Annotated in this window: 65 protein-coding genes (2 of these 65 only partly in view); 50 read left to right on the plus strand and 15 right to left on the minus strand. The window is 37.8% G+C overall.

The window, feature by feature from the left end; genetic code table 11:
- From rplB to eno, 27 genes are all read left to right on the plus strand, one after another.
- Positions 1-242 carry the end of a 50S ribosomal protein L2 gene (gene rplB / locus IPH66_03580; GenBank protein ID MBK7128432.1) on the plus strand. Its footprint begins 583 nt before the window's first position, so 242 of the gene's 825 nt are visible here — the last part of the coding sequence; its start codon lies off the left edge, out of view; the stop codon is at positions 240-242.
- Positions 243-248: 6 nt separating this feature from the next.
- Positions 249-521 (plus strand): 30S ribosomal protein S19, encoded by a 273-nt coding sequence (rpsS, locus tag IPH66_03585; GenBank protein MBK7128433.1) that lies wholly within the window; start codon positions 249-251, stop codon positions 519-521.
- 23 nt (positions 522-544) lie between these two features.
- Positions 545-940 (plus strand): 50S ribosomal protein L22, encoded by a 396-nt coding sequence (gene rplV / locus IPH66_03590; GenBank protein MBK7128434.1) that lies wholly within the window; start codon positions 545-547, stop codon positions 938-940.
- Between the two features lie 8 nt (positions 941-948).
- Complete coding sequence (gene rpsC / locus IPH66_03595; protein ID MBK7128435.1) at positions 949-1683, plus strand: 30S ribosomal protein S3; 735 nt, start codon at positions 949-951, stop codon at positions 1681-1683.
- Between the two features lie 20 nt (positions 1684-1703).
- Positions 1704-2129 carry a 50S ribosomal protein L16 gene (gene rplP, locus IPH66_03600; protein ID MBK7128436.1) on the plus strand — a complete coding sequence of 142 codons (426 nt, stop codon included), beginning with the start codon at positions 1704-1706 and terminating at the stop codon, positions 2127-2129.
- A gap of 8 nt (positions 2130-2137) precedes the next feature.
- Positions 2138-2332 carry a 50S ribosomal protein L29 gene (gene rpmC / locus IPH66_03605; protein ID MBK7128437.1) on the plus strand — a complete coding sequence of 65 codons (195 nt, stop codon included), beginning with the start codon at positions 2138-2140 and terminating at the stop codon, positions 2330-2332.
- A gap of 23 nt (positions 2333-2355) precedes the next feature.
- Positions 2356-2616 (plus strand): 30S ribosomal protein S17, encoded by a 261-nt coding sequence (rpsQ, locus tag IPH66_03610; GenBank protein MBK7128438.1) that lies wholly within the window; start codon positions 2356-2358, stop codon positions 2614-2616.
- A 9-nt stretch (positions 2617-2625) separates the two neighbouring features.
- Positions 2626-2994: a 50S ribosomal protein L14 gene (gene rplN / locus IPH66_03615; GenBank protein ID MBK7128439.1), complete on the plus strand. Its 369-nt coding sequence runs from the start codon at positions 2626-2628 to the stop codon at positions 2992-2994.
- A gap of 28 nt (positions 2995-3022) precedes the next feature.
- Complete coding sequence (gene rplX, locus IPH66_03620) at positions 3023-3328, plus strand: 50S ribosomal protein L24 (protein MBK7128440.1); 306 nt, start codon at positions 3023-3025, stop codon at positions 3326-3328.
- A gap of 1 nt (position 3329) precedes the next feature.
- Complete coding sequence (gene rplE / locus IPH66_03625; protein ID MBK7128441.1) at positions 3330-3881, plus strand: 50S ribosomal protein L5; 552 nt, start codon at positions 3330-3332, stop codon at positions 3879-3881.
- Positions 3882-3885: 4 nt separating this feature from the next.
- Positions 3886-4173 (plus strand): 30S ribosomal protein S14, encoded by a 288-nt coding sequence (gene rpsN, locus IPH66_03630; GenBank protein ID MBK7128442.1) that lies wholly within the window; start codon positions 3886-3888, stop codon positions 4171-4173.
- Between the two features lie 23 nt (positions 4174-4196).
- Positions 4197-4589, plus strand: a complete 393-nt coding sequence (gene rpsH, locus IPH66_03635) for a 30S ribosomal protein S8 (protein MBK7128443.1) — start codon at positions 4197-4199, stop codon at positions 4587-4589.
- 20 nt (positions 4590-4609) lie between these two features.
- Complete coding sequence (gene rplF / locus IPH66_03640; GenBank protein MBK7128444.1) at positions 4610-5161, plus strand: 50S ribosomal protein L6; 552 nt, start codon at positions 4610-4612, stop codon at positions 5159-5161.
- Between the two features lie 8 nt (positions 5162-5169).
- Positions 5170-5523, plus strand: coding sequence for a 50S ribosomal protein L18 (locus IPH66_03645; protein MBK7128445.1), 354 nt, complete (start codon positions 5170-5172; stop codon positions 5521-5523).
- A 12-nt stretch (positions 5524-5535) separates the two neighbouring features.
- A complete protein-coding gene (gene rpsE / locus IPH66_03650) occupies positions 5536-6039 on the plus strand; it encodes a 30S ribosomal protein S5 (GenBank protein MBK7128446.1) in 504 nt (167 codons plus the stop codon).
- Positions 6040-6051: 12 nt separating this feature from the next.
- A complete protein-coding gene (gene rpmD, locus IPH66_03655) occupies positions 6052-6228 on the plus strand; it encodes a 50S ribosomal protein L30 (protein ID MBK7128447.1) in 177 nt (58 codons plus the stop codon).
- Positions 6229-6248: 20 nt separating this feature from the next.
- Positions 6249-6701 (plus strand): 50S ribosomal protein L15, encoded by a 453-nt coding sequence (rplO, locus tag IPH66_03660; protein ID MBK7128448.1) that lies wholly within the window; start codon positions 6249-6251, stop codon positions 6699-6701.
- Between the two features lie 15 nt (positions 6702-6716).
- Positions 6717-8048: a preprotein translocase subunit SecY gene (secY, locus tag IPH66_03665; GenBank protein ID MBK7128449.1), complete on the plus strand. Its 1332-nt coding sequence runs from the start codon at positions 6717-6719 to the stop codon at positions 8046-8048.
- Between the two features lies 1 nt (position 8049).
- Entirely contained in the window at positions 8050-8268 is a 219-nt protein-coding gene (infA, locus tag IPH66_03670) for a translation initiation factor IF-1 (protein ID MBK7128450.1), read from the plus strand.
- Positions 8269-8276: 8 nt separating this feature from the next.
- Positions 8277-8393: a 50S ribosomal protein L36 gene (gene rpmJ, locus IPH66_03675; protein MBK7128451.1), complete on the plus strand. Its 117-nt coding sequence runs from the start codon at positions 8277-8279 to the stop codon at positions 8391-8393.
- Positions 8394-8408: 15 nt separating this feature from the next.
- Entirely contained in the window at positions 8409-8783 is a 375-nt protein-coding gene (gene rpsM / locus IPH66_03680) for a 30S ribosomal protein S13 (GenBank protein ID MBK7128452.1), read from the plus strand.
- Between the two features lie 13 nt (positions 8784-8796).
- On the plus strand, positions 8797-9183 hold the full coding sequence (gene rpsK, locus IPH66_03685; GenBank protein MBK7128453.1) for a 30S ribosomal protein S11: 387 nt from the start codon (positions 8797-8799) through the stop codon (positions 9181-9183).
- A gap of 30 nt (positions 9184-9213) precedes the next feature.
- The gene (gene rpsD / locus IPH66_03690) at positions 9214-9819 is read left to right on the plus strand and encodes a 30S ribosomal protein S4 (GenBank protein ID MBK7128454.1); all 606 of its coding nucleotides are present in this window, start codon (positions 9214-9216) and stop codon (positions 9817-9819) included.
- 107 nt (positions 9820-9926) lie between these two features.
- Positions 9927-10919: a DNA-directed RNA polymerase subunit alpha gene (locus IPH66_03695; protein ID MBK7128455.1), complete on the plus strand. Its 993-nt coding sequence runs from the start codon at positions 9927-9929 to the stop codon at positions 10917-10919.
- 22 nt (positions 10920-10941) lie between these two features.
- Positions 10942-11475, plus strand: a complete 534-nt coding sequence (rplQ, locus tag IPH66_03700; GenBank protein MBK7128456.1) for a 50S ribosomal protein L17 — start codon at positions 10942-10944, stop codon at positions 11473-11475.
- A gap of 164 nt (positions 11476-11639) precedes the next feature.
- Positions 11640-12773 carry a glutamine-hydrolyzing carbamoyl-phosphate synthase small subunit gene (carA, locus tag IPH66_03705; GenBank protein ID MBK7128457.1) on the plus strand — a complete coding sequence of 378 codons (1134 nt, stop codon included), beginning with the start codon at positions 11640-11642 and terminating at the stop codon, positions 12771-12773.
- 4 nt (positions 12774-12777) lie between these two features.
- Positions 12778-14055 (plus strand): phosphopyruvate hydratase, encoded by a 1278-nt coding sequence (gene eno, locus IPH66_03710; GenBank protein ID MBK7128458.1) that lies wholly within the window; start codon positions 12778-12780, stop codon positions 14053-14055.
- Between the two features lie 42 nt (positions 14056-14097).
- Here eno and IPH66_03715 read toward each other — a convergent pair whose 3' ends face one another.
- From IPH66_03715 to tgt, 4 genes are read right to left on the minus strand one after another with little or no spacing between them, the layout of a single operon-like run.
- Positions 14098-15078, minus strand: coding sequence for a chorismate-binding protein (locus tag IPH66_03715; GenBank protein ID MBK7128459.1), 981 nt, complete (start codon positions 15076-15078; stop codon positions 14098-14100).
- Positions 15075-15500, minus strand: coding sequence for a hotdog fold thioesterase (locus IPH66_03720; protein MBK7128460.1), 426 nt, complete (start codon positions 15498-15500; stop codon positions 15075-15077). Before IPH66_03720 ends, IPH66_03715 begins: the two co-directional genes overlap by 4 nt.
- 29 nt (positions 15501-15529) lie before the next feature.
- On the minus strand, positions 15530-16606 hold the full coding sequence (locus tag IPH66_03725; GenBank protein ID MBK7128461.1) for an LptF/LptG family permease: 1077 nt from the start codon (positions 16604-16606) through the stop codon (positions 15530-15532).
- A 2-nt stretch (positions 16607-16608) separates the two neighbouring features.
- On the minus strand, positions 16609-17739 hold the full coding sequence (gene tgt / locus IPH66_03730) for a tRNA guanosine(34) transglycosylase Tgt (GenBank protein MBK7128462.1): 1131 nt from the start codon (positions 17737-17739) through the stop codon (positions 16609-16611).
- A gap of 70 nt (positions 17740-17809) precedes the next feature.
- On the opposite strand from tgt, the gene IPH66_03735 reads away from it, so the two are divergent.
- Genes IPH66_03735 through rsmG form a run of 3 tightly spaced genes read left to right on the plus strand, consistent with a single transcriptional unit; the run spans position 17810 to position 20183 of the window.
- The gene (locus IPH66_03735; GenBank protein ID MBK7128463.1) at positions 17810-18940 is read left to right on the plus strand and encodes a glycosyltransferase; all 1131 of its coding nucleotides are present in this window, start codon (positions 17810-17812) and stop codon (positions 18938-18940) included.
- The gene (locus IPH66_03740; protein ID MBK7128464.1) at positions 18934-19539 is read left to right on the plus strand and encodes a sigma-70 family RNA polymerase sigma factor; all 606 of its coding nucleotides are present in this window, start codon (positions 18934-18936) and stop codon (positions 19537-19539) included. Before IPH66_03735 ends, IPH66_03740 begins: the two co-directional genes overlap by 7 nt.
- 8 nt (positions 19540-19547) lie before the next feature.
- Positions 19548-20183 carry a 16S rRNA (guanine(527)-N(7))-methyltransferase RsmG gene (gene rsmG, locus IPH66_03745; protein ID MBK7128465.1) on the plus strand — a complete coding sequence of 212 codons (636 nt, stop codon included), beginning with the start codon at positions 19548-19550 and terminating at the stop codon, positions 20181-20183.
- A 360-nt stretch (positions 20184-20543) separates the two neighbouring features.
- Here rsmG and IPH66_03750 read toward each other — a convergent pair whose 3' ends face one another.
- Positions 20544-20786, minus strand: coding sequence for a hypothetical protein (locus IPH66_03750; protein ID MBK7128466.1), 243 nt, complete (start codon positions 20784-20786; stop codon positions 20544-20546).
- A gap of 81 nt (positions 20787-20867) precedes the next feature.
- Positions 20868-22097 carry an L-2-hydroxyglutarate oxidase gene (gene lhgO / locus IPH66_03755; protein MBK7128467.1) on the minus strand — a complete coding sequence of 410 codons (1230 nt, stop codon included), beginning with the start codon at positions 22095-22097 and terminating at the stop codon, positions 20868-20870.
- 96 nt (positions 22098-22193) lie between these two features.
- Between lhgO and IPH66_03760 the strand changes: the two genes are divergently transcribed.
- The 7 genes from IPH66_03760 to IPH66_03790 all read left to right on the plus strand — a co-directional run bounded on the left by IPH66_03760 (position 22194) and on the right by IPH66_03790 (position 29814).
- Complete coding sequence (locus IPH66_03760; GenBank protein MBK7128468.1) at positions 22194-23267, plus strand: acyltransferase; 1074 nt, start codon at positions 22194-22196, stop codon at positions 23265-23267.
- 550 nt (positions 23268-23817) lie between these two features.
- Complete coding sequence (locus IPH66_03765) at positions 23818-24924, plus strand: Fic family protein (GenBank protein ID MBK7128469.1); 1107 nt, start codon at positions 23818-23820, stop codon at positions 24922-24924.
- A gap of 251 nt (positions 24925-25175) precedes the next feature.
- Positions 25176-25934, plus strand: coding sequence for a phosphatase PAP2 family protein (locus IPH66_03770; GenBank protein ID MBK7128470.1), 759 nt, complete (start codon positions 25176-25178; stop codon positions 25932-25934).
- A gap of 3 nt (positions 25935-25937) precedes the next feature.
- Positions 25938-26711, plus strand: coding sequence for a C40 family peptidase (locus IPH66_03775; GenBank protein ID MBK7128471.1), 774 nt, complete (start codon positions 25938-25940; stop codon positions 26709-26711).
- Positions 26712-27134, plus strand: coding sequence for a hypothetical protein (locus IPH66_03780; protein ID MBK7128472.1), 423 nt, complete (start codon positions 26712-26714; stop codon positions 27132-27134).
- 532 nt (positions 27135-27666) lie between these two features.
- Complete coding sequence (locus IPH66_03785) at positions 27667-29400, plus strand: M61 family metallopeptidase (GenBank protein ID MBK7128473.1); 1734 nt, start codon at positions 27667-27669, stop codon at positions 29398-29400.
- Between the two features lie 96 nt (positions 29401-29496).
- Complete coding sequence (locus IPH66_03790) at positions 29497-29814, plus strand: hypothetical protein (protein ID MBK7128474.1); 318 nt, start codon at positions 29497-29499, stop codon at positions 29812-29814.
- A 79-nt stretch (positions 29815-29893) separates the two neighbouring features.
- Here the strand turns inward: IPH66_03790 and pckA are convergent, their stop codons facing one another.
- Entirely contained in the window at positions 29894-31507 is a 1614-nt protein-coding gene (gene pckA / locus IPH66_03795) for a phosphoenolpyruvate carboxykinase (ATP) (protein MBK7128475.1), read from the minus strand.
- Positions 31508-31845: 338 nt separating this feature from the next.
- Here pckA and IPH66_03800 point away from each other — a divergent pair, with 338 nt between their 5' ends.
- Positions 31846-32565, plus strand: a complete 720-nt coding sequence (locus tag IPH66_03800) for a glycoside hydrolase family 25 protein (GenBank protein ID MBK7128476.1) — start codon at positions 31846-31848, stop codon at positions 32563-32565.
- Positions 32566-32894: 329 nt separating this feature from the next.
- Here IPH66_03800 and IPH66_03805 read toward each other — a convergent pair whose 3' ends face one another.
- The 4 genes from IPH66_03805 to IPH66_03820 form a co-directional block, all read right to left on the minus strand.
- Positions 32895-34412 (minus strand): redoxin domain-containing protein, encoded by a 1518-nt coding sequence (locus IPH66_03805; GenBank protein ID MBK7128477.1) that lies wholly within the window; start codon positions 34410-34412, stop codon positions 32895-32897.
- Positions 34413-34583: 171 nt separating this feature from the next.
- Complete coding sequence (locus IPH66_03810; protein ID MBK7128478.1) at positions 34584-35774, minus strand: hypothetical protein; 1191 nt, start codon at positions 35772-35774, stop codon at positions 34584-34586.
- Between the two features lie 2 nt (positions 35775-35776).
- The gene (locus IPH66_03815; protein ID MBK7128479.1) at positions 35777-36418 is read right to left on the minus strand and encodes an ATP-binding cassette domain-containing protein; all 642 of its coding nucleotides are present in this window, start codon (positions 36416-36418) and stop codon (positions 35777-35779) included.
- A gap of 138 nt (positions 36419-36556) precedes the next feature.
- Positions 36557-37009 (minus strand): GNAT family N-acetyltransferase, encoded by a 453-nt coding sequence (locus IPH66_03820; protein ID MBK7128480.1) that lies wholly within the window; start codon positions 37007-37009, stop codon positions 36557-36559.
- 158 nt (positions 37010-37167) lie between these two features.
- Here IPH66_03820 and IPH66_03825 point away from each other — a divergent pair, with 158 nt between their 5' ends.
- The 5 genes from IPH66_03825 to prmC all read left to right on the plus strand — a co-directional run bounded on the left by IPH66_03825 (position 37168) and on the right by prmC (position 42454).
- The gene (locus IPH66_03825) at positions 37168-37992 is read left to right on the plus strand and encodes a T9SS type A sorting domain-containing protein (GenBank protein MBK7128481.1); all 825 of its coding nucleotides are present in this window, start codon (positions 37168-37170) and stop codon (positions 37990-37992) included.
- Between the two features lie 72 nt (positions 37993-38064).
- Positions 38065-38727, plus strand: a complete 663-nt coding sequence (locus tag IPH66_03830) for an HD domain-containing protein (GenBank protein ID MBK7128482.1) — start codon at positions 38065-38067, stop codon at positions 38725-38727.
- A gap of 30 nt (positions 38728-38757) precedes the next feature.
- Positions 38758-39408, plus strand: a complete 651-nt coding sequence (locus IPH66_03835) for a hypothetical protein (protein ID MBK7128483.1) — start codon at positions 38758-38760, stop codon at positions 39406-39408.
- A gap of 92 nt (positions 39409-39500) precedes the next feature.
- Entirely contained in the window at positions 39501-41579 is a 2079-nt protein-coding gene (locus IPH66_03840) for an OmpA family protein (GenBank protein ID MBK7128484.1), read from the plus strand.
- Complete coding sequence (gene prmC / locus IPH66_03845; protein ID MBK7128485.1) at positions 41579-42454, plus strand: peptide chain release factor N(5)-glutamine methyltransferase; 876 nt, start codon at positions 41579-41581, stop codon at positions 42452-42454. Before IPH66_03840 ends, prmC begins: the two co-directional genes overlap by 1 nt.
- Before the next feature lie 328 nt (positions 42455-42782).
- Here prmC and IPH66_03850 read toward each other — a convergent pair whose 3' ends face one another.
- Together IPH66_03850 and IPH66_03855 are read right to left on the minus strand one after the other, a co-directional pair.
- Positions 42783-45182 carry a T9SS type A sorting domain-containing protein gene (locus tag IPH66_03850; protein ID MBK7128486.1) on the minus strand — a complete coding sequence of 800 codons (2400 nt, stop codon included), beginning with the start codon at positions 45180-45182 and terminating at the stop codon, positions 42783-42785.
- A 237-nt stretch (positions 45183-45419) separates the two neighbouring features.
- Complete coding sequence (locus IPH66_03855) at positions 45420-48455, minus strand: serine hydrolase (protein ID MBK7128487.1); 3036 nt, start codon at positions 48453-48455, stop codon at positions 45420-45422.
- A gap of 126 nt (positions 48456-48581) precedes the next feature.
- Here IPH66_03855 and IPH66_03860 point away from each other — a divergent pair, with 126 nt between their 5' ends.
- From IPH66_03860 to tnpA, 7 genes are all read left to right on the plus strand, one after another.
- The gene (locus IPH66_03860; protein ID MBK7128488.1) at positions 48582-48917 is read left to right on the plus strand and encodes a hypothetical protein; all 336 of its coding nucleotides are present in this window, start codon (positions 48582-48584) and stop codon (positions 48915-48917) included.
- An 8-nt stretch (positions 48918-48925) separates the two neighbouring features.
- On the plus strand, positions 48926-50788 hold the full coding sequence (gene mutL, locus IPH66_03865; GenBank protein ID MBK7128489.1) for a DNA mismatch repair endonuclease MutL: 1863 nt from the start codon (positions 48926-48928) through the stop codon (positions 50786-50788).
- An 11-nt stretch (positions 50789-50799) separates the two neighbouring features.
- Entirely contained in the window at positions 50800-51546 is a 747-nt protein-coding gene (locus tag IPH66_03870; GenBank protein ID MBK7128490.1) for a rhomboid family intramembrane serine protease, read from the plus strand.
- A 1-nt stretch (position 51547) separates the two neighbouring features.
- The gene (locus tag IPH66_03875; GenBank protein MBK7128491.1) at positions 51548-52468 is read left to right on the plus strand and encodes a rhomboid family intramembrane serine protease; all 921 of its coding nucleotides are present in this window, start codon (positions 51548-51550) and stop codon (positions 52466-52468) included.
- The gene (locus IPH66_03880) at positions 52449-53564 is read left to right on the plus strand and encodes an endonuclease/exonuclease/phosphatase family protein (protein ID MBK7128492.1); all 1116 of its coding nucleotides are present in this window, start codon (positions 52449-52451) and stop codon (positions 53562-53564) included. The genes IPH66_03875 and IPH66_03880 overlap by 20 nt, the downstream gene beginning before the upstream one ends.
- Before the next feature lie 92 nt (positions 53565-53656).
- Positions 53657-54088 carry a hypothetical protein gene (locus tag IPH66_03885; GenBank protein MBK7128493.1) on the plus strand — a complete coding sequence of 144 codons (432 nt, stop codon included), beginning with the start codon at positions 53657-53659 and terminating at the stop codon, positions 54086-54088.
- 317 nt (positions 54089-54405) lie between these two features.
- Positions 54406-54870: an IS200/IS605 family transposase gene (tnpA, locus tag IPH66_03890; protein ID MBK7128494.1), complete on the plus strand. Its 465-nt coding sequence runs from the start codon at positions 54406-54408 to the stop codon at positions 54868-54870.
- A 557-nt stretch (positions 54871-55427) separates the two neighbouring features.
- Here tnpA and IPH66_03895 read toward each other — a convergent pair.
- Positions 55428-56216 carry a tRNA pseudouridine(38-40) synthase TruA gene (locus tag IPH66_03895; GenBank protein ID MBK7128495.1) on the minus strand — a complete coding sequence of 263 codons (789 nt, stop codon included), beginning with the start codon at positions 56214-56216 and terminating at the stop codon, positions 55428-55430.
- Positions 56216-57671 carry the 3' portion of an SDR family oxidoreductase gene (locus tag IPH66_03900; protein ID MBK7128496.1) on the minus strand. Its footprint extends 95 nt past the window's final position, so 1456 of the gene's 1551 nt are visible here — the last part of the coding sequence; the start codon falls outside the window, past its right edge; the stop codon is at positions 56216-56218. Before IPH66_03900 ends, IPH66_03895 begins: the two co-directional genes overlap by 1 nt.

A 57671-nucleotide genomic window follows, 5' to 3' on the forward strand; every position in this document is an offset into this window, starting at 1 on the left:
TATCTAATGGTGAACACATGTTGGTTGAATATGGTAAGGCCGGTAAATCAAGATGGGAAGGTAGAAGACCTCGTGTTAGAGGTGTTGTTATGAACCCTGTTGATCACCCAATGGGTGGAGGTGAAGGTCGCGCCTCTGGTGGACATCCTAGATCTCGTAAAGGTATTCCTGCTAAAGGATACAAGACAAGATCCCGCGTGAAATACTCGAATAAATACATTATTGAAAGAAGAAAGAAATAATTTGGTATGAGCAGATCGTTAAAAAAACCTCCTTTCGTTCACTACAAATTAGTGAAAAGAGTTGATGAGGCTCAGGGTAATGACAAAAAAGCAGTGATTAAAACATGGTCACGCTCGTCAACAATCATCCCTGAATTTGTTGGATTTACTTTTGCCGTGCACAACGGTAATAAGTTCATACCGGTTTATGTGACTGAAAATATGGTAGGGCATAAGCTTGGTGAATTTGCACCTACTAGAACCTTCCGTGGTCACGCAGGTAATAAGAAAAAGAAATAATTTATAGCTAAATTTTTATAAAAATGGGAGCTAGAAAAAAAGAAATGGCGGATAAACTCAAAGAGGTAAAAAGCAGAACTGCTATTGCCCGCCTTAATAATTGTCCGATTTCTGCAAGAAAAATGAGACTGGTGGCAGATCTTGTACGTGGTGTTGAAGTGAACAAAGCACTGAATATTTTACAGCACAACGCTAAAGAAGCTGCTGGTCGTCTTGAAAAATTGTTGCGCTCGGCTATTGCAAACTGGGAACAAAAAAATCAAGACAAAAGTATTGAGAACGAAACTTTGGTAGTAGCTGAGGTGAAAGTTGATCACGCCGGCATGCTGAAGAGAATTTCTGCAGCTCCGCAAGGACGTGCGCATAGAATCAGAAAAAGATCGAACCATACAACATTAATTGTTGATAGTAAAAAATAAGTTGACCAATGGGACAAAAAGCAAATCCAATAGGGAATAGGTTAGGATTCATCCACGGATGGGAATCAAACTGGTTTGGAGGTAAAGATTATTCTTCTAAAATTGTTGAAGACTATAAAATTAGGGAATACCTGATGGAGCGTCTCAACAAGGCTAGCATCTCTAAAATTATTATTGAACGTACCATTAAAGTTGTTACAGTTACTATCAATACAGCTCGCCCTGGTGTAATCATCGGAAAAGGAGGAAAAGAAGTTGACAAACTGAAAGAGGAGTTGAAAAAAATCACTGGGAAAGAAGTTCAGATTAACATTTTTGAAATTAAACGTCCTGAACTTGATGCACAATTAGTGGCTGATAGTATTGCTCGTCAAATTGAAGGTCGTGTTTCGTTCCGACGTGCAATTAAAATGGCTATTGCTTCTACCATGAGAATGGGCGCTGAAGGAATCAAAGTTAAAATCAGTGGTCGTTTGAATGGCGCTGAGATGGCTCGCGTTGAAATGTACAAAGAAGGAAGAACTCCTCTCCATACTTTCCGCGCTGACATTGACTACGCTGTGGGTGAAGCTCATACAACCTATGGTAGAATTGGAATTAAAACCTGGATTTGCAAAGGTGAAGTTTACGGTAAACGTGATCTGACCCCAAACATTGGTTTAACTCAAAAACGTGCCGGAGCTGAAACAAACGCTGCTGCTCCGAAAGCAAAAGGAAAAATTACAGCAAGAAAGAAAAGTTAATAAGATAAAGGAGTACCGTCATGTTACAACCTAAAAGATCAAAATTCAGAAGAGTACAGAAAGGCAGAAACCGTGGTATTGCACACCGCGGAAGCAATATAGCCTTTGGATCATTCGCTCTTAAGTCAATGGACGCCGGCTGGTTAACTGCGCGCCAAATCGAAGCTTCTCGTGTAGCGCTTACACGTTTCATGAAGAGAGAAGGTCAAGTTTGGATCAGAATTTTTCCTGATAAACCTATCACTATGAAACCGGCTGAGGTTCGTATGGGTAAAGGTAAAGGTGCTCCTAGTCATTGGGTAGCTGTTATTCAACCAGGACGCATTCTTTTCGAAGCTGACGGAGTGTCTGTTGAAACTGCAAAAGAGGCAATGAGATTAGCTGCCCAAAAACTGCCATTGCGCTGCAAATTTGTTGTAAGAAGTGATTATTCAGCTGAACAATAATAGAGGAGATGAAAGCAAAAGAGATAAAAGGAATGTCTGACAACGACATCAAAGATAAACTGGATGAACTCACTGCGATGCAGGATAAAATGGTTCTATCACATTCAGTAACGAAGTTGGAAAATCCACTTCAGATTCGGTCGAATCGCAAAGATATCGCACGGCTTAAAACTGAATTAACCAGTAGAGCTAAAAAAGCATAACAGTATAAAATAAGATATCTGTGATGGAAACTAAAAGAAATATCAGAAAAGAAAGAATCGGGGTTGTGACTAGTAACAAGATGGAAAAGTCTATCGTTGTTTCGGTTGAAAGAAAGGTAAAACACCCAAAATACGGGAAATTCGTAAAAAAAACGACTAAATTTGTCGCCCACGATGAAAAAAATGAATGCAATCCGGGAGATACCGTGCGCATAATGGAAACCAGACCACTTAGCAAAAACAAGTGCTGGAGATTAGTAGAAATTGTTGAAAGAGCTAAATAATTAAGAACAATGATTCAGCAGGAAAGTAGATTAACTGTCGCTGATAACAGCGGTGCCAAAGACGTACTTTGTATAAGAGTGCTTGGTGGTACCGGTAGACGTTATGCATCAGTTGGTGATAAAATTGTGGTGAGCGTGAAAGATGCGCTTCCTTCAGGTAACGTGAAAAAAGGACAGGTAACCAAAGCTGTCGTAGTACGCACTAAAAAAGAAGTTCGTCGTCCGGATGGTTCATATATCCGCTTTGATGATAACGCGGTGGTATTGTTGAATGAGGCTGGTGAAATGAGAGGTACTCGTATTTTTGGACCTGTAGCTCGTGAGTTGAGAGATAAACAATACATGAAGGTAATTTCTCTTGCCCCTGAAGTACTCTAATTATTAATAACGGAGAGACATGCAAAAGTTGAATATAAAAGTAGGCGATACCGTAAAAGTAATCAGCGGTGAGTCACGCGGAAGTGAAGGTAAAATCCTTTCTATTGACCGAGTTAAAAATCGTGTCATTGTTGAAGGAGTAAACGTTGTTAAAAAACACCAGAAACCTAATGCTGCCAACCCTCAGGGTGGAATAATTGAAAAAGAAGCCGGAATTCACATTTCAAATGTGATGCTGGTTGTTGGAGGGGTTGCGTCTAAAGTCGGAAGAAAAAAAGACAGCAATGGAAAGTCAGTTAGATTTCTTAAAAAGAATGGGGAGGTAGTTAAATAATATGAGCTATACACCAAGACTTAAAGCAAAGTATTCTGCTGAGATCGCTAAAGATCTTCAGAAACAATTCGGGTTTAAATCCGCAATGAGAATACCTAAGCTTCAGAAAATTGTGCTGAGCCAGGGATTGGGCGATGCCATTTCTGATAAAAAATTGATCGAATCTGCGATTAAAGATATGTCTAGTATTTGTGGTCAAGCTGCAATTGCAATGAACTCGAAGAAAGATATTTCAAACTTTAAGCTTCGTAAAGGAATGCCCGTAGGAGTTAAGGTTACGCTGCGCGGAGATAAAATGTATGAGTTCCTTGACAGACTTATCAATATTGCGCTGCCAAGAACAAGGGATTTTCGCGGTGTAAACGCGAAAGGTTTTGACGGAAATGGAAATTTCAATATGGGGATTAAAGAGCATATCATCTTCCCTGAAATTGATATTGACAAAGTGAACAAAATCTTTGGTATGGACATCACCTTTGTAACCTCTGCAGATAATGATGAGGAGGCAAAAGCATTATTAACTGGTTTCGGATTCCCATTTGTAAAAAATTAATAGCATGGCAAAAGAATCAATGAAAGCGAGAGAGCGCAAAAGAACCAAGCTTGCTGCTCGCTATGAAAAAAAGAGAAATGAATTGCGGAAAGCTGCCGCTACCGGTGACTGGGATGCCATGCTGGCGCTTCAGAAATTGCCAAAAAATTCTATGAAAATTAGAATTCACAACCGTTGCCAGTTAACAGGCAGACCACGTGGATATATCCGTCAATTTGGAATTTCCCGGGTTACTTTCCGTGAAATGGCGCTTGTGGGTAAAATCCCGGGAGTAACAAAAGCAAGCTGGTAATAAAGAAAGAAACAATTGTAGCAATGAATACAGATCCAATAGCAGATTTCCTGACGCGCATAAGAAATGCGCAAATGGCAGGACATAAAGTGGTAGAAATACCTTGCTCTAATATGAAAAAAGAAATAGCTCGAATCCTTGAAGACAAAGGCTATATCTTAGGTCATAAAGTAGTTGAAGATGGAAAACAAGGTGTGATTAAAATTGCACTGAAATATGCCAATAATGTACCGGCAATCCGGAAAATTGAGAGAGTTAGTACTCCTGGTTTGAGAAAATATTGCGGATCGGCTGAATTGCCTCGCGTACTCAACGGTTTGGGAATTGCTATTATTTCAACTTCCAAAGGAGTGATTTCGGACAAAGAGGCAAGACAACAAGGGGTTGGCGGAGAATTAATCTGCTACGTATATTAATGAGTAACTAAGACAATACTATGTCACGTATAGGAAATGCGCCGGTTCAAATTGCAAAGGGAGTTGATGTAAAAATTACTGATACAGCAATAACCGTAAAAGGACCAAAAGGTGAATTAAAACAGGAGATTGACAGCGCTATTAAAATTGAGAATAATGGCACTGAATTGGTTTTCAAAAGAAATTCAGAGGACAAAGAAATTCGTTCGAAACACGGTCTTTACAGAGCGCTCGTTAAAAATATGATTGATGGTGTTTCTGAAGGATTTACAAAAAAACTTGAATTTCATGGGGTAGGTTATCGTGCTGCGGCCAAAGGACAAATCCTTGAAATGTCTGTTGGATATTCTCACAGTATTTCATTTGAAATTCCTAAAGAAGTAAAAGTATCTGCGGTAACTGAAAAGGGGATGCCTCCAATAGTAACACTTGAGTCGTATGACAAACAGTTGCTTGGACAAGTTGCTGCAAAAATCAGATCATTCAGAAAACCTGAGCCTTACAAAGGAAAAGGAATCAGGTACTCAGATGAATTCATTAGAAGAAAAGCTGGTAAATCAGCTGCGAAATAAAATGTGTTATGGCTTTAAGTAAAGTTGAAAAAAGAGCAAAAATCAAACGCAGAATCCGCAAAAACATTTTCGGAACTGCTGAGCAACCAAGACTAAGTGTCTTCAGGTCTAACAAAGAGATTTATGCACAAATCATTGATGATGAAAAAGGAGTGACTCTGGTTGCTTGTTCATCATACAAGAACCAATCGGTTGATGGAAAAAATAAATCTGAACAAGCCGCTGTCATTGGACGCGAACTCGCTGAAAAAGCAGTGAAAGCTGGTGTAAGTTCAGTTGTTTTTGACCGCAACGGATATCAATACCATGGTCGGGTGAAGGCTCTTGCTGACGGAGCTCGTGAAGGAGGATTAAAATTTTAATACTGAAAAAAAATGAATATAGTTAGAGCTGCCGATATTGAGTTAAAAGACAGACTTGTTGCGCTTAATCGTGTGACCAAGGTAACTAAAGGAGGTCGTACTTTCAGTTTTTCAGCAATTGTAGTTGTTGGAAATGAAAACGGAATCGTTGGTCATGGTCTTGGTAAAGCCAAAGAGGTTGTGGATGCAATTTCGAAAGGTGTTGATGATGCAAAGAAAAACTTGATCAGAGTGCCTGTTATCAATGGAACTGTTCCTCACGAACAACATGGTAAATTTTCTGGTGCGCGCGTTTTTCTTAAACCTGCATCTCATGGTACTGGTGTGATAGCTGGTGGTGCTATGCGTGCCGTGCTGGAAAGTGCCGGTGTGAAAGATATCCTTGCTAAATCTCAAGGTTCATCAAACCCTCATAACGTGGTGAAAGCAACTATTGATGCTCTAGGTAGAATGAGAGACGCAGTATCTATTGCTCGTGATCGCGGTGTTTCAATGGAAAAAGTATTTAACGGTTAATCTCATTTTAAGATGGCAACCATAAAAATAAAACAAGTAAGAAGCGCAATCAATAAACCGATTGATCAGAAAAGGACAATCAAAGCGCTTGGGTTCAGCAAACTAAATCAGGTTGTTGAAAAAGAAGCTACTCCTCAGATTTTGGGGATGATTAAAAAAGTTTCTCACCTGGTAATTGAAGTGAAATAATTTAGTAAGACTCAATAAAGATGAATTTGCATAGTCTAAAACCGGCAGAAGGATCGGTAAAAAACAGAAAGAGAATTGGACGCGGTGAAGGTTCTGGTCACGGTGGAACATCAACTCGTGGACACAAAGGAGCAAAAGCTCGCTCTGGATATAAAAGTAAAATCGGATTTGAAGGTGGACAAATGCCGTTGCAACGTCGTCTTCCTAAATTTGGTTTTAAAAATATTAATCGCGTTGAGTATAAAGGAATCAACTTGGATACACTGCAAAAATTAGCTGAAACGGCAAATTTAACTGAAGTAAATCCAGCCGTTTTGATTGAGCGCGGTCTTGCTTCAAAACATGACAATATTAAAATTTTGGGTAGAGGTGAATTGAAAGCCAAACTAAAAGTAACAGCACATGCATTTTCTGCAACAGCAAAATCTGGAGTAGAGGCAGCAGGTGGCACAGTTGAAATCATTGGCGCATAATCCCGCTTTAAGTGAATGAAAAAATTTATTGACACATTAAAAAATATCTGGAAAGTTGATGAACTTAGAACCAGAATAACTTTTACACTCGGGGTAATTCTAGTGTATCGTTTGGGTTCTTTTATCATTTTACCGGGTGTTGATCAGGGCGCCTTAGGTGCCGGAGGTGCTTCTACTGGATTGGTTGGTCTCTTGGATTTATTTGCGGGAGGAGCCTTTAGCAAGGCGTCAATTATGGCACTGGGTATCATGCCATACATTTCTGCTTCCATTATCATGCAATTACTTGCGATGGCAGTACCTGTTGTTCAGAAAATTCAGAAAGAGGGTGAGAGCGGTCGTAGAAAAATTAATAGCTATACAAGAGTTTTAACTATAGCAATCTGCGCATTTCAGGCACCAAGTTATCTGCAAATGTATGTTATCGGAAAAAATGGTGTGGCTGATCCTGATATGATGTGGTGGATTTCTTGTATAATGCTCTTAGTTGCCGGAACCATGTTTGCCATGTGGTTAGGTGAAAGAATAACTGACAAAGGAATTGGTAACGGCGTTTCATTGTTGATCACAGTTGGTATCTTGGCGAGATTCCCTGCCGCAATTATTTCTGAGTTTGAAATTCGTAGTCAGGGAAGTGGTTCAATCTTCATGTTTATTGTTGAATTGCTTGTTTTCTTCGCAATTATTATGGTCACAGTGTTGATTGTACAAGGTGTGAGACGAGTACAGATTAATTATGCAAAACGTGTGGTTGGCGCCAAAGGTGCAGCAACTGACGCAGGTACTAGAAGCTACATTCCTCTTAAAGTGAACGCTTCAGGGGTAATGCCAATCATTTTTGCTCAAGCGATCATGACTATTCCTACCATGATAAATCCTGAGACAACAAACGTGGTATTAATGGCATTGGCAGATTACAGAGGATTTTGGTATAATTTCATTTTTGGTTTACTGATCGTGATTTTTACGTACTTCTACACAGCCATAACCATTAATCCAAAACAAATTGCAGATGATTTGAAACGTAACGGAGGATTTATTCCGGGTGTTAAACCAGGTTCTGATACTGCATTATTTATTGATAATATTTTATCTCGCATCACACTTCCTGGATCGTTATTCCTAGCTGCAATTGCAATTATACCAGCATTTGCCATGTTATTTGGAATAAATGATGCCTTTGCCATGTTCATGGGTGGAACATCTATGTTGATTATGGTAGGTGTAGTGTTAGATACGTTACAACAAATAGAAACTTATCTATTGAACCGTCACTATGATGGATTGATGGAAGGAGGAAAGATACGAGGCAGAAGGGCTACAAATGAAATGACTGGAATTGCATAGTATGGCTAAACAGTCGTCAATTGAGTTGGATGGAACAATAGTAGAAGCATTGTCAAACGCAATGTTTCGGGTTGAGTTACAAAACGGGCACATTATAACTGCTCATATATCGGGAAAAATGAGGATGCACTACATCAAAATTCTTCCCGGTGATAAAGTGAAGTTGGAGATGTCTCCTTATGATTTAACAAAGGGGAGAATAACATACAGATACAAATAATAAAAGAGATGAAAGTTAAAGCTTCTGTAAAAAAACGGTCTGCAGACTGCAAGATTGTTAAACGTAATGGGGTTGTTTACGTGATCAACAAAAAGAACCCAAAATTTAAACAAAGACAAGGATAAGAATATAGTATAGCTATGGCGAGAATTGCTGGAATAGATTTACCAAAAAACAAAAGAGGCGTAGTAGGCCTTCAGTATGTTTACGGTATAGGTAAAAGCACTGCAACACGTATTTTAAGTGATTGCAATGTAAGTGAAGATATCAAAGTTGGCGAGTGGAATGACGAGCAAACTCAAAAGATTCGTGCTAAGGTAGCCGAGATCAAAGTTGAGGGTGCGTTGCGTTCTGAAGTTCAATTGAATATCAAACGTCTAATGGATATTGGTTGTTATCGTGGAGTTCGTCACAGAGCAGGATTACCGCTCAGAGGTCAACACACAAAAAACAACTCTCGTACCCGTAAAGGAAAGAGAAAAACTGTGGCTAACAAGAAAAAAGTAACTAAATAACATCCACTGAATTATGGCAAAAGTTGGCAAAGTAAAGAAGAAGAATGTTAGAATTGACGCTGTTGGACAAGCTCATATTCAGTCAACCTTCAATAATGTGATTGTGTCTCTGACAAATGCATCAGGAGAAGTTATTTCTTGGTCATCTGCAGGAAAAATGGGCTTCAGAGGTTCTAAGAAAAACACTCCGTATGCTGCACAAGTTGCGGCTGAAGAGTGCTCTAAAGAAGCTTATGAGAACGGATTGCGCAAAGTGAAGGTATTTGTGAAAGGCCCTGGATCTGGAAGAGAATCTGCGATTCGGTCAATTTCAAATTCAGGAATTGAAGTAATGGAAATAGTTGACGTTACTCCAATGCCTCACAACGGATGCAGACCTCCGAAAAAGAGAAGAGTATAATTTTATTAACAGAAGAAAAAACATCAGGCAATGGCAAGATATACCGGCCCTACTTCAAAGATAGCAAGAAGATTCAGAGACCCGATTTTTGGTCCTGATAAGGCGTACGAAAGAAAAAATTATCCTCCGGGACAACATGGACCTAACAAACGTCGTGGTAAACAAAGCGAATATGCGGTTCAGTTGCAAGAGAAACAAAAAGCAAAATACACCTATGGTATTTTGGAGCGTCAGTTTGAAAACTTATTCAACCGTGCATCACGCATGAAAGGTATCACAGGTGAAAATTTACTAGCACTTTGTGAAGCTCGCCTTGACAATACTGTTTATCGTCTTGGTTTGTCTACAACTCGCAGAGGGGCAAGACAATTGGTAACGCACAGACACATCACTGTGAATGGAGAAGTGGTTAACGTTCCTTCGTTCTCGTTGAAAGTTGGCGATGTAATTGCGGTGCGTGAAAAATCAAAATCACTTGAATCAATTACAAATTCATTAGGGGTTACAAGCAAAAAATTTGATTGGTTAGATTGGAATCAATCAAACATGAGTGGAAAATTCATCAGTGTTCCTGCTCGTGATATGATTCCTGAAAACATTAAGGAGCAACTGATTGTAGAGTTGTACTCTAAATAAGAATTAACGAGCATATTAATCATTGGCCCCAGGCTAAAGGATTTTCCCGATGTATCTTCAGTCGGGCAGGTCGCGCAACCCGGGTACAATTAAAACGAAGATAAAACATGGCAATTTTAGAATTTCAAAAACCGGACAAAGTAATCATGATCGAATCTGACGATTTTCGTGGTCAGTTCGAATTCAGACCTCTTGAACCGGGGTATGGTGTAACAGTTGGTAATGCATTAAGAAGAATTTTACTTTCTTCTTTGGAGGGTTACGCAATTTGTTCAGTGAAAATTGAAGGCGTAAGTCACGAATTTTCTACAATCAAAGGAGTAGTTGATGATGTCACTGAAATGATTTTGAACTTGAAACAAGTTCGTTTCAAACAACAAATTGATGGAACAGACACTGAAAAAGTGATTGTTTCAATTAGCGGACAAGATAAGCTTACTGCTGGCGATATTGGTAAATACACAACCGCATTTCAGGTATTAAATCCTGATTTGGTTATTTGCACCATGGAACCGAAAGTAAAATTGAACATGGAAGTTGAAATTGTAAAAGGTCGTGGTTATGTTCCTGCTGAAGAAAATAAAGGAGGAAATGCACCGATTGGAACCATTTATACTGATTCAATTTTTACTCCGATTAAAAATGTAAAATACACTGTAGAAAACTATCGTGTTGAGCAAAAAACGGATTACGAAAAATTGATTTTTGATATTCAAACCGACGGATCAATTACACCAAAAGATGCTTTGCAAGAGGCTGCAAAAATTCTGATTCATCACTTCATGCTATTCTCAGATGAGCGTATTACTTTGGATACTGAAGTTAAATCAGAGACTGAAGAATTTGATGAGACATCACTTCACATGCGTCAGCTTTTGAAAACAAAACTGGTAGATATGGATTTATCAGTGAGAGCATTGAATTGCCTGAAAGCAGCTGACGTAGAAACTTTAGGTGATTTAGTATCATACAATAAAAATGATCTTTTGAAATTCAGAAATTTTGGAAAGAAATCATTGACTGAACTTGAAGACCTAGTTGAAGCAAAAGGTCTGGCGTTTGGTATGAATGTTTCTAAATATAAATTAGATAAAGAATAACTGAGAATATTATTTTACAGCAATGAGACACGGGAAAAAAGTCAACCATTTGGGACGTCAGTCTTCTCACCGCAAGGCGATGTTATCAAATATGGCATGCTCGCTAATTGAGCATAAGCGCATAAACACTACGGTTGCAAAAGCGAAGGCATTGAAAGGTTATGTTGAACCTTTGATCACAAAATCAAAAACAGATTCAACTCATTCACGCCGGATTGTATTCAGCTACTTAGGCAATAAAGAAGCGGTTAGTGAATTGTTCAGAGAAGTTGCACCTAAAGTTGCACAACGTCCTGGAGGATACACCAGAATTATTCGCACAGGATACAGAATTGGTGATAATGCTGAAATGTGTCTGATTGAACTTGTTGATTTCAATGTAGTATATGGATCAGAAGCTGCGCCTAAAAAAGTAACACGTCGCTCACGCCGCGGAGGCAAAACGGCTGATACAGCAGAGGCAAGTGCTGAAGAAACTTCAACTGATGAAACAAAAGCTGAAGAAGCTCCTAAAGCAAAAAAAGCAGCTCCAAAGAAAAAGAAATCTGAAGAGTAGGAATTACTCATTCATCGTACAAAGGGATGTCACTTGGTGATGTCCCTTTTTTTTATTATCATAACTTATAATCTTGTTAAAAAAAGCGTACCATTTATGAACAATTGAATTAATGGCAGTAAGAAACCATTAACTTTGTTTTCCGGTTCAAAATCTTGGTTCACATGGATAATAATCCGGCGGTACTGTTACTTGCAGACGGAACAGTTTTCAGAGGCAAAGCAATTGGTAAAATCGGTGTTACTACCGGTGAAATTGCATTCAATACCGGAATGACCGGTTATCAGGAAGTTTTCACAGATCCATCTTATTACAAGCAAATATTGGTGATGACAACAGCACACATTGGAAATTACGGTGTGCATCCGGATGAAATAGAATCAGACAGCATGAAAATTGCCGGTTTGGTTACAAAAAAATTCTCTGCTTCGTTTTCTCGTGCATCTGCAAATATGTCTTTACAAGATTATATGGAACGTGATGAAGTTGTTGGTATTTCAGATATTGATACACGTGCGCTTGTCAGACATATTCGTCACAAGGGAGCAATGAATGCCATCATTTCTTCAGTGGAGCAAGATGTGGATAAATTGATGGCCGAGTTAAAAAAAGTACCATCTATGGATGGGCTTGAACTTTCATCTTTTGTATCTGTAAAAAAACCATATAAAAGTGGTGATGAACAAGCAAAGTTCAGAGTGGCTCTGCTTGATTTTGGTGTGAAGAGAAATATTGTGCGCTGTCTGACAGAAAGAAATTGTTACGTGAAAGTATTTCCAATGAATACCAAACTACAGGAAATAGTAGAGTTCAACCCACACGGAATCATGTTGTCTAACGGTCCCGGAGATCCATCTGCCATGCCTGAAGTTATTATGAATATTGCAGACATGGTGAATTCAAACATTCCAATTTTTGGAATTTGTTTGGGTCATCAATTACTCGCCTTGAGTCAGGGATTAAAAACGGCCAAGATGCACAATGGACATCGTGGAATAAATCATCCGATAAAAAATTTGCAAACAGGTAAAGGAGAAATCACTTCACAGAATCACGGATTCATGGTTACCCGAGAATCAATTGCTCAAAATTCAGACATTGAATTAACACATGTTCATTTGAACGACGACACCGTTGCGGGAATCAGATTAAAAAGTAAAAAGGTATTTTCAGTTCAGTATCACCCTGAAGCCAGTGCCGGGCCACATGATTCACGTTATCTGTTTGATCAATTTATCACCAATATGTCTGCTTTTCAAAAAGCTGAAGGAGCCGAAAAATTAATTGTAAAAAAATAATCACATGAGTATAATTGCAAGAATACAAGCGCGTCAGATTTTAGATTCAAGAGGAAATCCGACGCTTGAAGTTGACGTGTTTACCAACAACGGATCATTTGGACGAGCTGCTGTACCATCAGGTGCATCTACCGGGATACATGAAGCTGTTGAGTTGCGTGACAACGACAAAAAAGTGTACATGGGTAAAGGCGTACTCAACGCGGTAAATAACGTGAACACTGTTTTGCAAGAAGCATTAGTTGGCCAGTCAGTATTTGAGCAAGCAGCATTGGATAATTATATGCAAAGTTTAGATGGCACTGCAAACAAAGCTAAACTAGGCGCAAATGCTATTCTGGGTGTGTCGCTTGCAGTTGCGCGCGCTGGTGCTGCTGAATGTGGAATGCCTTTGTATCGCTATGTTGGTGGAGTTGGAGCAGTTACTCTGCCGGTACCTATGATGAATATTTTAAATGGCGGTTCACATGCTGATAATAAAATTGATATACAAGAATTCATGGTAATGCCTTTTGGTGCCGAAACATTTAGTCATGGATTACAAATGGGTACTGAAATTTTTCATACGTTAAAAGGAGTATTGAAGAAAAAAGGACACAGTACTAATGTTGGAGATGAAGGTGGATTTGCACCAAACCTTGGCTCAAATGAAGAAGCTATTGAGGTAGTGCTTGAAGCTATTGAAAAGGCGGGATACAAACCAGGAGAAGATGTTTATATTGCTCTAGACGCAGCTTCATCTGAGTTTTACAAAAACGGAAAATATGTTTTTGAATCAACCGGTGAAAAAAGAAGTTCAGAAGAAATGGTTTCATTTTGGAAGGACTGGACTAAAAAATATCCAATCATATCAATTGAAGATGGTTTAGCTGAAGATGATTGGGATGGATGGAAAAAACTGACCAAAGCGCTTGGAGAAAAAGTACAATTAGTGGGTGATGATTTATTTGTGACCAATTCACAAAGACTTGCTCAGGGAATTTCTACGCAAACTGCCAATGCAATTCTGGTAAAAGTTAATCAGATTGGATCATTGACAGAAACTATTGAAGCGGTAAATTTGGCAACACGGAATTCGTACACCTCAGTAATGAGTCATAGAAGTGGAGAAACAGAAGACAGCACCATTGCTGATTTGGCAGTGGCGTTAAATACCGGACAAATTAAAACCGGTTCTGCTTCACGCAGTGATCGGATTGCGAAATATAATCAACTACTCAGAATTGAAGAAGAGTTGGGAAGCATGGCGTATTATCCTGGAAAAAATTTCAAATTTATTTAGAGAAGAACGCACCTTGGGGTGCGTTTTTTGTTTTACAATAATCTACAAAAACCTACTCAACGTCTCTGCTTTTTTTTCTGTTTCATTCCACTCACTCTCTGCGTTGGATTGTGCTGTAATGCCACCACCGACAAAAAGAAATGCGTGCTGCTGAGAAATTTTCATGCATCGTAAATTGATAAAAAACGTGGATGATGTATTGCCCAAAATTCCAATGAAGCCTGTATAGAATTCACGGTCATGCAGCTCTGTGTTTTGAATTAATTCTAATGCTGTCAACTTTGGTAGTCCACACGTGGCGGGGGTTGGATGAAGATCACGCAAAAGTGATGTAATTTGATTTTGTGTATTAATTTTTCCGGTAAGTATGGTTTTGAGATGTTCAACCGGTCCGGCTTGAATTGTTTGCCTGGTTGAAATTTCTATTTGTTCAATCTGATTTTTGATTAGTACGTCTTTGATAAAATCTGTCACCACTTGTTGTTCTTCAAATTCTTTTTCTGTCCAGATTTGGTTGCTATGAATTGATTTGGTGCCTGCAAGTGAAACTGTTTCAATTTCACGATCATTTATGTTGAGCAAAAGTTCAGGACTGGCGCCTAACCAAGTACCATGTTGGGCTGATGAAAAAATATAATTCCAGGTATTGGGATAGGTGTCATTCAATGCCGAAAAAATTTCAGTTACCTTTTTTGTGAGAGGCATTTTTTTTATTCTGGAAAGTACCGCTTTCCTGATTTTGTTTTGCTGAATTGCTTGCATGATGTTTGCAAACTGTGTGACATATTCTGAACTAGACGTGATATGGTAATGATTTGCTGATTGATCATCATGCACAATAAAATCTTGTTCACTGATTTTTTCTATATTTTCCAATGTCAACTGTTGATCACTAGAAAAGGAATGAATGATAATGGTGGGGTTACCACTAAATTGGTAATCTGATCTGAATTGAATATCACCTTGGAGAAAAACTGCTTTTTTTTCACCCGGCAGCCGATATGCAAAAAAGGCTTTTTTCATGATCTGTTTTTTGCAACAACTAACACCGTCAATCTTCCGGTACAAACTAAATTTCCTTCTTCATCGGTGAGGGTACCTTGCCATATATGTGTACTTTTTCCGCAGTGTACAATTTGAAGATGTGCGGTGACAATGCCTGATTTTACACCACGAACATGGTTGGCATTGATTTCAATTCCTACAATTCCATATTTATCTCTGTCAACAATAAAAGATGATCCTAATGATCCAATACTTTCAATCATTGCAGCACTTGCCCCACCATGCAACAATCCGGCAGGTTGGTGTGTGCGATGATCAACCGGCATAGTACCAACAATATAATCTTCACCAATTTCTGTTACTTCAATACCCAGCAATTCAATTAATGTATTTTTCCGTTGGGCATTAATTTCTTCAACTGTTAATTTAGTGTTGATCATGGCATTTGTTTTTGTGTCGAACATAAAAATTATTTAGGTGCAATGCGGTAGAGTAAAAGTGCTATTCCTGCAAAAATGATATTGGGCAACCACACAGCCAGACCGGGCGTGAAACCGACATTGATGGCAGCAACGGTGGTCATTTGCATAGAGAAAATGTACAATACGCAAATAGCTAAACCAATTGCTAGATTGAGACCTAAACCTCCGCGAGATTTTTTACTTGAAACAGAAACTCCGATAATGGTGAGAATGATAATTGCAAACGGAGATGCCCATCGTTTATGTTTTTCAATGAGGTAAACGGGAATGCTGTCAGAACCTTTTTTCTCTTGCGCTTCTATAAATTCTGAAAGTTCTGCATTATTCATGGCTTCAATAACGTTTGCTCTGAAAGCAAGATCAGTAACTCTAAAACTCAAGGTTGTATCACAAACCGGCCGTCTGATTACCTGATCATTAAAATCACCGAAAACGCGAATTTCATAATTAATCAAACGCCATTTATTGGAGGTGCTATCACCATTAGCTTGCGTTGCATTTAACGTGTATGCCAGTGAATCACCTCGCCAGTTTTCATATACCAAATTCTTGACTTCAAATTTTTCACCGTCATACTGACTGAAATATACAATTTCATTGTCACTCAATTGAATGTGTTCATTTTGTTTGCTTGTTTTTTGACGGTAGTACATTTCTTCAAATAAAATTCTTTTTTTATTTGATTCAGGTAATACATAATTATACATGAGAATAGACCAAAGCATTAATAGAACTGAGGCAATAATGTACGGCCGCATGAATCTATTAAAACCAACACCTGCGCTTAGAATAGGTACAATTTCAGTGTTTCCGGCCATTTTAGAAGTGAACCAGATGACAGAAATAAAATTGAGCATATAGCTAAACTGTACTCCGTAAAAGATGAAAAAATTCGCATAATACACACCAATAATTTCATCCCAGGGTGCATCATTTGCAATGAACTCATTCAGTTTTTCAGAGATATCAAAAACAATACTGATAGACATCAAAAGGCAAAGCATGAAAACAAAAGTTCCCAGAAATTTTTTGATGATATACCGGTCTAGTTTTGACAGGATCATGTTCAGATTTTTTGACTGATTTTTGGAATCATATTATTCTTCCATTCAGTAAACGTACCGTTTTGAATTTGATTGCGTGCCTCACCAACTAGCCAGAGATAAAAAGCCAGATTATGGATAGACGCAATTTGCATTCCCAATATTTCACCTGCATGAAACAGGTGTCTAACATAGGCTTTAGAGTAAACCTTATCAACGTATGATGTTCCAAATTCATCTAAGGGAGAGAAGTCGTCTTTCCATTTGGCATTTTTCATATTGAGAATTCCCTGTTGCGTAAACAACATACCATGTCGTGCGTTGCGGGTAGGCATCACACAGTCAAACATATCAATGCCAAGGGCAATACATTCTAAAATATTAGCCGGGGTTCCAACTCCCATGAGATATCTTGGTTTTTCAGCGGGCAGAATATCTGCAACCAGCGCTGTCATTTCATATAATTGTTCATCAGGTTCACCAACTGATAAGCCACCAATGGCATTGCCGGGCATATTACAATCAGCAATAAACTTTGCGCTTTCTGTACGCAAATCTTTATAAACACTACCCTGTACAATTGGAAAAAGAGCCTGATTGTGTTGATAAAAGGGATTGGTTTCAAGCATACGATTAACACAACGCGCTAACCAGCGATGCGTCATCTCCATTGATTTTTTTGCATAATTATATTCACAGGGAAACGGTGTACATTCATCAAAGGCCATGATGATATCAGCACCTATAGCACGTTGAATATCTATGGCATATTCAGGAGTAAAAAAATGATAACTGCCGTCAATGTGTGATTGAAATTTTACCCCTTCTTCTTTAATTTTTCGTGTACCCGCAAGTGAATATACTTGGTAGCCACCACTGTCTGTCAGTATTGGTTTTTCCCAACCGTTGAATAGATGCAAGCCACCGGCTTTTTGAATTACATCAAGTCCGGGACGCAGATAGAGATGATAGGTGTTGCCCAAAATAATTTGCGCTTTGATATCATCCCGCAATTCATGCTGATGCACTGCTTTAACGGTTCCGGCAGTGCCCACAGGCATAAAGATGGGGGTTTGGATTTCACCATGGTCAGTGGTAATTGTACCGGCACGTGCCTTTGAACCCTTGTCACGGTGTGAAACTATAAAATTCATTTTGTTGAAAAGTACTCAGATAACAAATATACGGCATATTAAATATGTGAACATTTGTATATTGACATTTATGCCAGTAGCACCTGACATACGGTTTGATTTTACAGGAATACTCTTTCTCGTGTTCTCTTTTGCCGTATTGATTCAATTATGGTATGTGATCAGATTTCCATTGCGCCTTGCAATTTATCGTAAAAAAGAGGGTACGGCATATACACCACCTGTGAGTATTATTGTTTGCGCGCGGAATGAAGAGGATAATTTATTTAAAAATCTGCCGGCTATTCTTGAACAAGATTATCCGGATTTTGAAGTGATTGTTGTCAATGACATGAGCATTGATGATTCCAAGCACATCCTTCAAGCGTATCAAAAGCAATACAAACATTTGCGCCTCATTGAACTGGAGAAAAATCGTCATCGAAAATTTGGAAAAAAAGTACCTCTCACGGTTGGTATCAAAGGCTCAACCAAAGAAGTGCTCATGATGATTGATGCAGATTGTTACCCTGCAAGTAAACACTGGCTTCGTAGGATGGTATCTAATTATTTGGCAGGTAAAGAAATTGTGATTGGATATGGACCTTACGAAAAACAAAAGGGCTTTTTGAACAAATTGATTCGCTTTGACACCATTCAAATTGCATTTACCTATTTGAGTTTTGCTTTGGTGGGCAGACCATACATGGCAGTTGGTCGCAACATGAGTTATACACGCAAACGTTTTTTTGAAGTTGATGGATTTAAAAGTCATTATCATATTCAGTCAGGTGATGATGATTTGTTTATGAAAGATGCTGCAACAAAAAGAAATGTAGCGATAGAAATTGATCCGCGGAGTTTTGTTTTTTCCCATCCAAAAGAGAATTGGTCAGACTGGGTGCACCAAAAGCAACGACATTTTACCACCGCTCCACGTTACCGACTTATTAACAAATTGCTTTTAGGAATATTCCCTGCCAGCATGATTTTGATGCTTGTTTCTTTCTTTATTTTACTCCCGAATTGCGAATGGTGGTGGTTGCCGCTATCCATAATTGTTTTCAGGTACATCGTGTATTGGTTGATATTACGTGTTGTATTTAGAAAATTAGAAGGTGCTGATTTGGTTAAATGGTACCCCATTATGGAGATGATACACCTCGTTGTGATTCCATTTATTTTTTATTCGACAGACCGACGAGAACCTGAAAAATGGTAAAAGGAGAAAACTTATCTGACAAAGGAAAACGTGATCTTGTATTGGTAGAACAAGCCTTGAATGGTGACCAGTCAGCTTACGGAGACCTGATGGAAATGTACCGTGAATCCATCTATTTCATGATGCTCAAAATGGTGCGTACCGAAGATGATGCTGAAGATTTAACCATTGAAGCATTTGGAAAAGCCTTTAATCGTCTGCATCAATATTCACCCAGTTTTGCTTTTTCAACTTGGCTTTTTAAAATTGCTTCCAATAATGCCATTGATCATATTCGCAAAAAAAGAATTCAGCTAACTTCCATTGACAGCGGTTATACCAATGATGATGGAGACAGCGTTTCAATTGATGTGAGAAGTGCTGAGAAAGATCCGGAAGAAGAACGAATTCATGACGAAAAAGTTAAACTCATGCGCGGTTTGGTGAAAAAACTGAAACCAAGATATCGTGATTTGATTGAGAAAAGATATTTCGAAGAATTGTCTTACGAAGAAATTGCTGAGCAAATGAATTTACCGCTTGGCACCGTGAAAGCACAATTGTTCAGAGCACGTACTTTTTTGGCTGAGATGATGGGCACCGCTAAGGATACAATCTAAATTCAACTGTGGCCAAGGCCGATTTAATATTCAACTATTTTACACAACTTTCTTCTCACCAGAAAGATCAGTTCAACGCATTGTATGATCTCTATTTTTTTTGGAATAATCAAATCAATGTTGTTAGTCGAAAAGATTTTGAATTCTTTTATGAAAGACATGTCTTACACTCATTAGGCATTGCAAAAATAATTCAGTTTACGCCGGGAACAGATGTGATGGATGTTGGCACCGGTGGTGGGTTTCCGGGTGTGCCGCTGGCCATTCTTTTTCCTGAAGTAAAATTTACTTTGGTTGATTCTATCGGAAAAAAAATTAAAGTAGTGCAGGAGGTTTCAGCAGCGGCAGGAATTAATAATGTAACAGCCATGCATAAACGCGCTGAAGAAGTGAATCAAAAATTTGATTTTGTGGTGAGCCGGGCAGTTACACAAATGAAAGATTTTATTCCCTGGGTACAAAACAAATTCAAATCCAAACAACAAAATGGATATCCCAACGGAATTTTCTATCTCAAAGGCGGTGACCTCACCGAAGAATTATCCGGCATAAAAAATTACATGGAACAAATTGAGCTGAGCGCGTTTTTCAAAGAGCCTTTTTTTGAGACGAAGAAGGTGGTGTACGTGGGGGTTAGGGAATAGGGGTTAGGTTTTAGGGAATAGTTTAAAAAAGTCAAAGATTTTGAAGGTGATGATTTCAGATGTTTTTCTTGCGGATCTTCTTTTTGGGATTTCTGCTGGTATGAAAAACAGCATCTATAAAAATTGCACCATTGGAGACTTCGTATAAGATTATGAATGGGAAATTTTTGAGCGGAAATTGTCTGTGATTTTGTACTTTGGAGTATGCGTCAGGAGATTCAGATATTTTGATAATTGCATTTTCAACTGCAGTAATAAAAACTTCACCAAGTCCGACTTGTTAATTTTCATACCAAATGGTAGCATCCTCAATTTCCAGTTTAGCGATGGGTCCGAAATGAATTTTCCAGCATTGCTTTTTCACCGGCTAGATTTCTTTTTAATTTTTGCCATCGCGCTTTGTTTAACTTCTTCCCGCGAAAAAAAATCTTGTTTACCTGAGAGCCTTTCTTTTCTGCGCTGCTCAAGTATTCTCATGTGTTCAGCATCTAACTCAAATTTTTCATCTTCTTCCGCTCTAACAAAGTCTAAGGTTTTTATAAATTGTAAAAAAGCTTTTACTTTAGGATTTGATGGGTCATCAATATATAAGGTGATACTCATAGTAGGGGTGCACGTAAATAATAGTAAATGTAATGAAATTACTGCTTTAACGCAAGTGAGTCTATCATAGAACAGCCTGTATCAAGATTGTTTCCACCCAAATTTTTCTTCAGCCATTTCGGCTACTTGTTCGCCAATTGCTAGCGAAGCGGTTGCGGCAGGTGATGGTGCATTCAATACGTGAATACTGTCTTCAAGATGTTCAATTCTGAAATCATCCCGCGTGTCGCCATCTGTGCTGAGCAGGAGTGCGCGCACTCCTGATCGGCCGGGTTTGATGTCATCCATCGTGAGTGATGGAATCATAGTTTGCAAAGTTTTGAGGAATAATCTTTTTGAAAATGCGCGGCGATATTCATTTATTCCGAAACGAATATTGCTGAAAAATAATTTCCATGTTCCGCGATAGGTGAGAGCATCCCAAGTGTCTTTCCAACTGAAATCTGTTTTGCCGTATCCTTCGCGTTTAAAAGTGAATACTGCATTGGGTCCACATTCTGTCTCACCATCTGTCATGCGGGTGAAGTGCACGCCAAGAAAAGGAAAATCAGGATTGGGGACCGGGTAAATTAAATTCCGCACTTTGTGTTTTGCTTCATGCGTCAGTTCATAATAATCACCTCTGAAACCAACCACGCGTTCACGCAGTTTAACACCATCAAGTCGCGCAAGACGATCAGCTTGCAAGCCGGCGCAGAAAATCATCTTCTTTGTTTTAAATACTTTTAACTCTGTTACTACTTCGTGATGTCCGTCTTTATCATTAATGGCAATAACTTTTTCGCCTAATTCTATTTTTGATTCAGGATTTGTTTTAACCGCCAATTCTGCCATTTTATTGGTTGCTCCAACAAAATCAATGATGCCGGTGCAAGGCACCCAAATTCCGGCTATACCTTCAACAAATGGTTCAATTTCTTTGATACGTTTTGCATCTATTATTTCAATTCCCTCTGTTCCGTTTGCAATACCATTATCAAAAATTTTGTTCATGAACACCAGTTCACTCTCTTTGGTAGCAACTACAATTTTTCCGCATACATCATGCGCAACACCATGTTCTTTAGCAAAGGCTACTAATTCATGACGACCTTTCACGCAGTTTTTTGCTTTTTGCGAACCCGGTTTATAATAGAGACCGCTGTGAATAACCCCTGAATTGTGGCCTGTTTGATGCGCTGAAAGAGATTTTTCTTTTTCAATTAGCACAATTTTAAGATGCGGATTGCGAATTTGTAATTTGTACATAGTAGCAGCACCGACGATTCCACCGCCGATTATCGCTACATCAAACAGATCTTTATTTTCCAATTTGATTAAATTTGATACAAAACTAAGCAAAGTTCAAATTTGTCTGCAGAAATATCCCATAAAAAGCCATTGTTCTATTTTCAAAATTTGGATGCATTGCGGTTTATAGCCGCTTTTGCTGTATTTGTCTTTCATTATTTCAGAGATATCAAATCATTCTATCCCGGAATTGAAGAGAACCTACTTTTCAAGACAGCATTGATATTTGCAGATAAAGGTGGTTTGGGCGTGAATTTCTTTTTTGTGCTTTCAGGATTTCTGATCACGTACCTCATTCTTCATGAAAAACATCACACCGGATCTTTTAATCTCTATCATTTTTTGGTGAGACGAACGTTGCGCATCTGGCCCTTGTATTTTATCATTGTTTTAATCGGATTCGTGTTTTTTCCAATCATGTTTAATTCATACTCAACATTACATGATCCCGTAATGTATCTTTTTTTTCTTGCAAATTTTGATGAAATTAAAAACGGTTTACACGACTCAGTGAATTTTCTCACAGCGCCATGGTCTGTTGCGGTTGAAGAACAATTTTATCTGGTTTGGAGTTTTATGCTGTTGATTTTTATGCGAATCAAAGGCTTTAAAACTAGTTATCTTATCATCTTGTTATATATAGTTTCTTTTTGGTTCCGGTGGGAATTCCGTGACGATGAACGTGTGCTTTATTACCATACGCTTTCTGTTTGTCAGGACATTTTAATGGGCGCGTTATTTGGAATAGCGTTATACAAAAACAAACCATGGATTCAGCAAATAGCCAATATGCATCGGTGGAAAATTGTGTTGATTTATATTCTTGGTTTAGGCGTTTGTGTTTTTAAGAATAAAATTTTCACCGGTGATATAGTTGTTTTTGAACGATTTTTTTTGTCGCTTTTTTTTGGTTTTGTTATTGCTGAGCAGACATTGGGAAAACACTCATTTTTTAAAGTTGGAAAAATTTCATGGATGACCAATCTGGGAAAAATGTCTTATGGTTTTTACATGTATCATTTGGTTGTGATGTACGTTTTGTGCAGATTGGTGGCGGCTTTTTTGCCCACCGGGTATTATCTGATACCGCTATATTTTGCTGCATCACTGCTTGTCACGCTGCTGATTTCGTATCTCAGTTTCCGGTGGATAGAAACTCCTTTTCTGAAATTGAAAAGCAGGTTTGGGTAATGGACGGCATGAAAATAATCTGATTCAACCCTACTTGCTTGACATCTTTTTGGATACAGAACAAGACTAGGAAGTGTGCCAATTGCGTGATGAATAAAAAAAATAAATTTCCCCAATTGTGGCTTTAGTGACAGCGTAACACGAATCCCAAAAGTTCCATGACATTAAATTGGGTATAATAAAATGAACTGCTCAATTTAATGTCAATCACCCGACCCAAAAATTAATTGAAACATAAACCAACTTCACAGCAAGTTTTTTAAATCTTGCAATCAAAAAAATTGGCCGTACACTAAAAGAAAATCCTTTGTAATGAACCTATTTCGAATGTAGATTGAATCTATTTTGGTGAGCTGCATGTAACGTTTTATGTTATGCGCTAGAAACATTAGTTAAGATTCAATTCTAAATCTTATGGAACTTAAGCGCCAGGTGAAAAAGCAACAAACAAAGCACCGAGGATTTCAATTATTGCGGTGAAAAAGCACGACAAACGCCGCATATTTGCGGTAAATAATTTGTATATTTGCCGCATCATCAGGTAAAAAATATGGCCAAATACATTTACGAATATAAAAATTGGACTGACTTTTTTTGGAACGATAAAGCCATCAATGCCTTATTTGGCGAGGTGAAACTAATACAAGGAAAAATCATAGGGCAAATGAATACTTTGGGTTTTTCGGCCAAAGAAGAAGCTACGCTGACTGCCCTTACCTTCGACGTGGTAAAATCAAGTGAAATAGAAGGCGAGTTGCTTAACTACGATCAAGTGCGTTCATCCATTGCAAGACGCTTAGGGATTAACACAGCTGGGCTTGTTCCAAGCAATCGTCACATAGAAGGTATTGTTGAAATGATGTTAGATGCTACTCAACGCTATACTTTGCCTTTAACAGCCAAACGTCTGTTTGGTTGGCATGCTGCACTTTTTCCAACAGGTTATAGCGGACCTTACCCAATAGAAGTAGGTAAATATCGAACAGGTGAAATGCATATAGTTTCAGGTGCAATGGGAAAAGAAAAAATACACTTTGTAGCAGTAAAAGCCAAATCAGTGAAACTTGAGATGGATAAGTTTTTAGTTTGGTTCAACCATGATGACCAACTTGATCCCGTAATAAAAGCGGCGATTGCTCACTTTTGGTTTATTATTATTCATCCCTTTGATGACGGCAACGGGCGAATTGGGCGAGCTATAACCGATATGTTGCTTGCTCGTGCCGAACATAGTGGTGAACGTTTTTACAGTATGTCAAGCCAAATTTTAATAGAACGCAAACTCTACTACAACGTATTGCAAAAAGTACAACACCATTCAGGTGACATTACCCAATGGCTTGAATGGTTTTTGCTCTGCCTTAAAAATGCAATGCTTGCAACGGAAAATACCACTCAACGCATCTTACGAAAAGCTGAATTTTGGAAACTTCACGAAAACATACCAATCAACCAACGCCAACGCACCATTTTAAATATGTTGTTTGATGGGTTTGAAGGAAAATTACAATCGTCAAAATGGGCTAAAATCACAAAAGTTTCTTCAGACACCGCATTACGTGACATAAAAGATCTGATAAAAAAAGGCGTCTTGCAAGAAACTGGAGAAGGAGGAAGAAATGTCAACTATGAACTTACAAACTTTGAACTGAAGTAACCAAAGCCTATAACATATAATTCCCAGTTTGTTGTATAAAAAGATTTGGTGTAAACATTCGTTTCGCTCATCTTCCAATGGATGTCGAGAGTCAGGGTCGTGATGAATAAAAAAAAACAAATAACCCTAAGCGTGACTTGCGCGACAGCGTTCCACGAAGTACCACAAGATTAATTTGAGAAAAAAATCACCTATATTCGAACATGGGGATTACCCACATAAAAAAATCCAAAATCTCCGTACATTTAGTCATGCAAAAACGAGTTGTTGTTGTCATTGGTTTGGCATCTTTACTTTTTTTGAACTGCAATACCTATGCTGGTTCAGATAGTTTATTGAGTACGAAAGAATCGGGAGATCAACGTGGACATTATTTTGATGTTTCCTGGGCTCCGGTTGGTTTGAGTCTGCTGAGTGTTAGCCTCATGTTGGATTCTTCAAAATACGGGTTGCAAAAATTAATACGCGATCCGTTTAACGGATTTCATACTGAGCTGGAAGATTACACACAATATGCTCCAATAGTTATGATGTACACGGCAGATTTGTTTAAGGTACCGGCAAAAAATTCGGTTTGGAACCAGACAAAATATCTTGTGTTTTCAGAAATTGGTACCTCAGCAATTGTGCATCTGTTAAAAAACACATTGAAGGTGCAACGTCCAAACAGCTGGAGTTTAAATTCTTATCCTTCCGGTCATACATCTCAGGCATTTGTGGCAAGTCAGGTATTGTTTAATGAGTATAGAGAGACAGCCCCTGTACTTGCTTATAGTGGTTTTGCGTTTTCAATTTCAACGGGTATGTTGCGCATTGTAAATAACCGCCATTGGTTGCCTGATGTGCTACTGGGGGCGGGCATTGCCATGTTGGTTACCAATACCATTTATTATTTTGAACCGCTCAAAAAATGGAATCCTTTTAAAAATAAAAAGAGAAAAACGGAGCTGGGATTTATTCCTTCTCTGCGTGATGATTATATTGGTGCTTACTTATCCATAAAATTTTAAACTATGCTGACAGTTGGAGATTTTGGAATTTGCAATGTATCTGTTGCACCTGTTAGAGCTTCTGCTTCTGATGCCGCTGAAATGGTTACACAGCTATTGTTTGGTGATTACGTGAAAATCATTGAAAAGGGAGAACCCTGGATCAAAATCCGTTTTGAACGGGATGACTATGAAGGATACATGGATTTTAAACAACTCACCTATATTGATAGGCAATTATACGACGCAGGTACAGCAGTGCGTCATAAAGTTTTGTTTGAACCTATTCTTGAATTAGAAGGTCCGCGGGGAATTCAGAATATCATGATGGGTTCTGATTTGCCGTTTTATAAAGATGGAAAAGTACGTTTAGGGCATGAGTTGTATACGGTGCTTGCACCTGTTGACATGCAGTTTAAAGCTGATATTCTTGAAACTGCTGAAATCTATTTGAACTCACCTTATCTATGGGGAGGAAAATCCATTTTTGGAATTGATTGTTCAGGTCTGGTGCAATTAGTTTTTAAAGTATGCGGTGCTGATTTACCGCGCGATGCATCTAAGCAAGTGCATACAGGCTCAACGGTGCGTTTTGATCAAAGGCAAAGCGGTGATTTGGCTTTTTTTATAAATGATGCCGGTAGAGTTCATCATGTGGGTATCGTTGCAAGTCCTCATGAAATAATTCACGCTGCCGGCCGTGTGCGCAAAGATCGTTTGGATGAAGAGGGAATTTTTAATTTTGATTTAGAAAAAAAAACACATACATTGCACGTTATTAAGAGGATAAGTTTGTAAATGACCATTTCAGAAAATAATAAAACCAGTCAAAAAATTTATCGTGGTGAACATTTCACCATGATACTTCACAGCATTGGAATTATTGAGTTGATTTGGACAGAAACGGTTCATGAAGTGACTCTGAAAATCATGGAAGATGTAGCCAACAAAGTAGGTGAATTAGGTGAAGGTAAACGGATGCCTGTGTTTGTTGCAACCAAACCATTTATGTCTCTTACTGACGAAGCCAGAAAATTTGTTGCATCAGATGAAGGACAGCGATATACCATGGCAAACGCAACCTTAGTTGACAATTTAGGCAAACGGATATTGTACAACTTTTTTATCAAGTTTACAAAAATGCCTACACCCATCAAGGCTTTCAAAACCCGTGAAGACGCCTTTGAATGGCTTGAACAATTCATTGAACCGCGCACATAATTTACCAAATGGCTAACATTTGATATTTAATTTCGGAGCCACAAACCATTCCCTTCAATTTTTTAACGGTTCACTCAACCAAAACTTCACTTTACACTTTGTTACTTTTTTGTGACCATTGTATTTATAAATTTACAACAAGGGTTTTACACTATACAGTGGTTCTTTTCATACACTGTGATATGAGTCCCGGTTTTGAGTGATATTTTCTTTTCATAGGGTTTAAATTGGTTAACAGGTACAACGGTACCATCTTCACTCAAAACCGGGGCAACTCGTATCTTACTTAAAAACAATTTAAGGGTTACTACAACCAGAACATTTGACAGTCATCATGATTGGATATGTTCTGGTTTTTTTTATGTCATCGCAAGTTGCGACTTGCGCCGACGTGTAGAATTCAAATTACACACCGTTTTATTCCTTCAAATTACTGTTGCCTAATCTGGGCTTATAACATACTGCTTCCCTCGTTCCTCTCATGTTGATTCTAACTATATTTGTCATCATTCAATGAAAAATAGTATCCGGCATGAAATACACGTTGACTTATTCAAAACCAAATGCGCAGTATATACCTATTACCGCAATAGTGAATACAAAAGGAAAAAAACAGATTGAACTTTGTCTTTCAGCATGGCGGCCGGGTAGATATGAACTTGGGAATTTTGCTAAAAATATCCATGGTTTTTCTGTTTTTAATGACAAAGGGAAGAAATTGAAATTTGAGAAAACTTCAAAAGATGTTTGGTTGATTGAAAACGTTAAAACATCTTTCATTGAGGTGCGATACTCATACTTTGCAGCTGAATTGAATGCAGGTTCTACCTTTATGAATGATCAGCAATTATATGTGAATCCTGTAAATTGTTTGGTGTATGTGAAAGATCAACTCAATGATCCCTGTGAACTGCACGTGAAAATTCCGGCTGATTTTAAACTGGCATGCGGAGCGCTACACAAGAAAAATATTATACGCACTGAAAATTTTCATGAGTTAGCTGATTCACCTTTTATTGCCGGAGCATCACTTCAGCATCATAAATACAAAACAAAAGATGTACTTGTTCATCTCTGGTTTCAAGGTGAATGTAAACCTGAGTGGGACAAAATTCTCCCTGATTTTATAAAATTCACGAATTCTCAAATTGAAAAATTTGGCAAATTTCCGGTTCCTGAATATCATTTTCTTTTTCAAATTTTACCTTATCCAAATTATCACGGAGTTGAACATCTCAATAGTACAGTGCTGGCTTTGGGTCCGGGGTATGAGTTGATGAAAGAAGGGTATGATGATTTACTTGGGGTGTGTTCTCACGAATTATATCATGCATGGAATATTAAATCAATCAGACCGGTTGAAATGTTCCCGTATGATTATTCAAAAGAAAATTATTCACGCTTAGGTTATGTATGTGAAGGGGTAACCACATACATGGGTGATTTGTTTTTAGCTGAGTCAGGTGTACGAAAATTCAGTTGGTATAAAACAGAACTTGAAAAACTTTTGCAAAGACATTTTGATAATTTCGGACGCTTCAACTATTCCGTTGCTGAATCAAGTTTTGATACCTGGTTAGATGGTTATGTGTCGGGTGCGCCCAATCGTAAAACCAGTATCTACAATGAAGGAGCCCTGCTGGCTTTTGTTGTTGATATGAAAATTCGCAAAGCAAGTGCTAATAAAAATTCATTGCATGATGTGATGCAAGAATTATATCAAAAGTTTGCGCTGAAAAGAAAAGGATATTCAGAAGAAGATTATAAAAAGCTGCTTGAAAAATACGCCAATGAAAAGTTAGATGATTTGTTTGATCATTTTATACATGGGGTACACTCTTTTGAAACTATATTGGTTCCGGCTTTTGAAACTGTAGGCTTGTCTATAAAAATGATTCCTAATCCGTCTCATGCGCAAGCAATTTTAGGCGTCAAAACTTTGGTTGTGGGAGATAAAACTGTGGTGAAACAAATCTATCCCGGAAGTACGGCGGATTTAGGGAAAATTCAAATGGAAGATGAAATTGTGGCGGTGAATGGTTATCGTGTGAATGCTAATCTTGATAAATGGGTAGAGTATTTTAAAGACTCCCAAATTGAACTAACCGTGAGCCGTGCGGGAAGAATTTTACAACTACTTTGTCCGCATACAAACAAGAGTTATTTTCCGGTGTATCAATTGAGCTTTTCCAAAGCACCATCTAATCTTGAAAAGAGAATTTTTAAAAAATGGTGTGGAGAAGAATGGGGTAAAACAGTGCAATAGTTTTGTGTAATTTATTACAAAGCGTCTTGGCAAATTTGAATAACAATCATTTCAATAAGCAAGAGTAGAGTCTTTAAAAATGTAAGAAGATATTGAATGAAGAAAATTATTTTATACCTGTTGGCAGTATTTTTATTCTCGTGTGAAACGGCACAAGATTATCTTAACCAACCTCAAAAGGGAGATATCTACCTCTTTGAATCTGATGGCTATTATTTTCCGGTCATGGCAGATATTGTTTTGGGCGATACGGTTTCGTGCGTGAATTCAAAATTCGTTTTTACCACAACCATGCCTAACGAAGATGATATGCCGGTTGAAGATTTTGATTTTTCTTTTCATCTTCTGTATACAAAATCAGAATTACAACGGCTGCATAAAGAGGGTAAAATTTCAGAGATAATCAGACCGTAAAAAAAAACCGGAACTGTTTCCAGCACCGGTTTCATTTCTTATTCAGATAGCGCTTGTTGCGCTTACACTTTTTATTTAATTATGCTGTTGCTTTTGCTTTAGGTGCAGCTGCAAGAATTTCTTCAGTGGCACCGCTGGCATATTGCTCAAAATTTTTCACGAATTCAGCAGCAAGTTTGTTTGCCTTATCATCATACGATGCTTTATCTGACCATGTGTTGCGTGGATTTAAAATTTCAGCAGGAATTCCTTCACACTCATTTGGCATAGCAACTCCAAAAACGTCATGATTAGTAAAAGAAACTTTGTCTAATTTACCTTCTAACGCTGCGGTAATCATGGCACGCGTCAATTTTAATTTGATACGCTCACCAACTCCGTAAGGGCCGCCTGTCCAGCCTGTGTTAACAAGCCATACATTTACATTGCTTTCTTTCATTTTTTTACCAAGCATTTCAGCATATTTAGCCGGGTGAAGAGGTAAGAAAGCTGCGCCAAAGCATGCAGAGAAAGTAGATTGTGGTTCTTTAATTCCCATTTCTGTTCCGGCAACTTTTGCAGTATAACCTGACATAAAATGGTACATCGCTTGCCCGGCGTTTAATTTAGAAATTGGAGGTAAAATACCGGTTGCATCAGCAGTTAAAAAGAAAATATTTTTTGGTACACCTCCGGTAGAAGGAACCATGATATTGTCAACGTAATGAATTGGATAGGATACACGCGTATTTTCAGTGATTGAACCATCTGCGTAATCAGGAGTTGAGGTTCCATTTACAAAGCCAATATTTTCAAGGATTGCACCAAATTTAATAGCATCATAAATTTGAGGTTCTTTTTCACGGCTGAGGTCAATAGTTTTTGCATAACAACCACCTTCAAAATTGAAAACACCTTCAGGAGACCAACCATGTTCATCATCACCAATTAAACGACGATTAGGATCTGAAGAAAGTGTTGTTTTTCCTGTTCCTGATAATCCAAAAAATACTGCAGTGTCTCCATTTTTTCCAACGTTCGCAGAACAATGCATAGAAAGCACGTTGCGCTCATGAGGTAAAATGTAATTTAAAATGGTAAACACACCTTTTTTAATTTCACCGGTATAGCCTGTTCCACCAATGAGAATCATTTTTTTAGTGAAATTGATTACAGCAAAATTATGTTGACGTGTTCCATCAATAGCTGGATCAGCCATGAATCCCGGAGCACATACGATATGCCAATCAGGTTTAAAATTTTGTAATTCTTCGTCAGTTGGTCTGAGGAACATGTTATACGCAAACATGTTTGACCAAGGTGTTTCAGTAACTACACGTATATTTAATTTGTAAGTTGGATCAGCGCAAGCATAGGCGTCACGTGCATAAATATCACGATTAGTCAAATAAGCTTTCATGCGATCAAAAAGTTTATCAAATTTTTCAGGATCAAATTTGATATTGATTTTCCCCCACCAAACTGAGTTTTCAGTATTAGCATCGCAAACACAGAATTTATCTTGCGGAGAACGGCCGGTGAACTCGCCGGTTTCAATTGCAATGGCTCCGGTATCTGTTAGTACACCTTGTCCGTTTACAATAATGTCTTCAACCAATTCTGCCGGTGACAGGTTCCAGAATACACTGCCTGTATTTTTCAGTCCGATTGATTCTAATGATGCGTTTTCAGCTTTTATACCATAATCATTCATAAAAATAATTTTCTATCCCGCAGCCGCGGGTTGTTTAGTAATACAAATTTAATGTTTTTTAATCCCTCAACCGGTTTGGTTGCCTTGAGTTTTGAACCGAGATATTAACCTGAATACAACAATACTGTTTAAGAATCAACAGATAATTTTCTCTCGGATGTGATGATTCTGTCGGATTTTCAAGGTTATACGTGAATGTTAGCACGAATAATTCGCTGTTTATTTCATCTTTTAAGTCATCAGTAAGTGTCAGGCTGTTGGGATTTTTTTATGGAATGATGATCTCTTCATTAAATTTGAAAAGAAACATCAATTATGTTTTCATCTGAAAAATGTCCTTGGGTAAATTAGTATACGGTATTGTTATTCTCTCAATTTTGTCACTTTTTGCTTGGTTGATGTTGCAACAGCGTGCTGAAAAGTCTTTCATCTATCCTGATTTTGGAGTGCCTGTTCCTGAAAATTTTACGCTGCTAGGTATTGATGTTTCGCATTATCAAGGTGAAATTAATTGGACTCAAGTTTCTCAAATGTCCTACGCACAAGACAGTATTAGTTTTGCGTACATCAAAGTGAGTGAAGGATTAACGGTAACAGATGATTTGTATGAAAAAAATTGTGATGGCGCTGAGGCGAATCAAATAAAATTTGGTCTGTATCATTTTTTTAGATTTGAAAACTCTGCCCGTGAACAAGCTTTGCGTTTTGCTTCATATTGTCTTGAAGTGAATGATTCACTGCTACCGGTTGTTGATGTGGAAATTCATCAGAAAAAAAAATCTGCACTGGTTGATTCTGTGAGATTATTTTTAGATGTGGTAGAACAAAAAACAAAACGCCGTCCGATGATTTATACCAGTGAAAAGTTTTTTCAAGATTATTTTGAAAAATCTCTTTTGATGCATGAAAAATTCTGGATTGCCAATTTTAACAGAGAGTGCAATGTGCTTGAATTGCCGAATGTTTTAGTGTGGCAATTTTCTGAAAGTGCAACCGTGAACGGAATTGGGCATCCTGTTGATATGAACGTTGCAAAACCTGAATTTTACAATCAATAGAACAGAAAAAAATTGAGGCAAAAAAAAAGAAGCGAATGTCGCCGATTTTAGAGCTTATTCATTTAACCCAAAACTTATGAAAAAGTAAGATCTACTAAAATCAGTCTTGATGACATTCGCTTCAGTACTTTATTTTTGATAGCGTAAAAACCAAGCTTGTTAAGACAAATTTACGACAATAATTTTAATTTCCAAATTTTTTTGCAAAAAAGATTGTTAGCGATTAAAAGCGTTTATAAACGAATAATCCAATTCAATCTTTATCAGATTGTTCTGAATATTTCAACGGTTGTAAAAGTTGATGTTTTTTCTAAAACGATTCATGAAAATTAATGAATATCAGCATCATCTTCTTCATCAGGGAAAAGTTTCACATCATCTTTATGTCCGGTAATATCATCCATGATAATTTCAAGTTGAGTAATACCTATTTGTTTGAATTTAATTTTTTTGTCTTTGTCCAATACAAATATTTTTGGAGTTGAATATACATCATACGTGTCACTGTAATTCAAACTTTCAAGCGTTGTTTTTTGTAACAATGGACGCGGATCTTTCATGGCTTCGTTGTAGACGTTTTTTGTTAAGCCCACATTAATAAATTTGAGATTGTGTTCAACAATGAATTTTTTCCAATCTTCAAAGTCATCTCCGGTGGCTTTAGCTACCGCAAAAATTTCAATATTACGCTCCTTGAATTTTTTCTCATAGAGCGTCTGAAGTTTTGGTGTAGATTTTTTACAATGCCCGCAGTTTGGATCCCAGAAATAAAGAACGGTATAATCAGCTTCAACCTTGTATAAATTAATCCAATTCTGTTCAGTGGTGTCTGTAAGAATTAACATAGGGGCAAAATTTCCTATGAGTGTGCGACTCACTTTTTGAACGCGGTCACATAATTTGTCCAAGTTTTCTTTACTCATCCAATATGCGTAGTTATTAGGCGGACAATAATAATTAGTACCTAAATACCAGAATACGCGGTCCATTCCCATAATTTGCATCGTTTCATATTTATAGGTAATGTGGTGAAGAGTGTACTGAAACATTTTGTTTGATTGATCTGTTTTGTCCATTTGATCAAGCATCCAAACTGAGTATTTTATTATGGTATCAGGTATTTGCAGAATTCCGTCTTTGCTGAAAAACTTCTCTAGTTTATTATGAAAGATTGGCGTATTCACCAGGCGTGCATCTTTGAAGTCAACACCGTCCCAGTAGTGAGCAATGTAGTAATTGTATACATAATTTGAGTCTGTAATCACTCCGTTTTCATCTTTTGGCGGTTCAGGTAATTGAATATCCATAGACATTTTGATCAGTACGGCAATAAACTTTCCTTCATTCTCTTTTACCAGTTTTTGCTGATAAGCATAGACCTCATCATTCAGTTTTTTACTTTCTTCACGTATGCGTTCACGTTCAGGCGAGTCAGCGGGCGCTGCTTCATATTGTTTCGTCAGTTCGTTCATTTTTTTCTTGTGTTCTGTCATGAAAAAAATGTATTGGTAGAAAACCTGATTGTTTGCTGATTTATTCACTTTCATATTCCCGGTCAGATCATTGATATCTGTGGTGTACATATCAACCACTTCTTTATCATGAATAAATTCAAAATAACGGGTACCGGGTAGAACTACAGCATACATACCGGGTGCGTGTTTATCTCCATTGAAAGTAATTACGCCATTCTTACTTATTGTGGTATCTGCATAATACAATTTAGGTCCAAAGTATTTTGCCAGAAAAACGGTGGTGTCATTCAGGCCTTCTACTTTAAATTTTAATGTCTGAGCTCCGGCGCTTAGCGTAAAGAGGGTAATGAGTGCGAAGATTATTTTTTTCATAGGTATTTGGTTTTATCATTGAGCCATGTGATGATCTGATTATAAGCTGTTCATTTTTTTAGATATATCTGGCGATTGTAAAATTATATAAATGGTTTTTAGTTTAGTACTGGTAAGACGTGATTGAATTGCAGCGGATGTTTGTTTAACAATATTTTAACTTTTTTCTGTTTACTCCTTGCCAAGTCTGAAAATGGTTTGCCGCACACTCAAAAAATTTGCTCCAACAAATACCACAAAGCATATTAAGGCAAGCATCACAGCAGGTATTGTACTGAATTGAGCAAGATGAATGCCATTTTCTTCAAGCAGTGATTGAATCACAAAAATATTTATTACAAACATCAATATAATGGCTAGTATACAAACTACTCCAAAGGCTATCAAAACTTGCATGACAAAGGTTTTAACCAATGTTCTTACTGAGTATCCCAATCTAATGAGTGTTTTGATTTCCCATGAAACTTTTGCCAGCATGAGTTGGGCGTATTGAATAAAACCAAGCAATGATAATAACAGAATGAGTAACGATGCAATACCAAAAATACCCACAACAACCGTGACAATGGTTTTTATTTTTACCATATCAATAGCACCCTGACTGATGTCAAGATTCATTTCTTCAGTGAGTGCTTCCAGCTCACCATAACTGTCATCTTCAATAGTGATAAAAACACGATTAGGGCTTATTTGATTGCCGCTTCCGTAAATAGTGTTTGCGTAATCAAGAAATGATTCAGGCACCAAAATGGAACTGATTTTTTGTGAAAATCCAACAACACGCCCCATCATGGTATGGGTTTTTCCATTGCCTTGTAAATGAATTGAGAGTCGGGCTGCCATCAATAGTTCTTCTGAAATCTGATTCATACCTTGACTTTGAGCAAAGCCATAATTAAGCAACATGATAAAATCTCTTGGCAAAACAATGGGAATATATTCTGCACTTTGGTTCCAACTCCAATCTACTTTAACATCCATAAACCTGTCAGGTATGGATTGAAAAAACATATCAGAATAAAATGAAGGTAAACCATCGCCGGGAACCTCTGATACACCTACTTTGAAGTCTGCTGATTTGAATGGAGCAAGGTCTTTTATAAATGATTTGTTCCGCAATTTTTCCAGATCTTCACTGGTAAAATCAGTGTTATTCATTCCAATGCTGGTAAATTTGGTCACCTTTTTTTGAATGACGATAGAGTTTGGGCCAAACAATTCAGCTTCTGTATTGTGATATTTTCTGACATCTAGTATTAATTGAAAACTGAGTAATAGTGCCGTAAGCCCTACCAAAGCGCCGGTTGCAGCCATGATGAACTGAAAATTGATGCTATTTCTAAACAATAATTTCCGCAGCATGATTATAAAATTAATTCCAGATCTGGTTCAATTCCGTATTTATTCCCCAGGGTTGTCATCAACAATCCGCCTTTATTTTCATTTGTTACCTCAAGTATCAATTGCAAGGCATGTTGAGTATTCTTATCATCTAAGTGACTGAACGGCTCATCCATAATTAATAAATCAAACGGTTGTAATAAAGCACGTATAATAGCAACCCGCTGTTGTTGACCAAGAGAAAGTGTGCGGCAGGTCTGATTTTTTTTATCTCCCAAACCTAATTTTTCCATCATGCTTTCAATTTTGTTTTGGGTAAAATGATTGGTCAAGGTATTTTTTAATAAAAGATTTTCCAGCGCAGTGAGATCACCAAAAAGTTGCAAATCTTGAAAAATCACACTCAGTTTATTTTGTCTCAATGAAATCCAATCATGGAGAGAAAAAGAGCGAATATTTTTGCCGTCAAACAATACATCACCGGTGTAATCATGTCGCACTCCGTATACAATACCGGCAAAGGTAGTTTTGCCCTTTCCACTATGTGCGTTTAAGAATATCGTTGAAGGAAAATCAAGTGTAAATTTATTCATCCATACACTCTCAGCTGCATGAGGATATCCTTGCAAAGGAACAGGAACAACATGGTTGAATTCAATGGTCATGAATATTTTTTGAGGTTAACACGCTTTATTCTATATCAAAATTGTGCCAAATAAATTGAACAACGTTCATTTGATGTAACTTATTCTCTTCATTAACCCATAAAATTAGAGTTTAAAAAAGAGTGTACCATTCAAGAATTATTTCTGTGGCACATAAATCATTTCACTATGTGGTATTCCATCTTCAAGATATTCGTTCCCTGTTTTAATAAAACCATATTTTGCGTAGAAATTGCAAAGATGACTTTGTGCTGAAATTCTAACCGGAGGATTACCGAATTGGTTTGCAATGAATGTCATTGCGTATTCCATCATGCGGTGACCAAGCTTTTCATTTCGGTGATCAGGATGACTTGTTACCCTGCCAATGCAGGCTTCAGCATAAATAGTGCCGGGAGAAAAAATACGCAAGGTGCCGGTTATCTTACCTGAATCATTGCGCACAATCAGATGATAAGCCTTTTTGTCTTTACCATCCAACTCAAGGTAGGGGCAATTTTGCTCAACTACAAAAACAGCAATGCGCAAAGCAATGAGGTCGTGAAAGTCATCTAGAGATAGATCAACGTAATGCCGTACAGTGATTTTCATAATGTCAAAGTTAATAGATTGCCCCTGGCTTTGAGGGTAAAAAGATCAAATCACACTGCTTAGTGAATAACTTTCAATAAAAGGATTCTTTATAACCTTGCGTAAGAGATTAAAAAATCTTTAAATTTGGGGTATTAATCAATTTACTTAATTAGCGTATGAAAAAATTTTACTTAGTAGCCGCTTTTGCGGGAATCACGATGGGCGCAACTGCTCAAATCAGTGATGGTAGCTTTGAAGCCGGTGCCGGTGGTGGTGACTGGACAGAACAATCAGACAATTTTGGAACTCCTTTGTGTGACGCAGGTTGCGGTACATGCGGTGGCCCTTGCGTTGCAAACACAGGTGCATGGTATGCTTGGTTTGGTGGTGCCGGTGGTGCTGTTGAAACTGGTTATATTGAGCAATCTTGTACTATTCCTAATGGTGCAACCGGTGCTTTGAGAATGTTTGTTAAAATGCCTGAGCCTGGTCCTGGTATTGCTGCTGATAAATTAGTAGTTAAAATTGACGGAACAACTGTAGGTACAATTACAGCGCTTGACAGTGCCGCTTATAAAGATCAATATGCTCTTTTTGAAATTGCTATTGACAGCTATACTGATGGTGCTTCTCATACAATCCGTATTGAAGGTTATCAATCAACTACTGCTACTGTAAACATTCTTGTAGATGACGTGGTATTGTTTATCAATGGTGCTACTACAGGTTTGTTTGAATTTGAAACAGGAGAGAATGAAGTAATCATCTTCCCTAATCCTGCTTCAGAATCAATCAACTTGCAATTCCGCAATATTGAAGGTGATGTTAACGTAGCAATTTATGATTTAGCAGGTAACATGGTTTCAAACGAAACTGTTTACGCAGCGTATGCAAAATCATACAAATTTGAGACTGCTAACCTTGAAAACGGAACTTACCTTGTAACTGTTTCTCAAAACGGATCAGTCGTAAGAAGTGAGAATATCGTGATCAGCAAATAATCTGATTTTATAAAGTAATCAAACCGCGTTCTTGATTGGACGCGGTTTTTTTTTGAATGCCTGAATGATACTATGAAAACAATATCAGATCAAACTTTGGTCATCAATCAACTGATACTTTTTTTGAAAGAGAAATTCTCTGCTGAACCCACCGGTCACGATTGGTTTCATCTTGAACGGGTATGGAAAAACGCAAAGCATATTGCCCAAACTGAAGGTGGAAACTTATTCGTGATTGAATTGGCTGCTTTGCTGCATGATATTGCAGATCATAAATTTGTTGAAAATGCAGATCAAGAAGCAGACAATAGAATTCAGGAAATTCTCACCACACTTAAGGTTTCGCAAGAAATTATTGATCAGGTAAAAGAAATTGTTAGAACATGCTCTTTTAAGGGGGGATTGAAAAATGAGATGAAATTATTAGAAGGGTTGATAGTGCAAGACGCAGACAGGTTAGATGCTATTGGAGCAATTGGCATAGCGCGCACCTTTGCCTTTGGCGGAAAATTTAATCGTGAATTATATAATCCGGATATTAAACCGGTGAAATTTAAATCGGCTGAAGAATACCGCAACAGTAGATCACACACGATTAATCATTTTTATGAAAAACTTCTCTTATTAAAAGATGGAATGAATACCTCAACCGGTAAAAAAATGGCTGAACAACGCCATGTCTTCATGGAAAATTTTCTCACCCAATTCTATCATGAGTGGAATGGAGAATTATAGTACTTACTTTTGATTATCAAATTACTTCTCATGATGCATAGAATAAATAAAATATCGGCCAACATAATTAACCTGAAGGTAATTTTATGTTTATGTTTTTTCCTGCAAACGGCGCTTGAAATGAGAGCTCAAGATGGGTTTTCAATGGGAGCAAATGTGGCAACTAGTTTTCAGTTAAACTCTCATCGGCAAAAGCAAACCGGTATTTGGTCATCAGAAAGTGGATATGGATTTGCATTTGGCGTGCCCCTGAGGTTTGGTTATGCTGATGAACGCGCATTTGTAACCGGACTGGATTATGAGTACATTTCCTTTGATAATTGGGTAAACGGAAGTTTGATAAATAGTACCAGATTTCATGCCGTTCATCTCCCGGCTACTTTTCAATTTAATTTGATTTCATCACTTTATGCAACAGCCGGAGCCGGGGTGAATTATCTTTTCAGATCCCGTTATTTTGCACCAGGCAGCAATATCAGCATCAGTAGTACTGTGCAGCCCTTTCAGCCTTACCTCTCACTTGGTGTGGCTTCTATTGCAGAAAGAGGGAACGGAATTTTTGAATTATCTGTGGCAACAAGATTTCATTTTCTTGATTTGAGAAATAAAAACTATATCAATTTTGATGCGGTGTCAAGCAGGCTTATTTCATTTGATCTCGGTATGAAATTCTATTTTTAGCAGGTAAATAAATTTGTAACTTATTTATCTTTTTACAGTATAACGGGTTGGAATGAATATTGTATTCTAAACCTTAACCTAATTTATTGATCATGATGTTCTCTTATTTACGCATTTCGGTTTTTCCGTTTCTATTCTTTACAGTTGTTTCTGGTTTTGCACAAGAAGAAGAAAACGAAGCTTGTTATGAACCTGATAAAAAAACCATGAAGGTGCTTTCACAGCTTGAAAGTGAAAAGGCAACCCTGAATGAAAAAAGACAATTTTTAACCACAGCGGTTGAAATGGCTCCGGGTAATGCCTACGTGTATTATGAGTTTGCAACCTTCAATTTCAATCATGCACTCACCGTTCAGGAAGCCTATGAAGGCGGGCGAGCCAATTACAATCAACTCAAAGTTGCGTATGAAGGTGCTTTGAAAATGTATAAAGAAGTAGTGATGTATTGTCCTGAATTTTCTGCAGACGTTTATTATAAAATGGGATACATCTATTATTTTCTGAATGATAAAGGTGAGGCCTCAAAAAACTTTAAACTATTTCTTGAATTTAAAAGTGATGACCGTTCACGTTATGGAGAAAATTACGCTACCCAAAAAGCAGAGATTGAAGAAATTTTACCTGAGATAGAATTTTATGACAAGTTCTATTCTGATCTCAAACCCTTCAAACCAACCATGGTTCCAAACGTGAGTTCTAAAAAGCATGAATATCTTCCTATGCTGTCTCCTGATAGTGAATTGATTTTTTATACCCGCAAAGGAGCTGAAGAGGAGCGAGGCGTAATGGAAGCAGTTGTTGAAGAATTTACCGTGAGTTTGCGCGCAGATTTATTAGCAGATTTTAATACCGGTGACAAAATGAAAAAACCTTTCAACCTTCCGGTATATGCTAATTATGGGGGAGTTTCACTATCTCTTGACAATAAAGAAATGTTTATTTGTGCTTGTCAGTATGTAGATTATCAAGACCACGCCAACTGTGATATTTATGTAACACGTTTTGAACGTAGCGGTGAAGGAGGAAATGATTTTACATGGACTCCGTTAGAAAATTTGGGACCAACCATCAATACAAAAGATGGATGGGAAGCGCAACCTACTTTATCTGCAGATGGAAATACACTCTACTTTGCGTCATGGAGAGATGGCTCACAACAAACAGATATTTACTACTCAACACGTGGCGCCGATGGAAAATGGACACAAGCAAAACCTGTTCCAGGCAACATCAATTCTGCCGGACATGATAAAGCACCTTTCTTGCATCAGGATAGTGAGACATTATATTTTGTCTCTGACTGCTCAAGTGATCGTTTAGGTGCCGGTGGTTCTGACATTTTTTATACGCGCAAAAATGCAGACGGTACTTGGCAAGATCCTGTTAATATTGGTTATCCAATCAATTCTGAAGCTAATGAAGTTGGCTTGGTCGTTTCATATGATGGTCACGTAGCGTATTATACTTTCTTCAATGTGAACACCAATAGTTATGACATTTTCTATTTTGATTTGTATGAAGAGGCACAACCAAAAGAAGTAAAAATTTATAAAGGAGTTGTAAAAAATCAGCAAGGGGAACCTGTAGAAGATGCAACAGTTGAAGTGTCATACAAAGAAACAGGTGAGAGTGTTGAATTTAAAGTGAACGGAGATGACGGAACATTCACTGCCGTTGTGATGGCAGAAGAAGAACAAGATGTCATGATCACGCTTAAAAAAGAAGGATATTCGTTTGACACAAAATTAGTACAGGCTGAACAAGTGGCTGATACTGTCACAACAACTGTTAAAGGCATTGATATGGAAATTGATGTGATAGAAGTTGGAAAAGCATTCACTATTGATGATATTTTATATGAAACTGATTCGTACGTTTTGTCTGACGATTCAAAATTTATTCTTGATCAATTTGTGAAATTTCTGAATGAAAACCCAACGGTTACTGTAACAATTCAGGGACATACAGATGATGTTGGTGACAATGCTCGCAATAAAACGCTCAGTGAAAATCGTGCAAAGGGTGTTATGGAATATTTGATTTCAAAAGGTATTTCTGCCAGCCGTCTCAAATCTGAAGGCTTCGGTGAAACACGCCCGAAATTGCCAAATACCAACGCACAAAACAGAGCAAAAAATCGTAGAACAGACTTTTTAATTACCGGCATGTAATGTTTGTTCAGTCTAATCTGCTGAGGGATTTATTGCCTTACTTTATCAGAAAATTAAAGGCAGTTTATTCTGAAAGTGAAGCTGAAAATATTTTCATGCTTTATGTTCATCATCGCTATAAGCTGAACAGATATCAGATTTCAGCGAGTGAAGTAAGGTTAACCGAATCAGAATTATTGGATGCTCGTGATGTAGTTAATCGCTTGCAACAACATGAACCTATTCAGTATATTTTAGGTGAAACAGAATTTTTTGGATTGAAATTTTTTGTTGATTCCAATGTTTTGATTCCTCGCCCTGAAACGGAAGAACTAACGGATATCATTATACATGAAAATAAACAAGCTCAAAAAATACGTGTGCTTGATATTGCTACCGGATCAGGTTGTATTGCAGTTTCATTAAGTGCATCTTTGGCGCAAGCTGATGTTGATGCTGTAGATATTTCTATCCAAGCTTTACAAATTGCGGAAAAAAACAATGAACTCAATAAAACAAGGGTGAATTTTTTTCAGTTAGATATTTTGCAACCAGCAGTTGATTTTTTTGGAAATAAAAAATATGATGTTCTCGTTTCAAATCCGCCTTATGTGTTAAGATCAGAAGCAAGTGAGATGGAAAAACATGTACTCAATTTTGAACCGCATTTGGCTCTTTTTGTTGAAGATGATGATCCATTAATCTTTTACAGAAGAATACTAGAAATAGGAAAAAAAATTCTCAACGCGGACGGAAAAATATATTTTGAAATTAATCCGCAATATGCGCAATCAATCGTTGATGTGGCTTTGAAAATGCAATACACAACAGCCGTTACGCGCAAAGATATTTCACAAAAAAATCGGTTTGTGGTTGTGAGTGGAAACATGAGTTGATACCCAAATCTGATACCGATACCCGTTCTGTATTGGAAAAATCTTTATCATTAATTTGGACTTGTTGAGCCAATTTGTAATTATTCACCAATTGAAACCCAAATTAAGCAATAGAATTCTGATGGTACATTTGAGGGTTGCAAATTTTTTCCCAAACGTAGGCGCAGGTCGCGACCTGCGCCTACAGAACGATCACTTATTGCAACCCATTTGGTTCAATATTTAATCAATTGCTTAATTAGGGATAAACTAAATCAGATGTTAGTTTTAATTCGTAAAAAAAAAGGCCTCTTTTCAGACGCCTTTTCAATTTCAAGTTTGTGTAACCCTATTGCAGAACTAATTTCTGAACCACTACAGTTCCTTCTGAATAAATCTTGATAAGATACACACCCGTGGTCATGTTTTCTGTTGATACAACCGTATTGTTAGTTGTAATATTACCCGTTTGAACTAGATTACCATTTAGATCAAGTACTTCAAACAGCGTTACATTTTCAGGCGAATCAACATGTAGAACAAAATCTTGTTGAGTAGGGTTTGGATAGATGGTGATCAATCCCATATTTTCATCTTCAACAGAAACTACTGAATTTCCGGGATCAAACGCTGAAGCAGTTTTGTTAGAGCGTGATGAGTTATGATCTTGAACTTTTGTTGATGTACATGGAACAGCAAGATTAAATTCAACGAAATAATTCAAATCAGTTGTAACTGCAGGCGCATCATTCGCAAAACCATAACCTGCGGCATGGCTACCTAAATCAACCCATCCGTTTGTTGCGTCATAACGATACAAATTAACACTTGAATATGGCATTCCTTCATACACATCCCAATAAATGGTGTAGTTAATCATATCAGGTGTTTGCGCAACGGCATGAATTGTTTTGTGAACTAAACTTGCTCCGCTTTCATTTCCGCAAACATCGTACGCAGTGATATAATATCTCCATGAACGATCCATGGCTGAAACGTCATTGTCTTGGAACATTGATTCAAGTGCATAAGGTCTGGTTGAAACCAATTCAAATTCTCCATAAACTGAAGTTTCTCTGTATACTTTATAGCCTGCAATACCGGTTTGGGTAATATCTTTTTCCCAAACTACCTGATTGTAATTTAAGGTGGAGTCAACAGTCACCATGCAGATAGAAGGTGCTTCCGGTGCGTTAGAATTCAGGTCAATTGTTTTCTTGAAAATGCATCCACCTGCATCAGTTACAGTCAGGGTATAAATTCCGGGTGCTACATTATCTAAATCATTGCTTGTTTGTCCTGAACTCCATGAAACTGATGTAATAGGAAATGCCCCGTTACTAATTCCCATATCAATAAAGCCATTTGTTGAGCCGCAATCAGGATATTGAATTGCATTGAGATAGGCATCTGGTCCGGTTGTACTTAAGAGATCAACAGTATAATCTGCTTCACAACCATAAACTAAGTCTGTTATATGACAGGTGTATGTACCTGAAGGAACGTTGATCAAATCTTGAAAGGTTGAACCTGTGCTCCATGAATAAGCATACGATCCGGATCCGTTGAAAACTTCCAAATCAATTGAGCCATCACTGTTGCCACACCATGCATCAATCACATCAACACCTTCACCATAAACGGCAGCGCTGCTGCCCACTGTATAGGTTCCAAACGCTTTGCAATTTGCGTCAGTTGTTACCATCACTGAATATTCTCCTTTGTGCAAATTGGTGATGTTTTGACTAGTGCTTCCGTTTGACCAATAGATAAAATTCACGGTACCTAATGTTGGAGTAATCGTTAGTTCAATTTGACCATCTTGACTGACATATTCACATGTTTCACCAGTTACTATTTCTGACAAATCAACTTCAATATCTGAAATTTGTGCAATAGCAACTTCATTACATCCATTTGCATCGGTAATATTTACATAGTAATTTCCGGCAGGTAAATTGGTAATTGGAGCAGGAGTAGAAGGAACAGATTCTGAATCACCTGTTGACCAATATACCTGATAAGGCGGAGCTGAACCTGAAATAAATGCAGTGGCTGTACCGTCACTCATACCACATGTTGAGCTACCCGGACTTGTAAATACCATTGGCGCATTGACAATGTTTGGTCCGGCAGACCATACATAACCGCTGCATCCTGCCGCATTCATAAAATAATAATTCACATCGGTTCCGCCGTTAGATGCGTAAACTTCAGGGTCAAACATATATCCTTCTTCACCTGCCCACTCAAAACGTCCGCCGGCCGGTGATGCGTAAGATCTCAAATCAACCGCATTGTCATTATTACAAAGCATTAGAGATGAAACATTCATGGTGCCGCTGAGGTAGCCATAAGCTGCAACGCCCGGAATGGTAACTCCGGTTGTTACACCACCATCATTAGCAATATTTCCGGTGATGGTAATAATAAAATTATCTAAATGAAGGTTGTTAGGTAACAATCCTGTTCCCGGATCTACGACGATAGAAAATGTTCGGGTTGTTTGACCGGGAATATAGGCGGGACTTATTACATCGAGATTATAAAAGTATCCGGTATTGTAGGTGTTTACGGTGATATACGTGCTGTCTGCATTAGCATCATATACCTGGATGTTTTTTATAATGGCATGGCCATAGTCTGAATAGCACATGGTATCAATTTCAAAACTTGTTAGTGTAGGCAAATTCTGACCATACACGCTGCAAGCTCCAAAAAGAAAAAAAGTGTAAAATAGTTTTTTCATATCGTGGTTTAGTTTTTATTCAATATTTAAATCTTCACAGACATTTATAATTCCTCATTCAATGAAAACGATCAATTATAAGGTAAAGATATTCAAATTGTGTCGTCTAATTCAAAAATTGTTCTGACGAATTATGTGTTATATACGACGAAGAATGAATCGTTAGGGTTGGGTATGTTGAATTAATCCCTACTAAGGTATAGAAGATTTGAGCTGTGGATAGAGACAATGCTCAAATTATTTGGCCTGCTTACAAGCTATATAAATTGCGTCTTGAATTGAAACGCGAATGCCTTCTTTCAGCAAGAGGGGATTTTCAGCAATAGGATAACACCGATTACTTAGAAATACATAGACTATTTTATTAGCAGGATCAGCCCAGGTGATTGTACCTGTAAAACCTGAATGACCATAACTTTCCAATGAAACTTTATTGCATGTGGGGCCACCGTCTAATGAGCGAACGGGCTTATCAAAACCGGCGCCTCTGCGGTTGTCGCTGTACTGCTGTCGTGTAAAATCTGCCAGTGTATCTTTATTGAGAAAACTTGTACCGGCATAATTGCCACCACACGTTAACATATACATTAATGTTGCCAAATCTGTCGCATTTGAAAATAATCCTGCATGTCCGCCAACTCCACCTAACATGGCTGCTCCCTGGTCATGCACCGTACCGTGAATTAATTGTTGTCTGAATACCGTGTCATTTTCTGTTGGTGTTATTTCATCTGTTGTAAATCTATCTAATGGATTATATCCCATAGAATATAAATTCATGGGTTTGTAAAAATGTTCAAAGGCATACTCATCTACTCCTTTTCCGGTGATGCGCTTGATGATCTCACGTAAAAAGTAATAACCCAAATCAGAATATTTATAGGTCTTTTTGCCAAGTGGTGTTGTGATAATTTTTTGAAAAATCAAGGTGTCTATTTTTGGAGTGATATATAAGTTTTGGGTCACACGCACTGAGTAAATAGAATCTTTTTTACTAGAATAATAAATTGGATTTGGTTTTCCGTTCAATAAGGTTTGGGTATAAAACGGAATCCAATTTACAAGTCCTGCTTCATGTGCAAGCATGCGGCGTATCACCATATTCTGGTACGGGGTTGAATCAACAAGATCAGGTATATATTTGGTGAGTGGTTTATCTATATCAATCAATCCTTCTTGTTGTAATTGGATGACAGAAATGGTAGTTGCCGCAATTTTTGTGATAGAAGCAAGATCATAGAGATCTGTATTTTTTACAGCACGTTTTTTTTCATAGGTGTGATATCCGAATGATTTTTGGTAGAAAACATTCCCGTTTTTAATGGCAACGATTTGACAACCGGGATATGCCCCCATTTTAATTCCTGCTAAAGCAAGCGAATCAATTTTTTTAAGATCAGTTGAATTGATTCCAATTTCTTCAGGTAAAACAAAGGCAAGGCGTGTAGTGTTTTCGTATGTCATGCCTGTTCCGGCGGGGAAAAATGAATTTCCTGAAACGGGTAATTTACCTTTAGGCAGGACTCCTCCAAAAAGAACTTGCGCAGCGTATTCATTGGTGTAATCATTGTCTTGATACGCAACAATAAACGCCTTTGTATTTTCAAGTGCGCCAAATTTATCCAGTGCATAAGCATTGCCAAAAAGAACTCCGGTAACAGCACTGCTTTTACTTATTTCCTGGAATATTTGAATAGATTGAATGGTTACACCAAAATTCTTTTTTGGATCATTGCTGGTGCGGTGAAAACCAACAATAATTTTATCATAAGTTTTGCATTGCTCAATCAACTCATCTTCTTCAGTGGATGAAAGTGCGCGAGGTATTTGAATTTGATCAATTGTAGTGTAGCGTAACATGGTTTCATAAAACTGATTATTGTTTACTCCACCAATATTGAGATAAGCAATTTTCAAGGTATCAGTTCGCCCAAGCGGTAGTTCGTTTTGCTGATTGTGAATGAGGGTGACTGATTCTTTAGCCAACATTCTGTTTAGCACTTCTGCTTTATATGGGTTCAATGTTTCATGTAAATTTTTTGTATCAATGGGTTGATATTTATTCAGACCGGCCCATTCTTTTGCTTTTAGAATTTTTAGACAGCGTGCGTCAATTTCTTCTTGGGTAATTTTACCCTCAGCAATAGCTTGTTTAATTTTTGCAATGGCAAGCGGAACATCTTGCGCAAAGAGTAAAATATCATTCCCCGCCAATAAGGCTTTTACATCAACTTCTCCCGGTTCATAATAGTTGGCAACACCTTGCATGTTTAGTGCATCAGTAAAAATTAAGCCTTTGAAACCAAGAGAATCTTTTAATAATCCATTCACAATATTGGGTGAAAGAGTAGAAGCCTGATTGGGTGTATTGTCAAGTGAAGGAATATAGAGATGAGCTACCATCATGCTTGCTAATCCTTCATTGATTAATGCTTTAAATGGGTAGAGTTCTAATGAATCAAGGCGTGTATAATCATGTGCAATGGTGGGCAATGAAAGATGTGAATCCATATCCGTGTCTCCATGACCGGGAAAGTGTTTACCGCAAGCCATTACATGCTGGTCTTGCATGCCTTTCATATAAGCAATTCCTAATTTGGCAACATGTTCTTTTAGTTCACCAAATGATCGGTTATTAATTACAGGGTTGTCTGCATTATTATTCACATCAATCACCGGTGCAAAATTGATATGTATTCCAAGTGCCTGACATTGTTGGGCAATTTGTTTTCCCATTTCATAAATCAAGGCGTCATTTTGAATTGCACCCAGCATCATTTGGCGTGGATAAACAATGGTAGAATCTAATCTCATAGATAAACCCCATTCGCCGTCAATGGCAATAAACAAAGGAGTTTTAGCCTGCTGTTGATAATAATTGGTGAGGTGTGCCTGTTTAACGGGACTGCCTTTGAAAAAAATTAAGCCACCAATTTTATAGTCCTTTACTAATTTGGCTATTTCAGCATAATGTGTTTCATCTTTGCTTGAATAAGCGGCCACCATAAACAATTGGGCAATACGTTCATCAGGCGTCAATGATTTAAATACTGAATCAGCCCAGCCTGATTTAACTTGTAAAAATGCCGGATCTTTTGATGAGGATGTAAAATTGTCAGTAGCTGAAAAAGCCGTTTGAACAAAAAGAAATCCAACCAAAAAGGCATTAATAACGGCCCATTTGGTAAATAATAATGCGGTATGGCGAATAAAATTTATCAACACAATCAACGAAAGTATAACAAGACCCATGCAGAAATCTTGCCACGGCACAGGTTTTGTTCACATCGTTTAGTGAATCACTCTGTTTTTCTATGGCAGATTCAGTTGGGCACCTGAAGGTAATCTGCTTATATTTGTAGAGCAAGTGAGATTTATTATTTGCAGAAAAAGATAAAAATGGATTTTTCAAAATATTCCATATTCAGATTACCGAACAAGCACAAGCGGTTTGATTATACCCCCAGGTATTATGATCCTGAGCAAGCTGAGCGTGATGAGAAATTAAAAAAACTCAGAGCAGATCAGGTTATTGAAGGAAATCAACCGGAAGGAAAACGAATCAGCTTCAGAGACGCAAATACGTACAGCAACAACCGTGCGCAGTTTGCCAAAGGACAGTCATTTAAATCTAATCTCCGACTCATTGTCATTTTAGGCGGAATGATACTGCTCTTTTATTATTTGCTGAAGCATTTTATTGTACTTGATCCCACGCAGGAAATAATAAAATAATTGAGCGGATGTCTGACATCATCAAACTTCTTCCTGATCACATTGCAAACCAGATTGCTGCCGGTGAGGTAGTGCAACGCCCTGCTTCAGTGGTAAAAGAATTAATTGAAAATTCTATTGATTCCGGTGCGTCAAAAATAAATCTTGTTGTCAAAGACGGTGGGCGTACACTGGTTCAAATTATTGACAACGGCAGTGGCATGTCAACCGTGGATGCGCGTATGGCTTTTGAACGTCATGCAACCAGTAAAATTTCAACTGCTGATGACTTGTTCAGACTTCACACCAAAGGTTTCAGGGGTGAGGCTTTGGCTTCAATTGCTGCGGTTGCGCATGTGCATTTGAAAACCAAATTGCATGATCAGGAATTGGGTACAGAGATTTTTATTGAAGGATCAAAAATTACGGCTCAAAATCCGGTTGCCACAGGCGGCGGCACATCTATTGCCGTTAAAAATCTTTTTTTTAATATTCCGGCACGCAGAAATTTTTTAGGTAAGGATACTACCGAATATCAGAAAATTCTGGAAGAATTTTTGCGCATTGTTCTGGTTCATCCCAAAATTGAATTTACTTTTCATCACAACGGAGACGAGGTATATATTTTACCTGCCGTGAATTCATTGCGTCAACGCATTGTTGGTGTGTATGGCACACGCTTTAATGAACGCCTTGTGCCGGTGAATGAAGATACGGATATCGTTAAAATTTCAGGCTTTGTAACTAAACCTGAAACTGAACGGGCTGGTAATGATCGCTGTTTCTTTTTTGTCAATGATCGGTATTTTAAAGATCGTTATTATCATCATGCTGTGATGGCTGCTTATGAGGGATTAATTCCGCACGGAAAATATCCTCCCTATTTTTTATACTTGCAGGTGCCTACACAATCTATTGACGTGAACGTGCATCCTACAAAAACAGAAATTAAATTTGAAGAGAGCCAATTCATTTATCAAATTCTTCGCAGCGCAGTTAAACTTGCCCTTGGTCAACATAATATTGTTTCTACTTTAGACTTTGAACAAGAACGCAGTTTTGATGTGCCTGCATTGCGCAAAGGTGAATCTGTTCAGCCGCCTGAAATTAAAGTGAATCCTGAGTTTAATCCTTTTCATAATCAACCTAACAGAGAAGATAAAAATCAAAGTGCATTGCAAGCTTATGGTTTTTCAGCCATGAAACCGAGCAAGGCTGATTGGGATAATTTTTACGGAACAGAAGAAGAGACAGAAAGTGAGGAGGAACAACAGGAGGATAATAACGAACAAATAACACTGCACTCAGCATTAGATTCTGATCAAAATACAGATATCAAAAAAAATCCGATACAAATTCATGACAAGTATATTCTCACTACCATGAAAAATGGCATTATGCTGATTGATCAGTATCGTGCTCATTGTCGTATTTTGTATGAAGATATTTTAACTCAGCTTGGCAAGGCTCAAACAAAATCACAACAACTTTTATTTGCAGAGGAATTAGAAACAGATCCCTCAGAAATCACCTATTGGAATGAACTGGTTCCGGTATTAAATCAAACCGGATTTGAAATAAAACAAGAGGCTAATCGTCTAATTATATCAGCGGTGCCGGTTGAGGTGAAGTCAAAAAATCCATTGCGCGTATTGACAGATTTAATGGATGATTTCAGAAACAGCGGACAGAGTGAAACAAATCTGCATGAAAAAATTGCTGCCTGTCTGGCATCTGCCATGGCTATTAGAGGTGGGGTAAAATTAACTACAACTGAAATGCTGGATATGATTGACCGACTTTTTGCAACCAGCTTGCCAAATATTTCTCCAAAAGGGAAAAAAATTATTGAAACAATTAGCATTGACGAACTAACAAAAAGATTTAACTGATGTTTGGATCCATGTTTTCGAATTTACCGCCGGTAACTAAAAATTTATTAATTATAAATATTTTGCTGTTCCTGGCAAAAATAGTATTTGATGCTCAGGGAATTTTTCTGCATGATTATTTGGCTGTACACAATATTGCATCACCTCTTTTTCAACCGTTCCAATTGGTGACAAGTATCTTTATGCATGGTAGTTTTATGCATCTTGTTTTTAATATGTTTGGAGTGGTTATGATGGGTGCGCATTTAGAAAGATTGTGGGGTAGTAAACGCTATTTGCTTTTTTATTTTGTCACCGGAATTGGTGCAACAATTTGTTCCCTAACAGTGAAGAGTATTGAAATGTATAATATGACGGGTTCAGTTTTCCCTGATGTGGATATTGAAGTGGCAACTTCTGCCGTGTTGGGAAATGAGTTTACTTATAATAGATTGGTTCATGATCCGGGAGTGTTTTCTGAAGGAGTAATTAATCAAATTTCAGGTTCTTTCATCAGTCCTGAACTTGGCGCCTCTGGTGCTTTGTATGGTGTATTAATGGCTTTTGCATTGTTGTTTCCAAATACTGAATTCAGATTATTTTTTCCGCCTATTCCAATTAAAGCTAAATGGCTTGCATTGATTTTGGCGGGTGTTGCATTGTTTTCAGGTATTTCAGGGTCAATGAGTGGTTACGCTCACTTTGCTCATTTGGGTGGTATGCTTTTCGGGTTTATCATGATAAAAATTTGGCAACGAGACAAAACCAACTTCTATTAAGATGAACCAGAATATTTTTGAATATATCAAATCCATTCTGAAACGCTATGGCGTTATTGGCAGAATTTTAATCATCAATACTGCCGTGTATTTGTTTTTTCTGATTTTGCAGATCATTGAGCATCTCTATGTCAAGGAAGGGTTGACTGAGTCTGTGATGAATTATTTCGCCGCTCCCGGTATTCCGGCAGAACTGGCATATAAACCATGGACAGTTTTCACCCACATGATCACGCATTATGAATTTGGACATTTTATTCTCAACATGTTGGTGTTCTTTTTTACATCAGCCATGTTTGTCACATTTTTCAGTGAGCGCAGATTAGTGACTGTTTATATTTTGGGTGGATTGTTCGCTTACTTTTTTCACATTGGAGCATATTATATTTTTCCTGTTTTTGCTCAACAAGTGCCTCCCGGAATTTTAGGTGCATCCGGATCTGTAATGGCAATTTTTATGGCTGTTGCTTTTTATCGTCCTTCATTGCGAGTGTATCTCATGGGGCTCATTCCCATTCCAATTTTTATTATTGCAGCTTTATATATCTGGTCTGATTTGAGTGGTATTAATACCAGTCCGGGTGAAAGTGATAACATTGCACATCTTGCTCATTTAGGCGGTGCCTTGTTTGGTGGTTTATCCATCATAGGTTATGGTAAAATGAAACATTGGCTTGATCCCTTTGACCGTTTATTTAGCAAGTTTAAAATTCCGGCAATTAGCTTCAAACGCAAACCAAAAATGAAAATCTATCAAGGCGGCGCTCAGACTAAGTACATGTCTGATGAAGATTTTAATCAGAATAAAAAATTGCGACAAGATCGTTTAGATGCTATTCTGGATAAAGTGAGCAAACGCGGGTATGATGGGTTGAGTCAGGAAGAAAAAGATTTCTTATTCAATGAAAGCCAGCGAAAATAAAACACGCACAAATATTTTCCTTCGCGTTCTGCTTTGGCTGAATATTCTGTCTGCACTTTTATTAATTGGCGCTTACCTATCTTCTCATATTTCACCTGTAAATTTTATTTATTTTGCCTACCTCGGTTTAAGTTATCCTATTTGGTTGCTGATCAATTTATGTTTTCTGGTTTTCTGGTTTTTCTTCAGAAAAAAATGGATGCTCATTGCTGGCCTCGCAATTTTACTTGGTTTCAATCATCTCAGACATTTTGTGGCGTTTACATTTATTCAGCCCGAATTGCAAAATCCAATCAAGGTAATGAGTTTCAACGTGCGCATTTTTGACTTGTACTTCCCCGAAAAACGAATTGAAACTCGCAATCAAATTTTTTCTTTTTTGAAAGATGAAAATCCGGGTATCATTTGCTTTCAAGAATTTTATCATCAAGAGGGACAGAAAAAATTTGTTACCCGTGATTCGCTGATTGATTTGCTCAATATGCCTTTTTATCATGAACGGTACACGCATAAATTGTCTGATGAAAGATATTTTGGTGTTGCCACTTTTTCAAAATATCCAATCATTCATAAAGGAGAAATTCCTTTTGAAAATGACAAAAATAATTATTGTATCTATTCAGATATTGTTATTGATACGGATACTATCAGGGTATTCAATGGTCATTTGGGTTCTATCCGTTTTCAGCAGGAGGACTATCAGGTGTTTGATGAAAACGCCCCGCAAGACGGATATATAGACGCATCAGATGAAGAACGAATTTTGAAAAGATTAAAAATAGCCTTTGAAAAAAGAGCCGTGCAGGCAGAACTAGTTGCGGCTGAAATTGCCAAATCACCTTACCCGGTTTTATGTTGTGTTGATTTGAATGATACGCCTGTTTCATACGCTTATCGTAGATTTAATTCTCTTTTACAAGATGCATTTGTTGAATCAGGTAATGGATTAGGTTCAAGTTATATTGGAATTATGCCATCTAACCGGATAGATTATATTTTTCATTCAGATCATTTTACCAGTTCTGAATTTACAACCCATGATGTTGAGTACTCTGATCACCGGCCGGTTTCATGTTTGGTTGATGTGACGAGATAAGGCATTCATTCATATCACCTGTGTGATAAGTAAGCAACGCCAACCGCAAAATCAACGTCATAAAATAGATTAAACACTAGTAAAATAAAGATATGATGAACAGACTTCAACTTAAAAAGTACAACAGATTAAAATGGATTTTGATTCTGATTTTTGGTGTTATTTTCAGTTCTGCCCATGCGCAGTCAGATACCACGCAGTGTAATGAACTACCCTTGGCACGCCCTGATGTGAAAGCAACATGCACGACAAATCTCATGGATTATTTTCAAAAAAACATTCCAGCAAATCTAGAAAAAGGAGAATACCAAGTAATCTACAAATTGTCCATTGATTGTCATGGCACAGTAACTTCAGTCAAGTTTCAGAATGGATCTGTTACGGAAGAAAATCAAAATGAGTTTGCAAAAAATCTTCAATCGCATAACTGGAAGCCTGCCCTTGATAAAGGAAAAAATGTAACGAGCATCGTCTTCATCCAACTATCCTTTACTAATGGACAATGTGAGGTAATGGTATATTAAGTTAATCTTTTTTTACGGTGAACATATTCAAGGTTAAGTAACCTGAAATTTTTTCCAAATAGCATATTGTTCTTTCTGCACATTCTTGTGAATTTGAGAAGAAGGAGACTGACCGCGAAAAACAATCAATTAAGATTATTCGCATTAATTCATCTTTATTATTTTTGTTCTTAACCAAGGCATCATGGTATTGCTTAACTGAATTATTCTCAATTTGCAAAATTTCATCGTTGTGAAAAAAAAATCAATTTAGGAAACAAATTACATGAGAGACCTGATTACAAAATCAAATGCCCGGACGGGATAAATTAGTTTTTATGGCAGGTACTTTTTCTCAAATATACATCCAGTACGTTTTTGCGGTGAAGGGTAGAGCAAATCTACTCCAAAAGCCTTGGCGCCAAGAAGTATTTAAATATATGTCTGGTATTGTAAAGGCAAAAAACCAAAAACCCATCATCATTAACGGGGTAGAAGATCATGTTCATGTCTTGGTTGGAATCAAGCCTTCCATGAGTATCTCTGATTTAGTAAGAGATATCAAAAATAATTCATCCAATTTCATTAACGAACAAAAATTTGTGAATGGTAAATTCTCATGGCAAGAGGGATATGGTGTCTTTTCTTACGCACATTCACAGGTAGAAAATGTGTATCGTTATATTGCGAATCAAGAAGAGCACCATCTCAAGCGATCATTTAAAAAAGAATATTACAGTTTCCTTGAAAAATTCAGTGTTGAATATGACGAGAAATATCTGTTTGATTGGTTGCAGTGGTAGTATCATTTCACCCCTTCGGGGTTAGTATCATTTCACCCCTTCGGGGTTAGTATCATTTCACCCCTTCGGGGTTAGTATCGTTTCACCCCTTCGGGGTTAGTATCGTTTCACCCCTTCGGGGTTAGTATCGTTTCACCCCTTCGGGGTTAGTATCGTTTCACCCCTTCGGGGTTAGTATCGTTTCACCCCTTCGGGGTTAGTATCGTTCACCCCCTTCGGGGTTAGTATCGTTCACCCCTTCGGGGTTAGTATCGTTTCACCCCTTCGGGGTTAGTATCATTTCACCCCTTCGGGGTTAGTATCGTTTCACCCCTTCGGGGTTAGTATCATTTCACCCCTTCGGGGTTAGTATTATTTTATCCCTTCGGGATTGCTGGGGTAACAATTAGGTTAAAGTAAACTTTAAGTGGCTGAGTTATTCCATCCAAAACCCCGAAGGGGTGACAAAATTCTAACATGACAGGGAACTAAAGTACCAAACCCCGAAGGGGTGAAATTATCTCGTGAAACGGCTTTGATAAAACACTTTTACGCATGTGAAGAAATGCAATGTGCCGTCACGGTTTATTGATCTTCAGTTTTACTTTGAATAGAATCAGTCCGGAGGAAGGGGCAATTTCTCTCACCGGGATTTCTGATTCACCTTCCAGTGTTTTTTTTAATTCGTCCAGCGTGATTTTGCCTTTGCCAAGGGCTATGAGTTGTCCCATCATCAATCTGACTTGATAGCGCAAAAAACCTTTGGCAATCACGTTGAAGAACCAAGTTTGATTTGGGAAAAAATCTGCGTGATAAAACGTGTTGCGTTCAATGGAACAGTGCTCAACATGACGGATATAATTTTTGCCCGGTGTTGGTTCTGCGCAATATCGTCTGAAATTATGTTCACCAACAAAAAGTGCACATCCACGCTGCATTAATTCTATATCCAATGGTTCGTCAATACTCATCACTGTTGAAGCGGCAAAGGGATGATTTTTTATGCCGTGTGCAAAGAGATAGCGATATTCTTTTTGTTCAACTGCCTGAATCAAATTGAAGGTCTGGTTAGTTTCTTCTATGTCCAACACGCGAATATCATTCGGCAGATTTTGATTAAACAGTTTGATTGCAGTCTGTTTTTCCAATTGCTCATGGCAAAACAATTCAAACACGTATTGTTCAGCTGATACTTTGGCATCAGTGCGGCTGCAACCAAGGGTTTTAAATTGTTGATGACCAAAAATAAATGCGCAGGTTTTGTTGATCATACCTTGCACAGTTTTCATTTCACGGTGCTGCAACCATCCGTGATAACGATATCCCAGAAATTGAATTTGAAAAAGATAGAAGCGAGAATAATTCATTACCAGTCAATCGGAAAATAATCTTTGAGGAATTTTCCGCACCAGTGTTTTCCTGTATTGATGCCATCAAAAAGCGGATCACAAACGCGAGCAGCCCCATCAACAATATCTAGCGGAGGTTGGAAATCGTGTACATCTTGTTTGTGTTTTGAAAGTTCAGCAGGGTCTTCATCGGTTACCCAACCGGTGTCAACGGCGTTCATGAAAATACCTTCTTCTGCCATGCTTGCAGCGCCGGTATGTGTCATCATGTTGAGCGCTGCTTTTGCCATATTGGTATGCGGATGCCGGTCTGATTTTTTGAACCGGTGAAATTTTCCTTCCATCGCTGATACATTGATGATGTGTTTTTTTCCGGTATAATCTTTTTTCATCAAATCAATCAAGCGGTTGATAAGTACGAATGGAGCAACAGAATTTACCAATTGCACTTCTATCATTTCGGCTGTTTCAATTTCTCCTAAACGCAGTCTCCAGCTATTGGTTTTTCTCAAATCAACTTGTTGTAAATCGGCATCCAATTTCCCTTCAGGAAAAACTTCTTCTGCTCTGAGTGATTGATCAAACTGGTAAGGAATTTGTGATAATTGTGCTGATGCGCGTATGCCAATGCCGGGTTCAGTGCCATGCCAGGTAACAGCTAACGAGTGATGATCTGCGGTATCTGTATGATGATGTCCGCTGATTTCAGTCACACATTTTTTATATCCTGACAACAAATCCTGTACTTCTTTACTGTGATTTTCATAAGGCATATTTTCCATCTCCATCAAGTGTTTGTAAAAACCTGATGGGCGCCGCACTGTTTGTGCAGCATTATTGATGATGATGTCCAAGCGATGATAATTTTGCTTGAACCATTGTGCAAATAATTCTACACTGGGAATATGTCTCAGATCTAATCCATGAACTTTCAGACGGTGACCCCAAACATGAAAATCTTCTTCCTTTGAAAAGCGCAAAGCTGAATCGGCAGGGAAACGTGTTGTAGCCACCACAGTTGCTCCGGCACGCAATAGCATGAGGGTTGCATGATATCCTATTTTAAGTCGCGACCCGGTAATGAGAGCAACTTGTCCTGTGAGATCTGTAGTTTGAAATCTTTTCAGATAATTCAAATCACCACATTTTTCACACATGCTGTCATAGAAATGATGGAGTTCATCATACTCTGTTTTACACACGTAACAATTGCGCGGGGCAGAAAGTTTTTTCTTTTCTTTTACTTGTTCTTCAGTAATTCCGCTCAAAAGTTTGGGTGCAACAAAAACCGGAGTTTCACGCGCAACACGAATGGCCGCTTTTGCTCTTTCTTTGCGATCACTTAAAATATTTGCTTGCTTACGCGTGAACTTTACTGCCTTGTTTCTTTTTTTGATTTCTTTTTTGTCCGGTCGGGTGAGTTGACCTGCTACTTTCATCAATGCTACACGTTGTTCATCACTTAACTGAGTC

It is taken from the genome of Crocinitomicaceae bacterium (assembly GCA_016708105.1).
Lineage (GTDB): Bacteria > Bacteroidota > Bacteroidia > Flavobacteriales_D > Crocinitomicaceae > JADJGJ01.

Excerpts from the sequence above, each read along its gene's own strand:
- IPH66_03715 (MBK7128459.1), bottom strand. The coding sequence starts at position 15,078 with ATGAAAAAAGCCTTTTTTGCATATCGGCTGCCGGGTGAAAAAAAAGCA.
- IPH66_03805 (MBK7128477.1), bottom strand. The coding sequence starts at position 34,412 with ATGAAAAAAATAATCTTCGCACTCATTACCCTCTTTACGCTAAGCGCC.
- IPH66_03870 (MBK7128490.1), top strand. The coding sequence starts at position 50,800 with ATGTTTTCGAATTTACCGCCGGTAACTAAAAATTTATTAATTATAAAT.
- IPH66_03840 (MBK7128484.1), top strand. The coding sequence starts at position 39,501 with ATGATGTTCTCTTATTTACGCATTTCGGTTTTTCCGTTTCTATTCTTT.
- carA (MBK7128457.1), top strand. The coding sequence starts at position 11,640 with ATGGATAATAATCCGGCGGTACTGTTACTTGCAGACGGAACAGTTTTC.
- IPH66_03770 (MBK7128470.1), top strand. The coding sequence starts at position 25,176 with ATGCAAAAACGAGTTGTTGTTGTCATTGGTTTGGCATCTTTACTTTTT.
- IPH66_03835 (MBK7128483.1), top strand. The coding sequence starts at position 38,758 with ATGATGCATAGAATAAATAAAATATCGGCCAACATAATTAACCTGAAG.
- IPH66_03875 (MBK7128491.1), top strand. The coding sequence starts at position 51,548 with ATGAACCAGAATATTTTTGAATATATCAAATCCATTCTGAAACGCTAT.
- rpsH (MBK7128443.1), top strand. The coding sequence starts at position 4,197 with ATGAATACAGATCCAATAGCAGATTTCCTGACGCGCATAAGAAATGCG.
- IPH66_03790 (MBK7128474.1), top strand. The coding sequence starts at position 29,497 with ATGAAGAAAATTATTTTATACCTGTTGGCAGTATTTTTATTCTCGTGT.
- rplP (MBK7128436.1), top strand. The coding sequence starts at position 1,704 with ATGTTACAACCTAAAAGATCAAAATTCAGAAGAGTACAGAAAGGCAGA.
- rpsS (MBK7128433.1), top strand. The coding sequence starts at position 249 with ATGAGCAGATCGTTAAAAAAACCTCCTTTCGTTCACTACAAATTAGTG.
- tgt (MBK7128462.1), bottom strand. The coding sequence starts at position 17,739 with ATGAATTTTATAGTTTCACACCGTGACAAGGGTTCAAAGGCACGTGCC.
- eno (MBK7128458.1), top strand. The coding sequence starts at position 12,778 with ATGAGTATAATTGCAAGAATACAAGCGCGTCAGATTTTAGATTCAAGA.
- IPH66_03775 (MBK7128471.1), top strand. The coding sequence starts at position 25,938 with ATGCTGACAGTTGGAGATTTTGGAATTTGCAATGTATCTGTTGCACCT.
- rpsK (MBK7128453.1), top strand. The coding sequence starts at position 8,797 with ATGGCAAAAGTTGGCAAAGTAAAGAAGAAGAATGTTAGAATTGACGCT.
- IPH66_03815 (MBK7128479.1), bottom strand. The coding sequence starts at position 36,418 with ATGACCATTGAATTCAACCATGTTGTTCCTGTTCCTTTGCAAGGATAT.
- prmC (MBK7128485.1), top strand. The coding sequence starts at position 41,579 with ATGTTTGTTCAGTCTAATCTGCTGAGGGATTTATTGCCTTACTTTATC.
- IPH66_03695 (MBK7128455.1), top strand. The coding sequence starts at position 9,927 with ATGGCAATTTTAGAATTTCAAAAACCGGACAAAGTAATCATGATCGAA.
- rpsC (MBK7128435.1), top strand. The coding sequence starts at position 949 with ATGGGACAAAAAGCAAATCCAATAGGGAATAGGTTAGGATTCATCCAC.
- IPH66_03825 (MBK7128481.1), top strand. The coding sequence starts at position 37,168 with ATGAAAAAATTTTACTTAGTAGCCGCTTTTGCGGGAATCACGATGGGC.
- IPH66_03740 (MBK7128464.1), top strand. The coding sequence starts at position 18,934 with ATGGTAAAAGGAGAAAACTTATCTGACAAAGGAAAACGTGATCTTGTA.
- mutL (MBK7128489.1), top strand. The coding sequence starts at position 48,926 with ATGTCTGACATCATCAAACTTCTTCCTGATCACATTGCAAACCAGATT.
- rplE (MBK7128441.1), top strand. The coding sequence starts at position 3,330 with ATGAGCTATACACCAAGACTTAAAGCAAAGTATTCTGCTGAGATCGCT.
- tnpA (MBK7128494.1), top strand. The coding sequence starts at position 54,406 with ATGGCAGGTACTTTTTCTCAAATATACATCCAGTACGTTTTTGCGGTG.
- IPH66_03820 (MBK7128480.1), bottom strand. The coding sequence starts at position 37,009 with ATGAAAATCACTGTACGGCATTACGTTGATCTATCTCTAGATGACTTT.
- IPH66_03750 (MBK7128466.1), bottom strand. The coding sequence starts at position 20,786 with ATGAGTATCACCTTATATATTGATGACCCATCAAATCCTAAAGTAAAA.
- rpsD (MBK7128454.1), top strand. The coding sequence starts at position 9,214 with ATGGCAAGATATACCGGCCCTACTTCAAAGATAGCAAGAAGATTCAGA.
- IPH66_03735 (MBK7128463.1), top strand. The coding sequence starts at position 17,810 with ATGCCAGTAGCACCTGACATACGGTTTGATTTTACAGGAATACTCTTT.
- IPH66_03645 (MBK7128445.1), top strand. The coding sequence starts at position 5,170 with ATGGCTTTAAGTAAAGTTGAAAAAAGAGCAAAAATCAAACGCAGAATC.
- rpsE (MBK7128446.1), top strand. The coding sequence starts at position 5,536 with ATGAATATAGTTAGAGCTGCCGATATTGAGTTAAAAGACAGACTTGTT.
- rpsM (MBK7128452.1), top strand. The coding sequence starts at position 8,409 with ATGGCGAGAATTGCTGGAATAGATTTACCAAAAAACAAAAGAGGCGTA.
- rplV (MBK7128434.1), top strand. The coding sequence starts at position 545 with ATGGGAGCTAGAAAAAAAGAAATGGCGGATAAACTCAAAGAGGTAAAA.
- rplN (MBK7128439.1), top strand. The coding sequence starts at position 2,626 with ATGATTCAGCAGGAAAGTAGATTAACTGTCGCTGATAACAGCGGTGCC.
- rplO (MBK7128448.1), top strand. The coding sequence starts at position 6,249 with ATGAATTTGCATAGTCTAAAACCGGCAGAAGGATCGGTAAAAAACAGA.
- IPH66_03725 (MBK7128461.1), bottom strand. The coding sequence starts at position 16,606 with ATGATCCTGTCAAAACTAGACCGGTATATCATCAAAAAATTTCTGGGA.
- IPH66_03880 (MBK7128492.1), top strand. The coding sequence starts at position 52,449 with ATGAAAGCCAGCGAAAATAAAACACGCACAAATATTTTCCTTCGCGTT.
- rpmD (MBK7128447.1), top strand. The coding sequence starts at position 6,052 with ATGGCAACCATAAAAATAAAACAAGTAAGAAGCGCAATCAATAAACCG.
- IPH66_03850 (MBK7128486.1), bottom strand. The coding sequence starts at position 45,182 with ATGAAAAAACTATTTTACACTTTTTTTCTTTTTGGAGCTTGCAGCGTG.
- rpmC (MBK7128437.1), top strand. The coding sequence starts at position 2,138 with ATGAAAGCAAAAGAGATAAAAGGAATGTCTGACAACGACATCAAAGAT.
- IPH66_03785 (MBK7128473.1), top strand. The coding sequence starts at position 27,667 with ATGAAATACACGTTGACTTATTCAAAACCAAATGCGCAGTATATACCT.
- rpsQ (MBK7128438.1), top strand. The coding sequence starts at position 2,356 with ATGGAAACTAAAAGAAATATCAGAAAAGAAAGAATCGGGGTTGTGACT.
- IPH66_03765 (MBK7128469.1), top strand. The coding sequence starts at position 23,818 with ATGGCCAAATACATTTACGAATATAAAAATTGGACTGACTTTTTTTGG.
- rpmJ (MBK7128451.1), top strand. The coding sequence starts at position 8,277 with ATGAAAGTTAAAGCTTCTGTAAAAAAACGGTCTGCAGACTGCAAGATT.
- rplF (MBK7128444.1), top strand. The coding sequence starts at position 4,610 with ATGTCACGTATAGGAAATGCGCCGGTTCAAATTGCAAAGGGAGTTGAT.
- secY (MBK7128449.1), top strand. The coding sequence starts at position 6,717 with ATGAAAAAATTTATTGACACATTAAAAAATATCTGGAAAGTTGATGAA.
- IPH66_03780 (MBK7128472.1), top strand. The coding sequence starts at position 26,712 with ATGACCATTTCAGAAAATAATAAAACCAGTCAAAAAATTTATCGTGGT.
- rplQ (MBK7128456.1), top strand. The coding sequence starts at position 10,942 with ATGAGACACGGGAAAAAAGTCAACCATTTGGGACGTCAGTCTTCTCAC.
- rpsN (MBK7128442.1), top strand. The coding sequence starts at position 3,886 with ATGGCAAAAGAATCAATGAAAGCGAGAGAGCGCAAAAGAACCAAGCTT.
- IPH66_03860 (MBK7128488.1), top strand. The coding sequence starts at position 48,582 with ATGGATTTTTCAAAATATTCCATATTCAGATTACCGAACAAGCACAAG.
- IPH66_03895 (MBK7128495.1), bottom strand. The coding sequence starts at position 56,216 with ATGAATTATTCTCGCTTCTATCTTTTTCAAATTCAATTTCTGGGATAT.
- IPH66_03810 (MBK7128478.1), bottom strand. The coding sequence starts at position 35,774 with ATGCTGCGGAAATTATTGTTTAGAAATAGCATCAATTTTCAGTTCATC.
- IPH66_03885 (MBK7128493.1), top strand. The coding sequence starts at position 53,657 with ATGATGAACAGACTTCAACTTAAAAAGTACAACAGATTAAAATGGATT.
- IPH66_03720 (MBK7128460.1), bottom strand. The coding sequence starts at position 15,500 with ATGATCAACACTAAATTAACAGTTGAAGAAATTAATGCCCAACGGAAA.
- IPH66_03830 (MBK7128482.1), top strand. The coding sequence starts at position 38,065 with ATGAAAACAATATCAGATCAAACTTTGGTCATCAATCAACTGATACTT.
- pckA (MBK7128475.1), bottom strand. The coding sequence starts at position 31,507 with ATGAATGATTATGGTATAAAAGCTGAAAACGCATCATTAGAATCAATC.
- infA (MBK7128450.1), top strand. The coding sequence starts at position 8,050 with ATGGCTAAACAGTCGTCAATTGAGTTGGATGGAACAATAGTAGAAGCA.